Origin of the sequence: Roseovarius ramblicola, from assembly GCF_042430665.1 — a bacterium.
Classification (GTDB): domain Bacteria; phylum Pseudomonadota; class Alphaproteobacteria; order Rhodobacterales; family Rhodobacteraceae; genus Roseovarius; species Roseovarius ramblicola.
Genome location: NZ_JBHMEC010000008.1, coordinates 333,511 through 378,896, shown reverse-complemented (window position 1 = coordinate 378,896; position 45,386 = coordinate 333,511). Strand labels below are relative to the sequence as shown.

49 protein-coding genes and 1 tRNA gene (1 of these 50 running past the window's edge) are annotated in these 45,386 nt (G+C 67.2%); 23 read left to right on the top strand and 27 right to left on the bottom strand.

The features are described from left to right. The 7 genes from ACFFU4_RS05360 to ACFFU4_RS05330 all read right to left on the bottom strand — a co-directional run. Nucleotides 1–594: DUF6538 domain-containing protein (locus ACFFU4_RS05360; RefSeq protein ID WP_377067807.1), on the bottom strand; the 594-nt coding region annotated here is incomplete at its 3' end. A gap of 61 nt (nucleotides 595–655) precedes the next feature. Beyond that, nucleotides 656–730: transfer RNA gene (locus tag ACFFU4_RS05355), tRNA-Phe, on the bottom strand. 82 nt (nucleotides 731–812) lie between these two features. Continuing rightward, entirely contained in the window at nucleotides 813–995 is a 183-nt protein-coding gene (locus ACFFU4_RS05350) for a DNA gyrase inhibitor YacG (RefSeq protein WP_377067805.1), read from the bottom strand. Then, a complete protein-coding gene (locus tag ACFFU4_RS05345; protein ID WP_377067803.1) occupies nucleotides 992–2,020 on the bottom strand; it encodes a ribonuclease E/G in 1,029 nt (342 codons plus the stop codon). The genes ACFFU4_RS05350 and ACFFU4_RS05345 overlap by 4 nt, the downstream gene beginning before the upstream one ends. After that, on the bottom strand, nucleotides 2,017–2,595 hold the full coding sequence (locus tag ACFFU4_RS05340) for a Maf family protein (RefSeq protein ID WP_377067801.1): 579 nt from the start codon (nucleotides 2,593–2,595) through the stop codon (nucleotides 2,017–2,019). The genes ACFFU4_RS05345 and ACFFU4_RS05340 overlap by 4 nt, the downstream gene beginning before the upstream one ends. Nucleotides 2,596–2,605: 10 nt before the next feature. Further along, on the bottom strand, nucleotides 2,606–2,824 hold the full coding sequence (gene infA / locus ACFFU4_RS05335) for a translation initiation factor IF-1 (protein ID WP_005978431.1): 219 nt from the start codon (nucleotides 2,822–2,824) through the stop codon (nucleotides 2,606–2,608). 82 nt (nucleotides 2,825–2,906) lie between these two features. Beyond that, the gene (locus ACFFU4_RS05330; RefSeq protein WP_377067791.1) at nucleotides 2,907–3,791 is read right to left on the bottom strand and encodes a carbon-nitrogen hydrolase family protein; all 885 of its coding nucleotides are present in this window, start codon (nucleotides 3,789–3,791) and stop codon (nucleotides 2,907–2,909) included. Between the two features lie 122 nt (nucleotides 3,792–3,913). Here ACFFU4_RS05330 and ACFFU4_RS05325 point away from each other — a divergent pair, with 122 nt between their 5' ends. Beyond that, on the top strand, nucleotides 3,914–4,948 hold the full coding sequence (locus tag ACFFU4_RS05325; protein WP_377067789.1) for a hypothetical protein: 1,035 nt from the start codon (nucleotides 3,914–3,916) through the stop codon (nucleotides 4,946–4,948). Between the two features lie 315 nt (nucleotides 4,949–5,263). Here the strand turns inward: ACFFU4_RS05325 and ACFFU4_RS05320 are convergent, their stop codons facing one another. The 5 genes from ACFFU4_RS05320 to tsaD all read right to left on the bottom strand — a co-directional run bounded on the left by ACFFU4_RS05320 (nucleotide 5,264) and on the right by tsaD (nucleotide 9,732). Continuing rightward, complete coding sequence (locus ACFFU4_RS05320) at nucleotides 5,264–6,892, bottom strand: AMP-binding protein (protein WP_377067787.1); 1,629 nt, start codon at nucleotides 6,890–6,892, stop codon at nucleotides 5,264–5,266. A 104-nt stretch (nucleotides 6,893–6,996) separates the two neighbouring features. Then, a complete protein-coding gene (locus ACFFU4_RS05315; protein WP_377067785.1) occupies nucleotides 6,997–7,416 on the bottom strand; it encodes an EVE domain-containing protein in 420 nt (139 codons plus the stop codon). Further along, complete coding sequence (locus tag ACFFU4_RS05310; RefSeq protein ID WP_074785087.1) at nucleotides 7,416–7,685, bottom strand: YciI family protein; 270 nt, start codon at nucleotides 7,683–7,685, stop codon at nucleotides 7,416–7,418. Before ACFFU4_RS05310 ends, ACFFU4_RS05315 begins: the two co-directional genes overlap by 1 nt. Further along, on the bottom strand, nucleotides 7,685–8,641 hold the full coding sequence (locus tag ACFFU4_RS05305) for an NAD(P)H-dependent glycerol-3-phosphate dehydrogenase (protein WP_377067783.1): 957 nt from the start codon (nucleotides 8,639–8,641) through the stop codon (nucleotides 7,685–7,687). The genes ACFFU4_RS05310 and ACFFU4_RS05305 overlap by 1 nt, the downstream gene beginning before the upstream one ends. After that, a complete protein-coding gene (gene tsaD, locus ACFFU4_RS05300) occupies nucleotides 8,638–9,732 on the bottom strand; it encodes a tRNA (adenosine(37)-N6)-threonylcarbamoyltransferase complex transferase subunit TsaD (protein WP_377067781.1) in 1,095 nt (364 codons plus the stop codon). Before tsaD ends, ACFFU4_RS05305 begins: the two co-directional genes overlap by 4 nt. Nucleotides 9,733–9,809: 77 nt before the next feature. Here tsaD and ACFFU4_RS05295 point away from each other — a divergent pair, with 77 nt between their 5' ends. From ACFFU4_RS05295 to ACFFU4_RS05235, 13 genes are all read left to right on the top strand, one after another. Beyond that, nucleotides 9,810–10,541 carry a uroporphyrinogen-III synthase gene (locus ACFFU4_RS05295; RefSeq protein ID WP_377067779.1) on the top strand — a complete coding sequence of 244 codons (732 nt, stop codon included), beginning with the start codon at nucleotides 9,810–9,812 and terminating at the stop codon, nucleotides 10,539–10,541. A 48-nt stretch (nucleotides 10,542–10,589) separates the two neighbouring features. After that, on the top strand, nucleotides 10,590–12,092 hold the full coding sequence (locus tag ACFFU4_RS05290; RefSeq protein ID WP_377067777.1) for a hypothetical protein: 1,503 nt from the start codon (nucleotides 10,590–10,592) through the stop codon (nucleotides 12,090–12,092). Nucleotides 12,093–12,111: 19 nt separating this feature from the next. Beyond that, nucleotides 12,112–13,623: a heme biosynthesis protein HemY gene (locus tag ACFFU4_RS05285; protein ID WP_377067775.1), complete on the top strand. Its 1,512-nt coding sequence runs from the start codon at nucleotides 12,112–12,114 to the stop codon at nucleotides 13,621–13,623. 27 nt (nucleotides 13,624–13,650) lie between these two features. Beyond that, nucleotides 13,651–15,384, top strand: coding sequence for a sensor histidine kinase (locus ACFFU4_RS05280; RefSeq protein WP_377067773.1), 1,734 nt, complete (start codon nucleotides 13,651–13,653; stop codon nucleotides 15,382–15,384). Further along, nucleotides 15,381–16,721: a sigma-54-dependent transcriptional regulator gene (locus tag ACFFU4_RS05275; protein ID WP_377067771.1), complete on the top strand. Its 1,341-nt coding sequence runs from the start codon at nucleotides 15,381–15,383 to the stop codon at nucleotides 16,719–16,721. Before ACFFU4_RS05280 ends, ACFFU4_RS05275 begins: the two co-directional genes overlap by 4 nt. 121 nt (nucleotides 16,722–16,842) lie before the next feature. After that, entirely contained in the window at nucleotides 16,843–17,862 is a 1,020-nt protein-coding gene (locus ACFFU4_RS05270) for a C4-dicarboxylate TRAP transporter substrate-binding protein (RefSeq protein WP_377067769.1), read from the top strand. 73 nt (nucleotides 17,863–17,935) lie between these two features. Further along, nucleotides 17,936–18,568 (top strand): TRAP transporter small permease subunit, encoded by a 633-nt coding sequence (locus tag ACFFU4_RS05265; protein ID WP_377067767.1) that lies wholly within the window; start codon nucleotides 17,936–17,938, stop codon nucleotides 18,566–18,568. A gap of 12 nt (nucleotides 18,569–18,580) precedes the next feature. Further along, complete coding sequence (locus tag ACFFU4_RS05260) at nucleotides 18,581–19,981, top strand: TRAP transporter large permease (protein WP_377067765.1); 1,401 nt, start codon at nucleotides 18,581–18,583, stop codon at nucleotides 19,979–19,981. Between the two features lie 87 nt (nucleotides 19,982–20,068). Then, nucleotides 20,069–20,911 (top strand): flagellar motor protein MotB, encoded by an 843-nt coding sequence (locus ACFFU4_RS05255; RefSeq protein ID WP_377067763.1) that lies wholly within the window; start codon nucleotides 20,069–20,071, stop codon nucleotides 20,909–20,911. 92 nt (nucleotides 20,912–21,003) lie between these two features. Further along, entirely contained in the window at nucleotides 21,004–22,305 is a 1,302-nt protein-coding gene (locus ACFFU4_RS05250; RefSeq protein WP_377067761.1) for a flagellar hook protein FlgE, read from the top strand. 30 nt (nucleotides 22,306–22,335) lie between these two features. Then, nucleotides 22,336–23,757: a flagellar hook-associated protein FlgK gene (gene flgK / locus ACFFU4_RS05245; RefSeq protein ID WP_377067759.1), complete on the top strand. Its 1,422-nt coding sequence runs from the start codon at nucleotides 22,336–22,338 to the stop codon at nucleotides 23,755–23,757. A gap of 1 nt (nucleotide 23,758) precedes the next feature. Next, nucleotides 23,759–24,769: a flagellin gene (locus ACFFU4_RS05240; RefSeq protein ID WP_377067757.1), complete on the top strand. Its 1,011-nt coding sequence runs from the start codon at nucleotides 23,759–23,761 to the stop codon at nucleotides 24,767–24,769. Continuing rightward, nucleotides 24,766–25,881 (top strand): flagellar basal body P-ring protein FlgI, encoded by a 1,116-nt coding sequence (locus ACFFU4_RS05235; RefSeq protein ID WP_377067755.1) that lies wholly within the window; start codon nucleotides 24,766–24,768, stop codon nucleotides 25,879–25,881. Before ACFFU4_RS05240 ends, ACFFU4_RS05235 begins: the two co-directional genes overlap by 4 nt. A gap of 84 nt (nucleotides 25,882–25,965) precedes the next feature. On the opposite strand, the gene pncB is transcribed toward ACFFU4_RS05235, so the two are convergent. Together pncB and ACFFU4_RS05225 are read right to left on the bottom strand one after the other, a co-directional pair. Beyond that, a complete protein-coding gene (gene pncB / locus ACFFU4_RS05230) occupies nucleotides 25,966–27,258 on the bottom strand; it encodes a nicotinate phosphoribosyltransferase (protein ID WP_377067753.1) in 1,293 nt (430 codons plus the stop codon). A 36-nt stretch (nucleotides 27,259–27,294) separates the two neighbouring features. Beyond that, a complete protein-coding gene (locus ACFFU4_RS05225) occupies nucleotides 27,295–28,185 on the bottom strand; it encodes a LysR family transcriptional regulator (protein WP_377067751.1) in 891 nt (296 codons plus the stop codon). A 98-nt stretch (nucleotides 28,186–28,283) separates the two neighbouring features. Here ACFFU4_RS05225 and cuyA point away from each other — a divergent pair, with 98 nt between their 5' ends. The 3 genes from cuyA (at nucleotide 28,284) to ACFFU4_RS05210 (ending at nucleotide 32,271) form a co-directional block, all read left to right on the top strand. Continuing rightward, entirely contained in the window at nucleotides 28,284–29,300 is a 1,017-nt protein-coding gene (cuyA, locus tag ACFFU4_RS05220) for a D-cysteate sulfo-lyase (RefSeq protein WP_377067749.1), read from the top strand. A gap of 110 nt (nucleotides 29,301–29,410) precedes the next feature. Then, a complete protein-coding gene (gene pheT / locus ACFFU4_RS05215) occupies nucleotides 29,411–31,810 on the top strand; it encodes a phenylalanine--tRNA ligase subunit beta (protein WP_377067747.1) in 2,400 nt (799 codons plus the stop codon). A 14-nt stretch (nucleotides 31,811–31,824) separates the two neighbouring features. Then, nucleotides 31,825–32,271 carry a YtoQ family protein gene (locus ACFFU4_RS05210; RefSeq protein ID WP_377067745.1) on the top strand — a complete coding sequence of 149 codons (447 nt, stop codon included), beginning with the start codon at nucleotides 31,825–31,827 and terminating at the stop codon, nucleotides 32,269–32,271. On the opposite strand, the gene ACFFU4_RS05205 is transcribed toward ACFFU4_RS05210, so the two are convergent. Continuing rightward, a complete protein-coding gene (locus ACFFU4_RS05205; RefSeq protein ID WP_377067744.1) occupies nucleotides 32,268–32,681 on the bottom strand; it encodes a universal stress protein in 414 nt (137 codons plus the stop codon). The genes ACFFU4_RS05210 and ACFFU4_RS05205 overlap by 4 nt on opposite strands. A 156-nt stretch (nucleotides 32,682–32,837) precedes the next feature. On the opposite strand from ACFFU4_RS05205, the gene ACFFU4_RS05200 reads away from it, so the two are divergent. Continuing rightward, nucleotides 32,838–34,061 (top strand): MFS transporter, encoded by a 1,224-nt coding sequence (locus ACFFU4_RS05200; RefSeq protein ID WP_377067742.1) that lies wholly within the window; start codon nucleotides 32,838–32,840, stop codon nucleotides 34,059–34,061. Here the strand turns inward: ACFFU4_RS05200 and ACFFU4_RS05195 are convergent. From ACFFU4_RS05195 to ACFFU4_RS05185, 3 genes are read right to left on the bottom strand one after another with little or no spacing between them, the layout of a single operon-like run. Beyond that, nucleotides 34,044–34,640: a Smr/MutS family protein gene (locus ACFFU4_RS05195; RefSeq protein WP_377067740.1), complete on the bottom strand. Its 597-nt coding sequence runs from the start codon at nucleotides 34,638–34,640 to the stop codon at nucleotides 34,044–34,046. The two genes, ACFFU4_RS05200 and ACFFU4_RS05195, sit on opposite strands and share 18 nt — an antisense overlap. Further along, nucleotides 34,637–35,677 carry a murein transglycosylase A gene (mltA, locus tag ACFFU4_RS05190; RefSeq protein ID WP_377067738.1) on the bottom strand — a complete coding sequence of 347 codons (1,041 nt, stop codon included), beginning with the start codon at nucleotides 35,675–35,677 and terminating at the stop codon, nucleotides 34,637–34,639. The genes ACFFU4_RS05195 and mltA overlap by 4 nt, the downstream gene beginning before the upstream one ends. Further along, nucleotides 35,674–36,333 carry a Tim44/TimA family putative adaptor protein gene (locus ACFFU4_RS05185; protein WP_377067736.1) on the bottom strand — a complete coding sequence of 220 codons (660 nt, stop codon included), beginning with the start codon at nucleotides 36,331–36,333 and terminating at the stop codon, nucleotides 35,674–35,676. The genes mltA and ACFFU4_RS05185 overlap by 4 nt, the downstream gene beginning before the upstream one ends. 108 nt (nucleotides 36,334–36,441) lie before the next feature. Here ACFFU4_RS05185 and ACFFU4_RS05180 point away from each other — a divergent pair, with 108 nt between their 5' ends. Next, nucleotides 36,442–36,903: an FxsA family protein gene (locus ACFFU4_RS05180; protein WP_377067734.1), complete on the top strand. Its 462-nt coding sequence runs from the start codon at nucleotides 36,442–36,444 to the stop codon at nucleotides 36,901–36,903. 57 nt (nucleotides 36,904–36,960) lie between these two features. Next, a complete protein-coding gene (gene secB / locus ACFFU4_RS05175) occupies nucleotides 36,961–37,470 on the top strand; it encodes a protein-export chaperone SecB (protein WP_377067732.1) in 510 nt (169 codons plus the stop codon). 42 nt (nucleotides 37,471–37,512) lie between these two features. Here secB and ACFFU4_RS05170 read toward each other — a convergent pair whose 3' ends face one another. The 4 genes from ACFFU4_RS05170 to ACFFU4_RS05155 are packed head-to-tail and all read right to left on the bottom strand — an operon-like array spanning nucleotide 37,513 to nucleotide 39,797. After that, entirely contained in the window at nucleotides 37,513–37,953 is a 441-nt protein-coding gene (locus tag ACFFU4_RS05170; RefSeq protein ID WP_377067730.1) for a MarR family winged helix-turn-helix transcriptional regulator, read from the bottom strand. After that, the gene (locus ACFFU4_RS05165; RefSeq protein ID WP_377067728.1) at nucleotides 37,954–38,784 is read right to left on the bottom strand and encodes a carbon-nitrogen hydrolase family protein; all 831 of its coding nucleotides are present in this window, start codon (nucleotides 38,782–38,784) and stop codon (nucleotides 37,954–37,956) included. A 3-nt stretch (nucleotides 38,785–38,787) separates the two neighbouring features. Next, entirely contained in the window at nucleotides 38,788–39,045 is a 258-nt protein-coding gene (gene grxC, locus ACFFU4_RS05160; RefSeq protein WP_377067726.1) for a glutaredoxin 3, read from the bottom strand. Nucleotides 39,046–39,074: 29 nt separating this feature from the next. Then, complete coding sequence (locus ACFFU4_RS05155) at nucleotides 39,075–39,797, bottom strand: double zinc ribbon domain-containing protein (RefSeq protein ID WP_377067831.1); 723 nt, start codon at nucleotides 39,795–39,797, stop codon at nucleotides 39,075–39,077. A 23-nt stretch (nucleotides 39,798–39,820) separates the two neighbouring features. Between ACFFU4_RS05155 and ACFFU4_RS05150 the strand changes: the two genes are divergently transcribed. Further along, nucleotides 39,821–40,639: a methyltransferase domain-containing protein gene (locus ACFFU4_RS05150; protein WP_377067724.1), complete on the top strand. Its 819-nt coding sequence runs from the start codon at nucleotides 39,821–39,823 to the stop codon at nucleotides 40,637–40,639. A 56-nt stretch (nucleotides 40,640–40,695) separates the two neighbouring features. Next, entirely contained in the window at nucleotides 40,696–41,760 is a 1,065-nt protein-coding gene (hemH, locus tag ACFFU4_RS05145) for a ferrochelatase (RefSeq protein WP_377067722.1), read from the top strand. Between the two features lie 82 nt (nucleotides 41,761–41,842). Here the strand turns inward: hemH and ACFFU4_RS05140 are convergent, their stop codons facing one another. Further along, the gene (locus ACFFU4_RS05140; protein WP_377067720.1) at nucleotides 41,843–42,031 is read right to left on the bottom strand and encodes a hypothetical protein; all 189 of its coding nucleotides are present in this window, start codon (nucleotides 42,029–42,031) and stop codon (nucleotides 41,843–41,845) included. A gap of 140 nt (nucleotides 42,032–42,171) precedes the next feature. Next, on the bottom strand, nucleotides 42,172–42,750 hold the full coding sequence (locus ACFFU4_RS05135) for a L,D-transpeptidase (protein ID WP_377067718.1): 579 nt from the start codon (nucleotides 42,748–42,750) through the stop codon (nucleotides 42,172–42,174). Nucleotides 42,751–42,940: 190 nt separating this feature from the next. On the opposite strand from ACFFU4_RS05135, the gene dalA reads away from it, so the two are divergent. Beyond that, entirely contained in the window at nucleotides 42,941–43,450 is a 510-nt protein-coding gene (dalA, locus tag ACFFU4_RS05130) for a divisome-associated lipoprotein DalA (RefSeq protein ID WP_377067829.1), read from the top strand. Here dalA and ACFFU4_RS05125 read toward each other — a convergent pair whose 3' ends face one another. The 3 genes from ACFFU4_RS05125 to ACFFU4_RS05115 form a co-directional block, all read right to left on the bottom strand. After that, complete coding sequence (locus tag ACFFU4_RS05125; protein ID WP_377067716.1) at nucleotides 43,451–43,951, bottom strand: L,D-transpeptidase family protein; 501 nt, start codon at nucleotides 43,949–43,951, stop codon at nucleotides 43,451–43,453. It lies immediately after the preceding gene. Between the two features lie 100 nt (nucleotides 43,952–44,051). Then, on the bottom strand, nucleotides 44,052–45,269 hold the full coding sequence (locus tag ACFFU4_RS05120) for a class I SAM-dependent RNA methyltransferase (RefSeq protein ID WP_377067714.1): 1,218 nt from the start codon (nucleotides 45,267–45,269) through the stop codon (nucleotides 44,052–44,054). Then, nucleotides 45,266–45,386, bottom strand: partial view of a CCA tRNA nucleotidyltransferase gene (locus tag ACFFU4_RS05115; RefSeq protein WP_377067712.1) — the final stretch only. Its footprint extends 1,025 nt past the window's final position; only the last 121 of its 1,146 coding nucleotides appear in the window; its start codon lies beyond the right edge, outside the window; its stop codon occupies nucleotides 45,266–45,268. The genes ACFFU4_RS05120 and ACFFU4_RS05115 overlap by 4 nt, the downstream gene beginning before the upstream one ends.

The window sequence follows — 45,386 nt, the reverse complement described above, 5'->3', positions numbered from 1 at the left end:
TGCGCCAATCGGCGTATCAACCCAAAGGGCTCCGGTTCCGGCTGGATGAAAGTTCAGTGGCAGGTCAGCACGAACGGTGCCGAAGACCCTTGTGATGCTGCTGCCAGAGAGGCCACGAGCGATCAAGGCATCTCGAAACGCATTCGCATCAGCCTTGGTGTAAGCATCAAGGCTCTTGTCACCACAGACGTCGATGACGTAGCCACAGGACCTCTCCGCAGCTCTGCGGAATGTAACCGGGCGTCCCTTGCCCTTCTGGTGCAGATAAATCCGTACGGCTTCTGACAACAGAACAGATGCGGAAGATACATCAGGCGCAAGAGCGACAGGTTGAGCCGAGGCAGACCCCTCGCCGCGCAGCATGTGTTTTCCAGGCAGTTTCGCGTTCTGGCATCGCAGATGGTACCAATATTCATCGAGCTGATCGGCGGCCTTCCTAGCTCTGGCTTCAGCGATCCTGGCTGACCTCGTGCGCAACGAAAACGCGATCCGGGATGATCTGTAATGACACTTCAGCTCGTTCGGAATGCGGCGGCTGAAGTAGAAAATCCCGTCTTTGACGAAGGTGAATGGGCGCGAAATGGTCTCCGACATGGTCTACGGCTCCTAGCTCAAGTTAAAAGCTGGAGTGTTACCAATGTGTTAGCTGAAGAATTGGTGCCCGGGGGCGGAATCGAACCACCGACACGAGGATTTTCAATCCACTGCTCTACCCCTGAGCTACCCGGGCACGGGTGAGGGTCAGGGACTGGCCCCCGGGTGGGCGTGTCTTAGGCGAGCGGGGGCGGGGTGTCCAGAGGGTTTGCGCGGGCTCAGCGCGGTTTTTGTGCCTCTTTTTCCGCCGCTTCCGCCGCCTCGGCCATCTCTTCGGGATCCGAGGACGGCACGCGGTAGCCTTCGGCGAACCACTTGCCCAGGTCGACATCCGCGCAGCGGCGCGAGCAGAACGGACGGTAGCGCGCCACCGTGCCCTTGCCGCAGATCGGGCAGGTCATCGCATCACCTCCGTCAGAGGCAGGCGCCCGCGCTGGCGCTGCAGCTCGTAATGCCCCAGCGGCGTCCACCCGGCCAGCACCGTCTCGACATCGTCGCGGCGGAACGCGGCGCGCAACGTATCCTCGAACACGCGGCGGTCCCTTTTCGGCATCGGCGCGAGGTCGAGCGTGATCTGCCCGCCGAGACCGCGCAGCCGAAGCTGCCGCGGCAAGGCGCGCGCCAGCGCGATATTGGCCTTGAGCCCGGCGGCGGGGCTGGTGTCGGGGCCGGTGTTGACGTCCACCGCCACCAGCGCGCGCGTCGGCTCGATACAGGCGTTCGCGCCGCCGGGCAGGGACACGCCCGGCGCGCGCAGATCGTCAATCCGCTCAAGCACGCCGCTTTCCGCGAAACAGCCCGGCGCGCGCTCCAGCGCGTCGGGCAGCGGCCAGTCGCGCCAAGCCCGCGCGTGGGGACCATCGCCGTCGAGCAGCTTCTCCGGCCCGCGCCCGGCGTCGTCGCCGGTCACGGCCTCGGCCACCTCGCGCATCTGCGCGATATCGGCGGAAATCTCGTCATCGCCCGCCCCCGCGCAGGCCGACCGCAGGATCAGCCCCATGCCGCTCGCGCCCATCGCTTCCGCCGCGATCTCGTGGAGACGAACGCGCCTCTCCTCGTCGCGAATCGCGCGCGAGACGTTGTGCCCCGGCGCCTCGGGGGTGACGATCGCGTAGCGGCTCTTGAACAGCACGCGCGCGGTCACGGGAATCGCCTTGCCCGGCTCGGCATGGCCCGTCACCTGCACCAGCAGGGCCTGCCCCGGCGCGATACCCTTGACCTGCCGCACGAAGGCATTGCCGTCGGGCGTGCGCAGGAACATGCCGCCCTGCCCCTTGACGGGCCGGTCGGCGATGGCGCGATAGATCGTACCCGGGCGGGGCGTGTCGCCGTCGATCAGCAGGTCGTCGAGCTGCCCGCCGACCATCAGCGCCGCCGCCTCGCGGCCGTCCAGATGATCGAGGGCGATGGTGATGCGCTCTGTCATGGCCACGCCTTCCACAGCGGATAGCCAGCCGCCTGCAACAGCCCCGCCGTCTCGCTCAGCGGCAGGCCGACGATGCCGGTGAATGAGCCCGATATCCACGGGATGAGCGCCCCGGCCATGCCCTGGATGCCATAGCCGCCCGCCTTGCCCTGCCATTCGCCGGAGGCAAGATAGGCGTTGATCTCCTCGTCCGAGAGCCGCTTGATCCTGACCGCGCTCACCACGTCGCGCACCCAAAGCCGTGTGCCGCGCCGCACCGCCACCGCGGTGATGACCCGGTGCCGCCGCCCCGACAGCGCATGGAGGAATTGCGCCGCCTCGCCCGCGTCCGCGGGCTTGCCGAGGATGCGGCGGCCCATGGCGACGGTGGTATCGGCGGCAATAACGATGTCGTCCGCGCCCGCCTCGGTGGCCTGCGCCTTCTCCCGCGCCATGCGCGTGCAATAGGGGCGGGGCAACTCGGCCTTGCCGGGGGTCTCGTCGATCTCGGGCGGGCGGATCGCGTCCGGGATCACGCCAAGCTGCGCCAGCAGGTCGCGGCGGCGCGGGCTGCCCGAGCCGAGGATCAGCGTCACGGCGTCGCGCTCACTTGAAGCGGTAATTGATCCGGCCCTTGGTCAGGTCATAGGGGGTCATTTCCACCTGCACCTTGTCGCCCGCAAGAACCCGGATCCGGTTCTTGCGCATCTTGCCTGCCGTGTGCGCGATGATCTCATGGCCGTTCTCAAGCTCGACCCTGAATGTCGCGTTCGGCAGGAGTTCCTTGACGACACCGGGAAATTCGAGCGTGTCTTCCTTGGCCATGGTCTCTCCTTGCACTTGCGATCCGCCCGTCTGCGGAACGCGCCTTTAAATGCGCCCGTTTCCCACGATTTTCAAGGTCTAATCAGCGCAGGCGCACGGGTGTGACCGTGGCGTCACGACCCGCCTGCTCGTCCCAGTGGCGGCGGTTGAGCACGACGCCATCGGCGCGCACATGGGCCACCGTGCCGATGTCCACCTCGGCCACGGTCCAGCCGGGGCGGTTGAGCGTACCCTCGGCGATCACGCCGGTGGGCGGAAAGCCGGTATCGGGCGGGCCGAAGACGCCGCCCATGCCGGTGTTTTCGTCCACCGCCGGGGACCAGCCCGCATCCCCCACGGTCGAGGCCATGACGGTGACGCATTGCGCCTCGAGCGCGCGGGCCATCGCGCCGATGCGCACGCGGGAATAGCCGGTCAGCGCCTCGGTGCACGAGGGCGCGAGGATCAGGTCCGCCTCGCGCAGCGCACGGCCCAGCAGGGGAAATTCGCAGTCATAGCAGATCAGCACGCCGATCCGGCCCAGCGCGGTGTCGAAGAGCCGCAGCGGACCGCCGGGCACCACGCCCCATTCCTCGCGCTCGAATCGGGTCATGATCTGCTTGTCCTGATGGCCACGCGCGCCGGTGGGGGTGTAGAGCGTGGCGCGGTTCACGGGCCGGTCGCCCAGCGCGGGGTCGAACACCGGGGCCGACGCCCCGAGAATGTGCAGCCCGTGCCGCGCGGCGAGATCGGCGTGCAGGTCGCCCGCATCCGCCATCACCGCGTCCACCGCGTGCAGCGACCGCTCCAGGTCCCCCGCCGCATCGGCCCCGGCGAGCATCGCCAGCTCCATCGCGCCGTATTCGGGAAAGACGGCAAGGTCCGCCCCCTCGGCTGCCGCCCGTGCCACCCAGTCCGACAGCTTGGCGGCATACCCGGTCCAGCTCCCGAGCGGATCGAGGGGATAGGCGGCGGTGGCGATCTTCATGGCGGGCCTCTCGTGGTACCGGGGTGCCCCTCCATATCGTCCCCGCGCGCAACCGTCGAGCAATTGCCGCCATGCGCCACCGCGTGCTACCGTTGGCCGAACGAGGCAGGGCAGCCCGGCACATGAGAAAAACGGCACTCCGGAAATACCAGCGGCTCGAAGCGGCGGCGCTGTGGCGGCCCGAGCCGGGGGCGCAGCGGCTCGATGTCATCGTGTCGCTGGGCGAGGCGACTCTCACCATCACCGACATGCGCGAGCGCGTGCAGGCGCACTGGTCGCTCGCTGCCATCGCGCGCGCAAATCCCGGTGCCGAGCCGGCGCTCTATCACCCCGATGCCGACCCCGGCGAGACGCTGGAAATCGCCGAGGGCGAGACCGAGATGATCGCCGCCATCGAGACCCTGCGCAGCGCCATCGCGCGCCAGCGGCCGCGGCCGGGGCGTCTGCGCCTCGCCGGCATGGCGGCGAGCCTTCTGACGGTGGTGCTGGTCGTCGCGCTCTGGCTGCCGGGTGCTGCGCGCGACCACGCGCTGCGCGTGGTCCCCGGGGCCAAGCGTGCCGAGATCGGGCAGGCGCTGCTCGATCATGTCTACCGGGTGACGGGGCCGCCGTGCCGCACCCCCGGCGGCGCGGATGCGCTCGCCGCGCTTGAGCGGCGGCTGCCGCCCGAGACGGGGCGCGCGCGGCTTACGGTCGTGCGCAGCGGGGTGAAGGGCGCGCTGCGCCTCACCGGCGGCACCGTCCTCCTCAACGCCGATCTCGTCGAGGATCACGACACGCCCGACGCGGTGGCGGGCCACATCATCGCCGCGCATCTGCGCGCCGGGGCCCGCGATCCGCTCGACCGGCTGCTGGCCGATGCCGGGCTGTGGGAGGTGCTGCGCCTGCTGGCCACCGGCAGCCTCGGCGACGACGCCCTGCGCGCCCACGCCGAGGCGCTGCTGCGCGAGCCGCCCGCGCCGCCGCCCGACGCCGCGCTGATCGAGGGCTTCGCCCGCTGGCAGGTGCGCGCCTCGCCCTACGCCTATGCCCGCGACATCACCGGCGAGACGGTCCTGGGCCTGATCGAGGCCGACCCCTTCGCCCGCGACGCCGATCTGCCCCCGATCCTGAGCGACAGCGACTGGCTGCGCCTTCAGGGCATCTGCGGCGGGTAACGCGGCGGCGCGTTGTGCGTTGGTTCTGGCCTTGAGGGGACGTTGGGGTGAGCCGCGCCATCGACAGGCCGCGGGGTGGCGATGTAACGGTTTTTCAGGGCACTTTATGTCTGCTGTCCCGAAAAACCTGTAATCGGTGCGCGAGCTTGGACAAATCGCCAGTCCGTCACGCCGAAGGCGTGCCGCGTATACCGGCGCACCTCCGGTGCGACGGGGCGGCCTGGCAATGGCGCGGCGGGCTTCGCCCTTGATTCCGCGCCGGGACCAGAGAGGCGAACGATAGGTACAGGCCATCAACGCGCAAAGCCCCGCCGCTCACATCTCCTTGGCGATCTGGCGCAGTTCGAATTTCTGTATCTTGCCTGTCGAGGTTTTGGGCAGTTCCATGAACACCACCGCCTTGGGCGTCTTGAACCCGGCCAGCCGCTCGCGGGAAAACGCGATGAGGCCGGCCTCGTCCACCTGCGCCCCGTCCTTGAGCTCGACAAAGGCGCAGGGCACCTCGCCCCATTTCTCGTCCGGTTTCGCCACCACGGCGCAGAGCAGCACCGCCGGATGCCGCATCAGCACGCCTTCGACCTCGACCGACGATATATTCTCGCCGCCCGAGATGATGATGTCCTTGGCGCGGTCGGCGATCTTGAGATAGCCGTCGGGGTGCTGGAACGCGATGTCGCCGGAGTGGAAATACCCGCCCGCAAACGCCTTTTCGGTGGCCTCGGGGTTCTTGAGATAGCCCTTCATCACGCTGTTGCCGCGGATCATGATCTCGCCGAGGCTCTCGCCGTCCATGGGCGTCTGCGTCATGGTCTCGGGGTCCATCGCCGTGATGTCCTCCATCATCGGCATGAGGATGCCGGTGCGCGCCTTGATGGCATAGCGCTCCTCGTCGTTCAGATCGTCCCAGCCGTGCTGCCACAGGCATTCGGTGACATGGCCATAGGTCTCGGTCAGGCCATAGACTTGGGTGACGGTGAACCCCAGCGGCTCGATCGCCGCCAGCGTGGCGGCGGGCGGCGGGGCGCCGGCGGTGAACACGTCCACGACGTGATCAAAGCTGCGCCGCTCCTCGTCCCTGGCATTGACGATCATGTTGAGCACGATGGGCGCGCCGCCGAAATGCGTCACCCCCTCGTCGGCGATGGCATCGTAGATCGCGCGGGCGGTGATGTCGCGGCAGCACACCACCGTGCCGCCCACCAGCGGCATCATCCACACATGGTTCCAGTTGTTGCAGTGAAACAGCGGCACGATGGTCAGGTACTTGGGATAGCGCGGCATCTGCCAGCTCACCACCGTGCCCATCGTCATCAGATAGGCCCCGCGATGGTGATAGACCACGCCCTTGGGCCGCCCGGTGGTGCCCGAGGTATAGTTGAGCGCGAGGCTCTCCCACTCGTCTTCGGGCATGATCCAGTCGAATTCCGGGTCTCCGGTGGCGAGAAACTCCTCGTAGGTCATGTAATCGGAATGCGCGTGCACCCCGGCCCCGTCATCGGGCACCTCGATGATCGCGGGCGCGGGGCGCTCCATGATCTCGAGCGCGGCCCCGAGCACGGGCAGGAACTGCGTATCGCACAGCACCACCCGCGCCTCGCCGTGGTCGAGGATATAGGCGATGGTGTCGGCCTCCAGCCGGGTGTTGATCGCGTTGAGCACCGCGCCCGCCGCCGGCACGCCGAAATGCGCCTCGCAATGGGCGGGGATGTTGGGCAGGATGGCGGCCACCACGTCGCCCGGCTCGACCCCGATATTCACCAGCGCCGAGGCAAGCCGCGAGACGCGCGCGTGGTACTCGGCATAGGTCTTGCGATGGCCGTGATAGACCACCGCCTCGCGGTCGGGAAACACATGCGCGGCGCGCTTCAAATGCGACAGCGGCGTGAGCGGCACGAAATTCGCCGCCGTCCGCCCCAGCCCGGTTTCGTCTTTCATCCACCCCATCGCACGCCTCCCCTGCTTGCGCCACACGCCTTCGGGTGATTAGCAGGAAGCGTGCCCGTCAGGTCAAGTGCCGGTTGGCCCGGCAGCACGGATTGTCCCCCGTATCAGGCCGAAATCCCGGCCATTTCGCAGACGATGCGCCATTCCTCCGCCGTCACCGGCTGCACCGACAGGCGCGCGTTGCGGACCAGAACCATCTCGGACAGGCGCGGATCGGCCTTGATCATGTCGAGCGTGACCGGGGTTTGCGCGGGCTCCAGTGCCTTGATGTCCACGCACTCCCATCGCGGATCGTCGGTGGTGCTGTCGGGATGCGCCTCGGCGATCACCTCGACCGTGCCGACAACCGCCTTTTCCCTTTGCGAATGGTAAAAGAACCCGCGATCCCCCACCGCCATCTCGCGCATGAAATTGCGCGCCTGATAGTTGCGCACGCCGTCCCACTCCTCGCCCGCCGCGCCCTTGGCCACCTGATCGGGCCAGCCCCAGACCGACGGTTCGGACTTGAACAGCCAAAAACCCATCAGATCACTTTCTTCCACGGGATAAGCTCGACCCCGGAAAACAGTTCGGCCTTGGCGTAGGGGTCGTTATTGGCCCACTCCTGCGCCGCCTCCATGTCCTCGACATCGAGGATCACCAGCGAGCCGACCATCTCCCCCTCGTCATTCAAAAGCGGCCCCGCCTGCGACACCACGCCGGTCTCCTTGAGATAGGCGATATGGGCGTCGCGATTGTCGAGACGGGTTTGCAGGGCACCGGGGTGGTCTCGGGCGATCAGGGCAATCAGCATCATTCTTCCTTCAATGGGCGTGAGAGCAGCATATCCATCGCCTCTGTCGCGCGCAATTCTCCGCTGACGAGCGCGGTAACGGCATGGGTGATCGGCATGTCGAGCCCGAGCGCACGGGCACGGGCGAGCACGGCGCGGGCGGTGGCGGCGCCTTCGACGGTGACGGACCTGTCGAAATCCTCGCCGCGCCCGAGGCTCTTGCCATAGCCGTAGTTGCGCGACTGCGCGCTGGTGCAGGTCAGCGCCAGATCGCCGAACCCCGACAGCCCCGCCAGCGTCTCGGGCCGCGCGCCCAAGGCATGGGCCAGCCGGTTCATCTCGGCGAAACCGCGGGTCATCAGCGCGGCGCGCGCGCTCTCGCCCAGCCCCGCCCCCATCACCGCACCGCAGCCGATGGCGATCACGTTCTTGAGCGCGCCGCCCAGTTCCGCGCCGGTGGTATCGGTGGTGCGATAGAGGCGCAGGGTGGGCGTGGTCAGCGTGGATTGCAATCTCTGACCTATCGCCGCATCGGCGCAGGCGAGCGTCAGCGCTGTGGGCAGGCCGAGCGCGATATCGCGGGCAAAACTCGGGCCGGTGAGGATCGCCGGGGTTGCCTCCGCGCAGGTCTGCGCGATCAGGCCGGTGGGGCCGAGGCCGGTGGCAAGATCCATTCCCTTGCAGCAGGCGACGAGGGGTCGCGACCCGAGCGCGTCATGATGATCGGAGAGAAACCCGCCCAGCGTCTGCATCGGCATGGCCAGCAGGCAGGGGGCGTCGCCACCGGGCACCTCGCCCGAGACCACGGTGATCGCCTCGGGCAGGGCAATCCCCGGCAGGCGGCGATCGTTGAAGCGGCTCGCCTGCATCTCGGCGGCGTGATCGGCATCCCGCGCCCAGAGGGTGACGGGACCGTTTTGCGCCAGTGTCACGGCAAGTGCCGTGCCAAACGCGCCCGCGCCGCAGATCAGAGTCATGCCTTCGCCCCCTTCTTGCCACTGCCCAGCATCGCTGGGCTGGCACTGTCCAGCGGCCAGCGCGGTCGCGCCGCAAGCGTCATGTCGTCACGATGACCCTGCGCATAGAGTTCCGCCCCCGCATAGGCGATCATCGCCGCGTTGTCGGTGCATAACTCAAGCGGCGGCGCAAGAAACCGCGCGCCAGCCTCTGCCGCCACGTCCGTCAGCGCCGCGCGAATGGGGCCATTGGCCGCCACGCCGCCCGCGACGGCGATCAGCGGCGCGGCAGGGGCCTCGGCCATGTATAAGCTGAGCGCGCGGCGGGTCTTTTCGGCCAGCACGTCGCAGACCGCCGCCTGAAACCCGGCACAAAGATCGGCCCGGTCCTGTCGCGTCAGCCCGAATTTCTCGGCCACGATCTGATCGCGGGCGCGCAGGAGGGCGGTTTTCAAACCGGAAAACGACATGTCGCAGCCGGGCCGGTCCAGAAGCGGACGGGGAAAGCGCAGGCGGCTCGTGTCACCCGTCGCCGCCTCGCGCTCCACGCTCGGCCCGCCCGGCTGCGGCAGGCCAAGCAGACGCGCGGTCTTGTCGAACGCCTCGCCCGGCGCGTCGTCGATGGTGCCGCCGAGGCGGGCGAAATCCTCCGGCCCGCGCACGATCAGGAATTGGCAATGCCCGCCCGAGACGAGCAGCACGAGGTAGGGAAAGGCCACAGCGTCGGTGAGCCGGGGGGTCAGCGCATGCCCGGCAAGGTGATTGACCCCGATGAGCGGCAGGCCCGCCCCGGCGGCGATCCCCTTGGCGCACATCACCCCGGACAACACCCCGCCGATGAGCCCCGGCCCGGCGGTGACCGCAACCGCGTCCACCCCGGCGAGCGTCAGCCTCGCGCGGGCCAGAGCCTCGCGCACCGCGATATCGAGCTTCTCGGCATGGGCGCGCGCCGCGATCTCGGGCACCACGCCGCCGAAATCGGCGTGCAGCATGGTCTGCCCGTGCACCACCGAGGCCAGCACCGCCGCCGCACCGCCGTCGAGGCGCACCAGCGCCGCGGCGGTATCGTCGCAACTGCTCTCGATCCCGAGTATGGTCAGCGGCGTGTTCATGCCTGCCCCTGTTGCATTGCCCCGCGTGTCTGCGGCAGGTAACAGCTTATCATGAGGCTAACAACGTCGGACCGCCCATGCCCCTGCGCCTGCTCATCACCCGCCCCGAGCCCGCCGCGACCCGCATGGCCAAGGACTTGCGCGGGATGTTTCCGGGTGCGGAGGTGGTCGTCTCGCCCCTCATGCGCATCGCCTGTGGCGGCACCCTGCCCGCTCTTGCGGCGCACGAGGTTTTGATCTTCACATCCCGGCACGGGATCGAGGGGTTTTGCCGCCTGTCGCCCCGCCGCGACCTGCCCGCCTGCACCGTGGGCTGCGCCACGGCGGCAGAGGCGCAGCGGCGCGGCTTCGACGTGCGGGTTGTGGCCGGGGATGCCGAGGCATTGCTCGGCCGGATCGCCACCAAGGGGGTGGCGGGGCCGTTCCTGCACGCGCGCGGCGCGCATGTCGCCGCCGATCTCGCGGGGGCGCTGCGGCGGGCGGGCCACGCGGCGCGCGAGGCGGTGGTCTACGATCAGCAGGCCCTGCCCCTGACCGACGCCGCCCGCGCCATGCTCGATGGCGACGCGCCGGTGATCCTGCCCCTGATGTCGCCGCGCAGCGCCACGCTGTTCTTCGAAGCGGCGGGCACGCCGCGCGCGCCACTGCTCGTCGCGGCGATCAGCCGCAACGTGGCCGCGCGCATCCCCGAAGATGTGGCCCGCCGCGTCGCCGTCGCCGCGTCGCCGGATATCCGCGCATTGCACAACGTGCTGCGCGATCTTGCGAAAGACTCCAAGCGGGTTGAGAGCCACAAGGGGGCGCAGTAAGGTCGGGGTGACAGTCGAGCGTGACAAGATTCGAGAAGGTGGCGTGCCGTGGCAAGAAAGAAGAAATCCCAGACGGATAAACCCGACGCACCCGACGGCGCGACAGAGGACGTGACCCCCCCCGCCACCGCGGCGCAGGACACGCCCGGGACCGCCGGGGCGCAGACCCCCGAGGCCGGACCCGACACGTCGGAGGCAGACACCGGAGACGCGGCGGCCCCTGACACCAACGAGCAGGACAGCTCTGCCAGGGACACGCCACAGGACGCGGAAGGCGAGGTGCCGGAGGCCGACGCCACGCCCGACCCGGAGACCACGCCCGAGGCACAGGCCGGGGAAGAGACCGGGGAAGAGGCCAAGAAAGAGGAAGGGGAAGAGGAAGGGGGACCTTCGGACGACACGTCAGAGACCGCGCAGGACGAGCCGGACACCTCCCCCGGGGATGAGACGGCAGAGGCCGTATCCGACGAAATGGACACACCCCCGGAGGATGAGGCCACAGCCCCCGCCGAGGACGGCACCGCCCCCTCCCCCACAGATCGCGCCGGGGACTCTGCCCCCGTGGTGCGCACCGAGCAGGTCACGATCCGGCAGGGCGGATTCTGGTCGATGCTGATCGGCGGCATCGCGGCAGCCGGGATCGGCGTGGCGGCGGCCCCCTACATCTATCCTCACCTGCCGGTCGGACCCGCGCCCGCGCCCACCCCCGCCCCTGCCCCCGCCGATGACGGCAATGACGCGCTCGCGGCACGGCTCGAAGAACAGGCACAGCGGATTTCCGATCTCGGGGCGCGGATCGACGACATGCCCGCACCGGTCGATCCCTCCGACGAGATATCCGGGCTGAGCGAGACGGTGACATCGCTGGCCGAGCGGGTCGCGAACCTCGAGGTTCAGCTCTCGAATCTTGAGGATCGCCCGGTCCCCGAGATGCCCGAGATCCCCGACACCGCCGCCACCGACGCGGCGCTCGACGAGCTTCGCGACAGCCTCGCTGCGCAGAGCGCCGAGATCGAGGATCTGCGCGCGACGCTTGAGGCCGAGGAACAGGCGGCCCGCGAAAGCGCCCGCGCCACCCTGCAACGCGCCGCACTCACGCGGGTGATGACCGCGCTCGACACCGGCGAGCCGTTCGACGCCGCGCTGACCGACCTGCGCGAGACCGGGGTCACGGTGCCCGACGCGCTGGCAGAGACGGCCGAGACCGGCGTGCCGACACAGGCGCAGCTCGCCGAGGGCTTCCCCGTCGCCGCGCGGGCGGCGCTGTCCGTGGCGCGCGCCGGGGATGGCGAGGGCGGCCTGTCCGTTCGCGGCTTCCTTCAGGCGCAGCTTGGCGTGCGGTCGCTCGAACCGCGCGAGGGCGACGACCCCGACGCCGTCCTGTCACGCGCCGAGGCGGCGCTGGCGGAGGGACGGCTCGGCGACGCGCTGACCGAGATCGAAGCCTTGCCGGAGGACGCGCGTGCGAAACTGTCCGGCTGGGCCGCCGAGGCCGCGGCCCGGCGCGACGCACTGGCCGCCGCCGAGGCGCTGTCGGCGGAACTGAATTGAGTTTGAAAGGGCGGGTCTGATGCTTTGGTCCATCGTTAAGGTTGCAGTATTCATCGCCCTTGTCGGGGCCATCACCTTCGGGGCGTCCTACCTGCTCGAACTCGAGGGGGGCGTGCGCGTCGTCATGGCGGGGATCGAGGTCAACCTCACCCCCATCAAGGCGGTGATTGCGTTGGGCATCCTGGTGCTGGCGATCTGGCTGCTGATGAAGCTGGCAGGGATGCTGGTGGCGGTGATGCGCTTCATCAACGGTGACGAAACGGCGCTGTCGCGCTATTTCGACCGCAACCGGCAGCAAAAGGGCTATCGCGCGCTTGGCGAGGGCGTGCTGGCGCTGGCCTCGGGCGAGGGCGACAAGGCCGTCTTGCAGGCGGCAAAGGCCGAGAAATACCTGCGCAAGCCCGCGCTGACCGACCTGATCACCGCGCAGGGTGCCGAAATGGCAGGCGACAAGGCCAAGGCTGAAGCGGCGTTCAAGCGGCTTCTCACCAACGAAAAAACCCGTTTCGTGGGCGTGCATGGAATCCTCCGGCAGAAGCTGGAAGCGGGCGAGACCGACGCCGCGCTCAAGCTGGCCAAGACCGCCTTTGCGCTCAAGCCCCGGCAGGTCGGGATACAGGACACGCTGTTGCAGCTTCAGGCCGACAAGGGCGACTGGTCGGGCGCGCGCGCGACGCTGGGGGCGAAGCTGAAATACGGCGCGCTGCCGCGCGATGTGCACAAGCGTCGCGATGCCGTTCTGGCGCTATCGGAAGCGCGCGACGTGCTCGACGAGGGCAAGACCATCGAGGCGCGCGAGGCGGCGATCGAGGCCAACCGGCTGTCGCCCGACCTGGTGCCGGCGGCGGTGCTGGCGGCGCGCAGCTATATCGAGGCGGGCAAGAAGCGCGCCGCCGCACGCGTCATCAACAAGGCGTGGCTGATGCGCCCGCATCCCGATCTTGCCGCCGCGTTTGCCGGGATCGAGCCCGACGAGACGCCGCGGGCGCGGCTCAAGCGCTTTGCCAAGCTGCTCAAGGTCCATCCCGACGACCGCGAGACGCGGCTTCTGGAAGCCGAGCTTCACCTCGCCGCCGAGGATTTCCCGGCGGCGCGACGCGCGCTCGGCGACCTGGCCGAGGTGGAGCCGGATTCCCGCGCGCTCACGATCATGGCGGCGATCGAGCGTGGCGAGGGGGCCTCGGATGCCGTGGTCAAGGGCTGGCTGGCGCGGGCGCTGGGCGCGCCGCGCGGCCCGCAATGGTGCTGTGACAATTGTCAGCACATCCATGCCGAGTGGCAACCGGTCTGCGAGAATTGCCATTCCTTCGACACGCTGAGCTGGCGCGCACCGCCCGATACGGCCGTGAGCACGCCCACCGGGCTGGAGATGCTGCCGCTGCTGATCGGTCCGGTCGAAGAGCCCGCGGAAGAGGGCACCGCCGCACAGGGCACCGCCAAGGAGGACGACGAGCAGGTTCCCGATGCCGAGATCGTCGAGGATGCCCGCGGGACGGATGAAGCGGAGCCGACCGGGGAGCGTCGCGCGTGACCGGGCACCGGCGGTGACGGCCCCGCGATGCGCCTGACTCTCCGGGGTCTGGCCGTTCTGACGGCCCTGGGCGTCATCCTTGGCGTGTTTCTGATCTCGCTCGGCTTCTTTCGCTCGGAGGAACGGGCCAAGGCGGAGGGCCGCCTGTCGCTCTATCGCAGCATGGTGATCTCGGAGATCGAGCGGTTTTCGCACCTGACCTATGTGTTGGCGCGCGACCGGCATGTGATGGACACCGCCGCCGGGCGCGCGCCCGGCGTGCTTGACCAAAGGCTTGCAGCCTTTGCCGCGGAATCGGGGCTGGACGCGATCTATCTCATGCGCGCGGACGGTGTGACCATCGCAGCCTCGAATGCCGGCACACTGGAAAGCTTCGTGGGGCAGGATTATGGATTCCGGCCCTATTTCCAGACCGCGCTCGCCGGCGGACAGGGACGGTTCTACGGGATCGGGGCGACAACCGGCCTGCCGGGGTATTTCATTGCCGATCCGGTGCGCGGACCGGGCGGAGAGATTCTCGGCGTGATCGCGATCAAGCTCGACCTCACCGATCTGGAGGAGACGTGGCGCGCGGCGGGAGAGCAGGTGTTGCTTGCCAACCGCGACGGTGTGGTCCTGTTGTCCTCGGATCCCGGCTGGCGGTATCGCGCGCTCGGAGCCCTGGATACGGCGCAGCGCGCGCGGATCGCGCAGGATCGGCAATTTCCGGGGCAGGCGCTCGCACCGCTCGACTGGCGGCCCGCAGACGACGGGCGCGCCGTGATCGGAGGCGCGGAGCGGCTGCACCTCTCCGGCACGTTGACCCCGCATGGCTGGGTGCTGCACTACTTTGCCGATGATAGCGCGGCGGTGACGCGAAGCTGGCTTCTGGCCGGGATCATGACGACGCTGGCCGGGGGCGGGCTGCTTGCGTCGCAGGTGCGACGGACACGGCGGATCGGGGCGGCGCTGCGCCGGTCCGAGGCGGAGGAGGCACAGCTTCGCGAGGCCAACGAACGGCTGGCGGTCGAGATCGAGGAACGCCGGGCCGCCGAGCGGCGGCTGGCGCGGACGCAGGACGAGCTTGAGCGCGCAAGCCGTCTGGCAGCGCTGGGACAGTTGGCCGCCTCTGTCACGCATGAGCTTGGGCAGCCGATTGCGGCGATGCGCAATCATCTGACGGCGGCGGAGATCGGCGGGCAGAGCGAGGGGCGGCTCGCGCCGCGGATCGCCGCAATCGTCGATCGGATGGAGGGGATCACCCGGCAGCTCAAGTTCTTTGCCCGCAATGACCGGGAGGAGTTCGGGCCGGTCGACCTGCTCGCCGCGGTGCAGGCGGCGCTGGCGCTGGTGGAGCCGAATATCGCAAAGGTGGGGGTCAAGACATCGCTCGATGCGCCGGATCGGCCGGTTCTGGTGCGCGGCAATCAGTTGCGGCTGGAACAGGTGCTGACCAACGTGCTGCGCAATGCCGTCGACGCGGTGGAGGATTGTGCCGAGCGGCGGATCGATATCACGCTGGGGCAGGGCGATGGCGCGGGCTGGGTCGAGGTGCATGACACCGGGCACGGTCTGGGGCAGGCGCGCCTTGACGAGTTGCAGGAGCCGTTCGTCACCACGCGCGAAAGCGGGCGGGGCATGGGGCTGGGCCTTGCGATTTCGGCGAATATCGTCAAGGCGCATCAGGGTCGGCTCAGCGCGGGTAACCTTGACCGGGGCGGCGCCATGTTCCGAATCGAGATCCCGCAACAGGGGATGGACGAGGATTTGAGCGCGGCATGAGCACTCCCAAGACCCCCCGCATCCTCGTTGTCGAGGATGACCGCGCAATGCGCCTGTCGCTGGTCGATCTGCTCGATGCGTCGGGCTGGCAGGTGGAGGCGCTGCCCCGCGCCGAGCGGCTGGTCGAGCGGCTGGCGGAGTTTCAGCCGGACGTGATCCTGTCGGATGTGCGGATGCCGGGCATGTCGGGGCTCGAGCTTCTGGACAGTCTGGACCGCGATCTCGCGCCGCCGCTGGTGCTGATTTCGGCGCATGGCGATATCGCGATGGCCGTCGATGCGATGCAGCGCGGCGCCTACAGTTTCGTCGAAAAGCCTTATGAGCCGCGCCGCCTGCTCAACATCCTGCGCCATGCCGCCGATCAGCACGCGATGCGGCGCACGACCGAGAGACTGAAGTCGCGGCTGATGCAACTCTCGGGACTCGACCGGGTGCTGTTGGGGCAGACGCCCGAGACCGCCACCCTGCGCGAGGAGGTGCTCGACCTGTCGCAGAGCGGTGCCGCGGTGATGTTGCAGGGCGAGACCGGCACCGGCAAGGAACTGGTGGCGCGGGCGCTCCATGATCTGGGAGCGCAGGCCGAGGGGCCATTCCTCGCGCTTAATTGCGCCGCGCTATCGGCGGAGGGGTTCGAGGCCGAGATGTTCGGCACCGGAGGCGGGGCCAAGGGGCGGTTGCCGGGGGCGGATGGCGGAACCCTGTTCCTGGATGAAATCTGCACCTGCCCGATGCCGGTGCAGGCCAAGCTGTTGCGGGTGATCGAGGACAAGCGGGTTCTGCCGCTGGGGGCGGAGACGCCGGTGCCGCTGTCGTTCCGGGTGATCTCGGCCACCAACGAGGACGCCGAAGAGGCGGTGCGCGAGGGGCGGCTGCGCGCCGATCTCCTCTATCGGCTCAATACCACGGTGATTGCCCTGCCCACGCTTCGGCAGCGGCGCGATGACGTGATGCTTCTGGCGGCACGGTTCCTTGATGAGTTCGCGCGCGTCTACGAGACCCGCGCGCCCGACCTCACGCCCGAGGACAGCGCGGCGCTTCTGGCGCATGACTGGCCCGGCAATGTGCGCGAGTTGCGCAATGTCTGCGAGCGCCGGGTTCTCATGGCGCGGCGCGGCGGCGGCTCGGTCGCGCAGGCATTGCGGCGCGATCCGGTGAGCGACGATGTGCCCGACACGCTGCGCGCCGCCGTGGCGGCGTTCGAGCGCGAGTTGATCGCCAAGGCGATCACCGCGCATGAGGGCCGGATGGAGGCGGTGGCCGAGGCGCTCGGCATCGGGCGGCGCACGCTCAACGAGAAGATCGTCAAGCTGGGGCTGGACAAGGAGGCGCTGCTGTAGTCACCTTGCGGATATCCGCAGGGCTGCTGCCGGGGCATGCGCGGTTTTCTTCATAGCCATCGGGTCGGGTATGACCCAAGGTAGCGCCCATCATGACGCATGACATCTGGGAGGAGAAACCATGCAGAAATATCTCAGCTATACCGCCGTGGCCGCGATCAGCCTGGCCTTTGCCGGTGAAGCGATGGCAACCGAGTGGAACGTCTCGCTCTGGGGCAAGCGCCGGGCCTTTACCGAGCATGTCGAGAAGCTGGCCGAGCTTGTGAGCGAGAAGACCAACGGCGATTTCACCCTGAACATCAGCTATGGCGGCCTCAGCAACAACCGCGAGAACCTGGACGGGATTTCCATCGGGGCCTTCGAGATGGCGCAGTTCTGCGCCGGCTATCACCGCGACAAGAACCCCTCGATCACCGTGCTGGAGCTTCCGTTCCTGGGCGTCGAGACGCTGGAGCAGGAGCGCAAGCTGTCGATGGCGCTCTACGATCACCCGGCGGTCGAGGCGGATCTGGCGCGCTGGAACGCGACGCTGCTGATGCCCTCGCCGATGCCGCAATACAACCTCGTGGGCATGGGCGACGCGCCCCGCAGCCTGGACGATTTCGAGGGGCTGAGCGTGCGCGCCACCGGCGGGATCGGCGCCGCGATGGAGGCCGTGGGCGCGGTGCCCACCTCGATGACCGCAACCGAGGTGCGGCAGGCGATGGACAGCGGCGTGGTCAAGGCCGTGGCCTTTGCGCCGCATGCGCACATGGCCTTCGGCACCATCGAGAACGGCGACTGGTGGACGGCGAACCTCAACCCCGGCACGGTGAATTGCCCGGTGGTGGCGAATACCGATGCGCTCGAAGGGCTGTCTGACGCGCATCGCGAGGCGCTGTTGGGCTCGATCGAGGAGGCGCTCGACCACTATGTCGACAACTACACGAACAACACGATGGAAGCCTGGGGCCCGGCGCTCGAAGAGCGCGGCATCGAGGTGATCAGTTTCGATGACGAGTCGCTGCAGAAGTTCGAGGAGGCCGTGGCCGGTCCCGCCGCCGCGGCCTGGATCGAGGACATGGGCAATCGCAACCTGCCCGCGCAGGAGCTCTATGACTTTGCCACCGGCAAGCTCGCCGAGTTGAAGGGCGACTCCTGACGGGGTCTCTCCGGCCCGCCGCGCAACAAACGTGGCGGGCCGGTTCATTCACGCATAGCCGGGGAGACGAGCGATGGCGGGAGCGGCCACTGTCCTGTCGGACAACAGCACGCTGAGCAGGCTTGATCGCGGCCTGTACCGGATCGAGCGGCAGCTTGCGCTGTTGAGCGGCATCGCGGTGTTCTCGCTCATGGTGCTGGCGGTTTTTTCCGTGGGCGGGCGCAATTTCTTCAATCAGCCGCTGCCCGGCTATGTCGACTGGATCGAGCAGATCATGCCGCTCATCGCCTTTATGGGCGTGGCCTATACGCAGCGCGACGGTGGTCATATCCGCATGGATATTTTCGTCGGGATGTTCAGCGGCCGCGCGCTCTGGCTGATCGAATTGATCACGACGCTGGCGGTTCTGGTGCTGATGCTGCTGCTGGTCTGGGGCAGTTGGGCGCATTTCGAGCGCAGCTTCGACTGGAACGCGCCGCTCTGGAGCCGTGACAGCACCATCGACATCGCCCTGCCGATCTGGCCTGCCAAGATCCTCGCACCGATTGCCTTTGGCGTGCTGTCGCTGCGGCTGATGTTGCAGGTCTGGGGGTATGGGCGCGCGCTGATCACCGGGGCCGAGCACCCGGTCGCCGTGCCGCTGATCGAGGATGCGGCGATGCAGGCCGCGCGCGAGGCCGCGCATGTCAGCGGCCGCCATGAATAGGGAACCCCGCTGATGGAGCCGATTGACATCGGGCTTGTCGTAACCGGCGTGATGCTGGTCGTCGTCGTCCTCGGGATGCGGGTGGCCTTTGCCGCGGCACTCGCCGGGGTGATCGGGCTGATCTGGATCTTCTGGTCCAAGAAGGGCTATGCCGGCGACGAATTCTTCTGGGCGTTGACCGTGGCGGTCAAGACCGCCGGACAGGTGCCGCATTCCAAGGTCAGTTCGCAGGCGCTGAGCCTCATCCCGACCTTTATCCTGATCGGCTATCTGGCCTATTACGCGGGGCTGACCAAGGCGCTGTTCGAGGCGGCGAAACGCTGGATCGCGTGGGTGCCGGGGGGCCTTGCGGTGTCGACCGTGTTCGCCACGGCAGGGTTTGCCGCCGTGTCCGGTGCGAGCGTGGCGACGGCGGCGGTGTTTGCGCGCATCGCCATCCCCGAGATGCTCAAGATCGGCTATGACAAGCGCTTTGCGGCGGGTGTGGTCGCGGCGGGCGGCACATTGGCGAGCCTCATCCCGCCCTCCGCATTGCTGGTGATCTACGCGATCATCGTGGAGCAGGACGTGGGCAGGCTGTTGCTCGCGGGGTTCATTCCCGGCGTGTTCTCGGCCTTTGTCTACGGCGCGCTGATCATCGGTCTGGCGCTGACGATCAAGGGATTCGGCCCGCCGGTGGGCGGCTTTACCTGGCGCGAGCGGTTCGTCTCGCTGCCCCCCGCCCTGCCTATCGTCTTCGTCGTCGTGACGATCATTTTCTTCGTCTACAACCCGTTCGGCGGCGATGCCTGGGGCACGCCGACCGAGGGCGGGGCGATCGGGGCGTTCGTGGTGTTCCTCATGGCGGTCTGGCGCGGCATGCGGTGGCCCGAGTTGAAGGACGCGCTGCTGGAGACGGCCAAGCTCAGCGTGATGATCTTCACCATCATCTGGGGGGTTCTGATCTATGTGCGCTTCCTCGGCTTCGCCGACCTGCCTTCGGCCTTTGCCGACTGGATCACCTCGCTGACGCTGTCGCCAATGCTGATCCTGATCTGCATCCTGCTGGCCTATGCGGTGCTGGGCATGTTCATGGATGCGATCGGGATGCTGCTGCTGACGCTGCCGGTGGTCTATCCGGCGGTGATGGCGCTCAATGGCGGGGCGATGGTGTCGGCCGCCGACAGCACCTTTGGGATGTCGGGGCCGATGTGTGCGGTCTGGTTCGGCATTCTCGTGGTCAAGATGGCCGAGTTCTGCCTCATCACGCCGCCCATCGGTCTCAACTGTTTCGTGGTGGCCGGCGTGCGGCCCGACCTCAGCGTGCAGGACGTGTTTCGCGGCGTGATGCCCTTCTTCGTCGCCGATGCGGTCACCATCGCGCTGCTGGTGACGTTCCCGATGATCGTGCTGTGGCTGCCGGGGCTGGCCTGAGACGAACACCTAAAAATTGACGCATTAACAGACCGTTAAACGCTGACATGTTATGCCTTGTGTCGGGTGTGAGACAGGTGGTGAGCTATGGATGCGCGCAGCAATGCGGCGCCGGTCATCATCAAACGGAAGACGGTCGTGAACGGCGGCGGGCATCATGGCGGTGCCTGGAAGGTGGCATATGCCGACTTTGTAACCGCGATGATGGCGTTCTTCCTGCTGATGTGGCTTCTGGGCGCGACAACAGAGAAACAACGCAAGAGTATTGCGGATTACTTCAGTCCGACGGTCCCGATCAACCGGGTCTCGGGCGGAGGAAGCGGCGCGTTCGGGGGCGATTCCGCCTTTTCCGAGGAGAGCCTGTCCCAAATGGGCACCGGCGCGTCCGATCGACACATCAATGCAAGCCATCAGGCGCGCGGCGACCTCGGCGTGACCCGCGAGGACACGAGCAACGGCGAGGACAGCGCGGCGTTCTCCGAAATCGACGCACGGCTCCGCGGGCGCAACGGCGAGAGCCTCGCCTCCGACGACGTACTGCGCCACATCGTGACACGGGTCACCGACGAAGGGCTCATCATCGAGCTGTTCGATGTCGGCGGCGCGGCGCTCTTCGCGCCCGATCAAAGCGAACCGACAGAGACCCTGCGCGCGATCGCGCGGCTCATCGCGACGGTCACCGCCCCGATCGTCAACGACATCGCCATCGCCGGACATACCCGCGCGCGCCCGGTGACCCTTGCCGAGAATCCGGTCTGGGACCTTTCGGCGGCGCGTGCCAACCGGATGCGCATCCTGCTGGAGGAGGCGGGCATCGCCCGCACGCGCATGCGCCGCATCACCGGCCACGCCGACCGCTCCGCGGCAAGCAAAGACCCGATGTCGTCCCGCAACAACCGATTGGAAGTGACATTCCTGAGGTCGCACTGAAACGCGCCGGTTTTCGGCGGTTAGCGCCCTGTTAAGGCAATGCGCCTATGACTGTGTCGAGACGATACTCGATCCAGTTGAAAGGCGTGACCATGACGATTTCCTCTTCCCTCAATGCCAGCGTCGCCGGGCTCAACGCCAACGCGTCGCGCCTTGCGGCGATCTCCGACAATATCGCCAATGCCTCGACCTTCGGCTATCGCCGGGTCGAAACGAGCTTTGAGTCGCTGGTCATAGAGGACCGGAGCGGCAACTACGCCGCCGGCGGCGTGCGCGCGACGACCCAGCGACTCGTCGATCAGGGTGGTTCACTCGTCACCACCGGGAATGCGACGGATCTCGCGGTGCGGGGGCGCGGCTTCATCCCGGTCGCCGCGAGCAGCGAGGTTGCAGCCGCAGACGGCAATCCGCAGATGCTCCTGACCGCGACCGGCTCGTTTCGCAGCGATGCGGACGGTCGGCTCGTCACCGCGTCGGGCCTGACACTGCTTGGATGGCCCGCCGGCCCGGACGGGTCGATCCCCGCCTTCCCGCGCGATACCGGCGACGGGCTCGAACCGGTGCAGATCAGCGTCAACCAGCTCATCGGCGAACCGACCACGGCGATCACACTCGGCGCGAACCTCCCCGCGACCGAGACCGGGGCTGACGCCAGCGGCGCGCCAAGAAACCTGTCCATCGAATATTTCGACAACCTCGGTCGGTCCGAAACCATCGAGGCGTCGTTCGCGCCCCGGGTCCCGGCGAACGGGTCGTCCAACATCTGGACCATGACGCTGCGCGATTCGGCGACAGGAAACGCCGTGATCGGCGAGTATGAGCTCGAATTCGACGATTCGCGCACGGCGGGCGGAACCCTTCTCAATGTCACCACCATCAGTGGCGGGGCATACGACCCGGCCACCGGGCGCCTGATCGCCCCTGTCAACGGCGGCCCGGTCGAGGTCAATATCGGACGGCCCGGCACCGCCGAGGGGCTGACACAACTGTCCGACACATTCGCACCGCTCAATATCTCCAAGGACGGCGCGCCGGTCGGCAACATGGTGTCCGTCGATGTCGACGCCAACGGCTTCGTTCACGCCACCTTCGACACCGGCGTGACCCGGACAATCTTTCAGGTGCCGCTCGTGGACCTGCCCAACCTCAACGGCATGATCGCCCTCGACGGGCAGACCTATCGCCCCTCGATCAACAGCGGGAGTGTCTTCCTGTGGGATGCCGGAGACGGTCCGACGGGCGATCTCGTCCCCTTCGCCCGACAGGAATCGGCCACCGATGTCGCCCGCGAACTGACCGACATGATACAGACGCAGCGCGCTTATTCCTCCAACGCGCGGGTGGTGCAGACGGTCGATGAAATGCTTCAGGAAACGACCAACATCATCCGCTGAGCCCCGCCTCTCCGGTAAAGGTCAAGACCCATGTCTATATCCGCCGCCTTCAACAGCGCCCTCAGCGGGCTGACCGCGAATTCGCGACTGACCGAGGTGATCTCGGGCAATCTGGCGAACGCGCTCACGCCCGGGCACGCCCCGCGTACACTGGAGCTGGAGGCGCGCGGCACGGGCGGCGGGGTGGCGGTGACGGGGGTGACGCGCCATGTCGATCCCGTAGTGCTCGCCGATCGCCGACTCGCCGATAGCGCGCTGGCCGATGCACAGACGCGCGCAGGCTTTGCCGCCTCACTCGAACGCGCGCTCGGCCTGCCGGGCGATGGCGGTGGTCTCGCCGACCGGCTCGCCGCCTTCGAGGCGGCGGTCGCCACGGCCTCGTCGCGACCCGAGGACGACGCGAGGCTGAACGCGGTGCTGCGCGAGGCGACCACCTTCGCCACGGCACTGAACGATGCGGCAGAGCAGATCGAAACGCTGCGCAGCCGCGCCGATACCGACATCGCCGGGGCCGTCGAGCGGCTCAATACCAGCCTCGCACAGGTGGCGGAGATCAATACGCGCATCGTGTCCGCACGCGCGGCGGGCCACGAGACCGCCGCGCTCGAGGACCGGCGGCAACAGGCGATCGACGGCATCGCGGAGCTTGTCCCCGTGCGGCAACTGGAGCGCGGCCGCGGCGCGGTGGCGCTGGTCTCCACCGGCGGTGCGCTGCTGCTCGACGGGCGCCCGGCGCAGATCGGTTTTGAGGCCACACCGCTGGTCGCGGCGAACATGACCGTAGAAAACGGTCTTGTTTCAGGGCTCGAGATCGGCGGTCGCCCGGCGCCGACCGGTGCGGGCGGCCCGCTCGCGGGCGGGCGGCTCGGGGCACTGTTCGACAATCGCGACGGGATCGGACCCGAGGCGCAACGCGGGCTCGACGCGCTCGCCCGCGACCTGGCAGAGCGGGTGGAGAGCCTGACACCACCGCCATCACCCGGGCTCTTCACCGATGCCGGGGCACGTTTCGCCCCTGCGGACGAGACCGGGCTCGCCGGGCGGCTCGCGGTCAACCCGGCGGTCGATCCGGCACAGGGCGGTACGCTCTTCCGGCTGCGCACGGGGCCGGACGCCGCGGCCCCGGGCCCCCCGGCGGTGGCACCGTATCTCGCGGCCATTGGCAATGCGCTCGCGGCGCGGCAGGCCCCGGAGCCGGGCGCGCCGCAGGGCAATCTCTCCGACCATGTCGCACAGATCTCGAGCCGAATCGCACAGGAGCGGCTGGCGGCAGAGCGCGCGGTGAGCTTTGCGTCAGGACAGGCCGGGGAGTTGCGGGAGCTGGAGCTGCGCGGCGGTGTGGACAGCGATGCCGAGCTGCAACGGCTGCTCGTGGTGGAACAGGCCTTCTCGGCCAATGCGCGCATGATCCGGACGCTCGACGAGATGATGCAAACCCTTCTGAGGATATGACATGGCCCTGCAATCCATCGGTGATCTCGCCCGGAGCTTCGTCTTGCGACAGCAGGGCGCGCATCTGACCCGCGAGACGGACCGGCTGACCCGCGAGGTCTCGACAGGCCGCGCCACGGACACGGCAAGGCACCTGTCCGGCAATCTCCTGCCGCTGGCGGATATCGAGCGCGCGCTGACCCTCGCGGATGCGCACCGGGAGGTGGCGCGCATCGCCGCGGTGGATGCCGGGATCATGCAGACGGCGCTCGGCCGTGTGGAAGAAAGCGGCCGCGCGCTCGCCGTGGCAGCGCTCGCGACCGGGTCGGCCGGTGGCGCGATGCAGCCTGGCGTGATTGCGGAGGCGGCGCGCAACGCCCTGTCGTCGATGATCGGCGCGCTTGGCACCGGGTCGGCGGGCCGCGTCCTGTTCGGCGGCGAGGTGACCGACCGCGCACCGCTCGCCGATGCCGACACCCTCCTGCAGGAGTTGCGCACCGTCCTGACGGCGGCCCCGGATGCCTCGGCCCTGCGCGGCGCGCTCGACAGCTTCTTCGATGCGGCTGACGGCGGCTTTGCCACCGGGATCTACCGCGGCGGGCAGGGGTCGGCGGCGGGCCACGCACTCGGGGCGGGGGAAACCGTCGCCTTGAGCATCCGCGCCGACGACGCCGCGCTGCGCGGCCAGATCAAGCAGGCGGCGATGCTGTCCCTGATCGACGACCCGGCGCTCGCGCTTGACCCGGAGGACCGCGCCGCCCTCGCCCGGGAGCTGGGGACGGGGCTTCTCGCCGGGCAGGACGGGGTGGCGCGGCTGCGCGGGCAGCTCGGCTTCGCCGAAGAACGGATCGCCCAGGCCGTGGCCCGGATCGATGCAGAGACCACCGGCCTGCGCGTTGCGCGCAACGACCTCGTGTCGGTGGATATCTTCGAGAGCGCGGCGGCGCTCGAACAGGTGCAAACACAACTGGAAACGCTTTACACGATCACCGCGCGGACCGCGCGCCTCAACCTCGCGAATTTCCTGTCATGACCGTCCCGCTGCGCCTGATCCCCGCTGTCCTGCTGTTCTGCCTCGCGACAGCCCATGCCGCCATCGCCGGACCGGTGCGCATCAAGGACCTCGTGGAATTCGACGGCGTGCGCGGCAATGACCTGCTGGGCTACGGGCTCGTCGTCGGGCTCGACGGGAGCGGCGACGGCCTGCGCAATTCGCCGTTTACCGAAGAGCTCATGTCCAACATCCTCGAACGGCTCGGGGTCAATGTCACGGGCGAGCAGTTCCGCCCCAAGAACGTCGCCGCCGTGCTCGTCACTGCGGCACTGCCGCCCTTTGCCCGTGCCGGAAGCCAGATTGACGTGACGGTCTCTGCCATCGGAGACGCCAAGAGCCTGCTCGGTGGCACGCTGGTGATGACACCGCTCAATGCCGCGGACGGGCAGATCTACGCTGTGGCGCAGGGCACAATCATCGCCGGTGGTGCCGCCGCCGAGGGCGATTCGGGCGGTGTGGTGCAGGGTGTGCCGACATCGGGAACCATCCCGTCCGGGGCGAGGGTCGAGCGCGAGGTGGATTTCGATTTCGCGGGGCTGGAGAGCCTGCGGCTGGCGCTGCGCGAACCGGATTTCACCACCGCGGCCCGCATCGAGCGCGCGATCAACGGCGCCGTGGGCCGGACCGTCGCACTGATGCTCGATTCGGGCACGGTACGGCTCGATATCGAAGCTATGCGCGCGCGCTCGCCGGCGCATGCCCTCGGACGGGTGGAGAACCTGATGGTCGAGCCGGAGCGCAAGGCGCGGGTCGTGGTGGACCAGCGATCCGGCACCATCGTGATGGGGCAGGATGTGCGCATCTCGCGTGTCGCCGTCTCGCAGGGCAACCTGACCCTGCGCATCGAGGAGAGGCCGCTCGCCGTCCAACCCAATCCGTTCGCGCGGGGCGAGACGGTGGTGGTGCCGCGCACCAAGGCCAGTATCGAGGAAGAGAGTGGGATCGGGCTTGCCGAGGTTCCCGGGGGAACCTCGCTCGCCGAGGTGATCGCCGGGCTCAATGCGCTCGGCGTCGCGCCCCGCGACATGATCGACATCCTCAAGAGCATCAAGGCGGCGGGCGCGTTGCACGCCGAGTTCGTCGTGCGGTGAGCGCGCACAGGGATCGGGTTGCGGTGAGCGCGCACAGGATCGGGTTGCGATGGGCCCACGAAAACCATACAGCGCCGCGCGGTCTCAGACCAAGACGTCGATCTCGGTCTGCTCGCCGACGTCGAAGACCCTTTGATAGCGCGCGATTTCTTCCCGGGGGCCCATCGCCTTGCGCGGGTTGTCCGACAGCTTCACCGTTGGCTTGCCCTCGGCGGAGACGGCCTTGCACACCAGCGAGAAGGGGGCCAGTGCATCATCGGGGGTGAGCCCGCGGAAATCGTTGGTGAGAAGCGTGCCCCAGCCGAACGAGGTGCGCACCCGGCCCGCAAATCGCCGGTGCAGCTCTGAAATGCGCGCCACGTCCAACCCGTCGGAAAAGATGATCATCTTGTCACGGGGGTCTTCGCCATGCGCTTTCCACCACTCGATCGCGGCCTCTGCCGCCGCTTCGGGCTGGCCGGAATCGACGCGGATACCCGTCCAGCCTGCCAGCCACTCGGGCGCGTGCCGCAGGAACCCCTCGGTGCCGAAGGTGTCGGGCAGGATGATGCGCAGGTTGCCGTCATGCTCCTCGTGCCAGTCGGCGAGCACCTTGTAGGGCGCGCGGGCAAGCTCCTCGTCGGTCTCGGCCAGCGCGGCATAGACCATCGGCAATTCATGCGCGTTGGTGCCGATCGCCTCGAGATCGCGGTTCTTGGCGATAAGGCAGTTCGACGTGCCGACGAAGCGATCGCCCAGACCCTCGCGCATGGCCTGCACGCACCAGTCCTGCCACAGGAACGAATGCCGCCGCCGCGTGCCGAAATCCGCGATGCGCAGACCGTCGAGCGGGCGCAGGAACTCGACCTTTTCCCACAGCTTGGTCATGGCGCGGGCGTAGAGCACCTGAAGCTCGAATTTCTTCATCTTGCCCAGCACGGCGCGCGCCCGAAGCTCCATCAACACCGCGAGCGCCGGGATTTCCCACAGCATCACCTCGGGCCACTTGCCTTCAAAGGTGAGCTCGTATTGCCCTTCGCGCCGCTCAAGATGATAGGGTGGCAGGCGCAGCCCCTCAAACCAGTCCATGAACTCGGGCGTGAACATCTGCCGCTTGCCGTAGAAGGTGTTGCCGCGCATCCAGGTGCTCTCACCGCGGGACAACGACAGGGTTCGGATATGGTCGAGCTGCTCGCGGAGCTCGCCCTCATCCACGAGATCGGCAAGCCGGATCGAGGAGGTGCGGTTGATGAGCGAGAAGGTCACGTTGGTGTCGGGCCGGTTGCGGCGCACCGTCTGGCACATCAGAAGCTTGTAGAAATCGGTGTCGATGAGCGAGCGGACGATCGGGTCCAGCTTCCAGCGGTGGTTGTAGACGCGGGTGGCGATATCGACCATCGAGCGGCCTCCGGACAGGGCAACGCGATGCTTAAATCAAAGCGGCGTCGGGGGCGCAAGGCTGAGCGTGTCTGCCAGCCGCTGCCAGTCCTCGTCGCAGCCGCCACCAACCGCGCGGGGCAGGCGGATCATCCATATCTCCATATCCAGCGCCGGGACGTCGCGGGCGAGGCGGACGAGCCGTCCTGAAGACAGGTCTTCGCGCGCCATCGATTCCGGCAGCCACGCCACTCCGATTCCGCGACGCGCGTATTCGTGCGCGGCCAGTGTGAGCGCCGTCTCGGCACAGCGGCGCAAGCGCCGGTCCGGCCCGATCCGGGGCAGGAGCGCCCGATCCATCACCTGCCCGAGAAAGACATCGCCGGGATACCCGATATAGGGCAATTCGCCCCCGGTCGGCAGGCCGGGCGCGGCCACGGGGATCAGGCGCTCGGAGCCAAGCGACAGGCGCTCGAAGGCACCACCCGGCGCGAGCGGCGCGATATGTGGCACGTCGTAGACCACGGCGAGATCAGCCTCGGCGGCAAGGAGCCGCAGCAGGCAATCCTCGCGGTTCTCTGAGCGCACGCGCACGGGACGCGCCTGTCCCCGGGTCAGGGCGGCGACGATGGCGGGTGAATGGGTGGTTGTGATCGCGTGCTGGCAGGCGAGCGTCAGGCCGCGTGCGCCACCGCTCTGCGCCAGCCCGTCGCGCAACTGCCGCAACTGCGCGGCGAGGCTGCGCATGGCGGGCAAGTGTGGCGCGATCTCGGGCAGGAGCGTCAGCGGCTTGTGGCGACGCTCGAAGAGCGGCACGCCCAAGGCCGCCTCGATCGCACGCAGTCGCCGGGTGAGCGCCGGCTGGCTGACATGGCGCAACTCGGCAGCGCGCGCCAGCGATCCAGCGTCGGCCACGGCCAGGATATCGTCAAGCCATTCGAGGCGCATATTGCATATTCTGCATGATCTTTGGCAGGATTGGCATTGGACAGCGTTTTTGTCACGCCATAATATCCGATAAACGCATATTAACCGGAGGCCGTCTCATGCATCTCGCCCGCTTTCCCCGCCATTTCCTCGCGCACCTGCCCACCCCGCTCGAACGACTCGACCGGCTGAGCGCCGAGTTGGGTGGCCCGGAAATCTGGATCAAGCGGGACGATTGCACCGGCCTCAGCACCGGCGGCAACAAGACCCGCAAGCTCGAATTCCTGATGGCCGAGGCCGAGGCGCAGGGTACCGACATGGTGATGACGCAAGGCGCCACGCAGTCGAACCACGCCCGCCAGACCGCCGCCTTCGCCGCCAAGATGGGGATGGCGTGCCATATCCTGCTGGAGGACCGGACCGGCTCGAACAATGCCAACTACAACAACAACGGCAACGTGCTGCTTGATCACCTGCACGGGGCGACGACCGAGAAGCGCCCCGGCGGCGGCGACATGAACGCCGAAATGGAACAGGTCGCCGAGCGGTTTCGCGCCGAGGGTCGCCGCGTCTACACGATCCCCGGCGGAGGCTCGAACCCCACAGGTGCGCTTGGCTATGTCAATTGTGCCTTCGAGATGCTGGCGCAGTTCAACGACCGCGCGCTCAAGGTGGACCATATCGTGCATGCCACCGGCAGCGCGGGCACGCAGGCGGGGCTGATTACCGGGCTCAAGGCGATGAACGCGCAAATCCCGCTGTTGGGGATCGGGGTGCGCGCGCCGAAGCCCAAGCAGGAGGAGAACGTCTACAACCTCGCCTGTGCGACGGCGGACAAGCTGGGCTGTGCGGGCGTGGTGGCGCGTGAGGACGTGGTTGCCAACACCGATTACGTGGGCGAGGGCTATGGCATCCCGACGGAGAGCGGCATCGAGGCAATCCGTATGTTCGCGGAACTGGAGGCGATCCTGCTCGATCCGGTCTATTCGGCCAAGGGCGCGGCGGGCTTTATCGACCTCATTCGCAAGGGTCATTTCAAGAAGGGCGAGCGGGTCGTGTTCCTCCATACCGGCGGGGCGGTCGCGCTCTTTGGCTATGACAACGCCTTCGACTTTTCGGGGCGCTGGACAGGCTGACCCCGCCCACCACCGCCAAACGCGGAAAGCCCCGCCGCGAAGCGGGGTTTTCCATGCCCGCCATATCCGCTAAAGCGCGGAGTGACCCGGCACTGCAGGCGGAAAGACCCATGAAATTCACACTGTCCTGGCTCAAGGATCACCTCGACACCTCGGCCAACGTGGACGAGATCACAGAGACGTTGACCGATCTCGGCCTCGAGGTGGAGAGCGTGAGCGACCCGGCGGCGCGGCTGCGCGATTTCACCATCGGCAAGGTGATCAGCGCCGAGAAGCATCCCGATGCCGACAAGCTGCGGGTCTGCCGGGTGGCGACCGATGCGGGCGAGACGCAGATCATCTGCGGGGCTCCCAACGCGCGCGAAGGGATCACCGTGGTGATCGCCAAGCCGGGTGTCTACGTGCCCGGCATCGACACCACCATCGGGGTGGGCAAGATCCGCGGGATCGAGAGCCACGGCATGATGTGCTCGGAGCGCGAGATGGAGCTGTCGGAGGAGCACGACGGCATTATCGAACTGCCTTCGGGCGAGGTGGGCGAGCGGTTCACCGACTGGCTGGCCGAGAACGACCCGGCCAAGGTGGATCCGGTGATCGAGATCGCAATCACGCCGAACCGGCCCGACGCGCTCGGCGTGCGGGGGATAGCGCGCGATCTGGCGGCTCGCGGGCTCGGTACGCTGAAGCCTGCCGCGACGGCGGATATCGAAGGGCAGTTCACCTGCCCCGTCGGCATCGTCATCGACGAGGATACCGCCGAGGGCGGCTGTCACGTCTTTGCCGGGCGGCTCATCCGCGGGGTGCAGAACCGCCCCTCCCCTGCCTGGCTTCAGGACCGGCTGCGTGCCATCGGGCTGCGGCCCATATCGGCGCTTGTCGATATCACAAATTTCTTCACCTATGACCGCAACCGCCCGCTGCATGTCTTTGACGCGGACAAGGTGGCCGGCGATCTGCGGGTGCATCGCACCAGGGGAGGCGAGACGCTGACCGGCCTCGATGAGAAGGACTACACCTTCGGCCCTGGTCAGGTGGTGATCTCGGACGACACGGGCATCGAGAGCATCGGCGGAATCATGGGCGGGCTGGCGACCGGCTGCACCGAAGAGACGGTCAACGTCTTTCTCGAGGCGGCGGTGTGGGATCACGTCCAGATCGCGACCACGGGCCGTGCACTCAAGATCAATTCCGATGCGCGCTATCGCAACGAGCGCGGCATCGACCCGGCGTTCAATCACGAGGCGCTGGATCTCGCGACACAGATGATCCTCGACCTGTGCGGAGGTGCGCCGTCGAACCGCGTGGTGGCGGGCAAGGTGCCGGACACGGCGCGTGCCTACCGGCTCGATCCTGCGCGGGTGCGCTCGCTCGTCGGCATGGACATCCCCGAGAGTGATCAGCGGCAGACGCTGACGGCGCTCGGCTTCCGGCTCGAGGGCAGCATGGCGCATGTGCCAAGCTGGCGGCCCGACATCATGGGCGAGGCGGACCTCGTCGAGGAGGTGGCGCGGATCGCATCCTTGACCAGGCTCGAGGGCCGCCCGATGGCCCGGGTACAGCCCGGTGTGCCCAAGCCGATCCTCAGCCCGATGCAGAAACGCGCGCAGATCGCGCGGCGCGGTGCGGCGGCGCTCGGCTACAACGAATGCGTCACCTACAGCTTCATCGACCGCGAGGCGGCGGCGCTCTTCGGCGGCGGCGGGGACGCCACAAGGCTCGCCAACCCGATCAGTTCAGAGATGAGCCATCTGCGCCCTGCCCTGCTGCCCGGCCTGTTGCAGGCGGCGGCCCGCAATCAGGCGCGCGGGATCATGGACATCGCGCTCTTTGAGGTGGGCCACGCCTTTCACGGCGGCGAGCCGGAGGAGCAGAGCCTGCTGGTGAGCGGCATCCTCGTGGGTCAGACCAGCCCCAAGGACGTGCATGGCAGCGCGCGCGCCGCCGATCTATACGACGCCAAGGCCGATGCCGAGGCGATCCTGACGGGGATGGGCGCGCCTGCCAAGGTGCAGATCCTGCGTGGCGCGGGCGATTGGTGGCATCCCGGGCGGCACGGTATGATCTGCCTCGGGCCCAGGAAGGTGCTGGGCGTGTTCGGCGAGCTGCACCCACGCGTTCTGCGCGCGCTGGACGTGAAGGGGCCGGTGATGGCCTATACACTTTACCCCGCCGAAATCCCGCTGCCGCGCAGGGCCTCGGCCTCGCGCGGGGCGCTGGGGATCAGCGACCTGCAGGCGGTGGAGCGCGATTTCGCCTTTGTCGTGGATAGCGGGGTCGAGGCGCTGACGCTGGTCAATGCCGCCGCCGGGGCCGACAAGCAGCTCATCGAGGACGTGCGCATCTTTGACGAGTTCATCGGTGGCAATCTGGGCGAGGGCAAGAAATCGCTGGCGATGACCGTGCGCCTGCAGCCCCGCGACAAGACGCTGAAGGAAGCCGATATCGAGGCGGTCAGCGCAAAAATCATCGACAAGGTGCAGAAGGCCACGGGCGGCACGCTGCGCGGATGAAGGAGGATAACGCGATGCTCAAGATATACCTGTCAGGCGAAATCCATACAGATTGGCGCGAGCGGATCATCGCGGGGGCCGATGGTCTCGATATCTCGTTTTCGGCCCCGGTGACGGATCACGCGGCGAGTGACGATTGCGGGGTGGCGATCCTCGGGGACGAGGCGGACAAGTACTGGCACGATCACAAGGGCGCGATGGTCAACGCCATCCGCACGCGCAAGGGGATTGCGGAGGCGGATATCGTGGTCGTCCGCTTTGGCGACAAGTACAAGCAGTGGAACGCCGCCTTCGACGCGGGCTATGCCGCCGCGCTTGGCAAGTCGCTGATCGTGCTGCAACCGGCCGAGCACGACCACGCGCTCAAGGAGGTGAACGCCGCCGCGCTGGCCGTGGCACGGGAGCCGGAGCAGGTGGTCGATATCCTGCGATACGTGCTCGACGGCGCGCTGCCGGGCTAGTTCCGCACCACGTAAACCGAGCATTCGGCATGGGTCACGACGTGACTGGCGGTGGTTCCGAGCAGGTAATCCTGCACCTTCGGGTTGGCCGATTCCATCACGATCAGATCGACATTGCGCTCGTCGGCAAGCTTGACGATCTGGCGGTGCGTGGCCCCCTTACGCACGATCAGTTCCACATCGATCCCGTCGGCGGGATGGGCGGCAACGAATTTCTTGAGCTCCTCACCCCAATAGGCTTCGGAATTGTAGATATTCATGTTGCGCTCGATCTCGGGCGCGACCGTCGCCACGATGAGCCGCGCGCCGCGTCGCCGCGCCATTTCGACTGCCTCGGTATAAGCCGAGTATTCCATTTGCACATGGCGCAGGTTGATGGGGCAAAGGATGAGCCGGGTCTGGCGGGGCATGGGGCCTCCGGAGATTGCAAGGTCGGGGCAAGATAGCAGATTCGCACGTGCACCGCGCCCCCCTTGCGACTGATCACAAGCATGGGCGACGCCGGGACTGCAGCCACGCGGTCAGTTTCCGCTTTTCTTCGCGAAGGTTTCGCGCGACGAAACCACATGTCGATTCTCGCTTTTCTCCGGGACAACGCACCATGGCTCGCGGCGGGGGTGTTGCTCACCTTCCTGTCGAGTTTCGGACAGACCTATTTCATTTCGGTCTTTGCCGGGGAAATCCGCGCCGTTTTCGATCTCAGCCACGGGCAATGGGGCGGTATATACAGCCTCGGCACCACGGCCTCGGCGCTGGTGATGGTCTGGGCAGGGGGGCTGACGGACCTGTTTCGCGTGCGCGTGCTTGCGCCGGTGGTGCTTGTCGCGATGATGCTGGCCTGTCTTTCCATGGCGCTCAACCCGGTGTGGTGGCTGTTGCCGGTGATCGTTTTTGCGCTGCGATTTACCGGGCAGGGGATGATGAGCCATCTCGCAGTGGTGGCGATGGCGCGCTGGTTTGTCGCCAGCCGGGGCAAGGCGCTATCGGTGGCGACGCTGGGCAACGCGCTTGGCGAGGCGATCCTGCCACTGACATTCGCTTCGCTGCTTGTCGCGCATGACTGGCGCAGCCTGTGGCTCGTGGCGTCTGCGATCGCGATCCTCGGCATCCCGTTCCTGCTGCTGCTGCTGCGGCGCGAACGCACACCGCAAAGCTGGGCGCAGACCAGCCAGTCGCTCGGAATGGAGGGGCGGCACTGGACGCGGGGACAGGCGCTGGGGCATTTCCTGTTCTGGTTCATGGTCCCGGCGTTACTCGGGCCGTCGGCCTTCAACACCGCGTTCTTCTTCCAACAGGTCTATATCGCGGAGGTCAAACAGATCGCGCATGTCGAGCTTGTGGCGATGTTCCCGATCTATACCGCCGTCTCCGTCGGGGCGATGGCGCTCTCGGGGCTGGTCCTCGACCGGCTTGGCACGGCGCGGGTGCTGCCGTTCATCCAGATCCCGATGATCGCGGCGTTCCTGCTGTTCTCGGTCGCCGAGGGGCCGCTCTTGCTGCTTGCGGGTTTCGTCATGCTCGGGCTGACCACTGGGGCCAACAGCATCGTTCCCAACGCATTCTGGGCCGAATTCTACGGCAGCGCCAACATGGGCCGGATCAAGGCGATGGCGGCCGCGATCATGGTTTTCGGCACCGCCCTCGGCCCCGGCATCACCGGGCTGGCCATTGATCTCGGCTTCGGGATCGAGGCGCAATTCGTGGTCATCGCGGGCTATTTCGCCTTTACCACCGTCATGATGATGATCGGTGTGGCCCGCGCGCGCCCCGCCCTACCTGCGGCGCCTTAGATAGACGTAATAGGCGCCGCCGCCGCCGTGGCGGATATGGGCCTCGGTCACCTGAAGCACCAGTGGTCCTAGCGGAGGCAGACGCAACCATTGCGGCACGTTGTGGCGCAGCACACCGTGCCGCACCGGAATCGGGCCCCCGTCATCGCGATCCTTGCCCTTGCCGGTGACCACCAGCACAAGCCGCTTGTTCGCGCCGTGCGCGCGCAGGATGAACCCCGTAAGCGCACCATGTGCATCGTCCAGGGTCATGCCGTGCAGATCCAGCCTGGCTTCGGGGGCGAGCTTGCCCCGCTTGAGCCGGTGGAAGGACTTGCGGTCCATTGCAACCGGAGCCGCGGCAATCCGCTCGGCGATGCCCGGCAGCACATCGTGACGCGGGCCATCTCCCCGTGCTGCGTCTCCGAGACGGAAGGCAGGGACGGGGCTGGCCTCTTCGGAAGCGGGGCCGGGCGGCGTCGACGTCTTGTCGGGCATCATCGTCGCCTGCCTGCGCTTCGGGCCGAGCGGCTCCGTGCGGCGCGCGACCTCTTGCCAGAGGGTCATCTCGTCGGGACGCAATTGCCGCTTTCGGGTCATTCGAACGGGTCCGTGAGCATGGCATAGGCGCGCTGAATCGGCATCAGAACCAGCATCCGCCCCCTATCGCGCAGCCGCCCGGCGCGGCGGCCCGCCGCGTCTCCGGCACCAAAGAATATGTCCGCGCGCTGAGGCCCCCTGATGGCCGAGCCGGTGTCCTGCGCCACCATCAGGCGGTGCATCGGGTCGTGGCCCTCCGTCTCGATCCAGACCGGCGCACCGAGCGGCACATGGGCGGGATCGACCGCGACGGTGCGCCCCGGCGTCACCGAACGGTTCATCGCACCCAGCGGGCCGCGCTCGGGCGGCACCTCGTCGATGCGGCGAAAGAACACGTAGGAGGGGTTGTGAAGCAGGAGCTCGCGCCCGGCGACGGGATTGCGCCGCACCCAGTTCTTGATGACCTGCGCCGAAACCTGATGCGCCTTGTAGATGCCGCGCCGCACAAGCTCGACCCCGATGGAGCGGTAGGAATGGCCGTTGGAGCCCGCGTACCCCACGCGGATCACCCGCCCATCGGGCAGCCGGATGCGCCCCGAGCCCTGAATTTGGAGAAAGAACAGTTCCACCGGATCGTCCACCCAGGCGATCTCGAGTCCACGCCCCTGCATGACGTCACCGGTCACAATCTCCCGGCGCGAAAGCCAGACACTCGAATTCCGCGCCTCGGGCGGAAGGCGATAGACCGGGTGCCTATAGCGCGCGTCGGGGCGCAGCGCACCGAACAGCTCGGGCTCGAAGTAACCTGTGAACAGCGCCGGAGTCCCGTCGGTGATGAGGACCGGGCGAAAGAACAACTCGAAGAAGGTGCGTGGCGCGGGATCCGTCTGCGCCAATGCGCAGAGCGACTGCCAATCGGCACCCGCCATATCGGGACATGTCTCGAGAAACACCGACAGCGCAGCAGCGTGGTCGTCATGGGGCCAGCGCGGCAGGTCGGCGAAATCGGCCACCTCGTTACGGATATCCGCGGCGCTGACCGGGGCGACCGGCGACAGCGCCAGCATGAGAAGGATCGCGCGAAGCGCGCCCGTCATTCGCCCGTAGCAACGAGCCGCCAGTTGGGATCGCCCGAGCCCATGATACGCTCGTAGGTCCAGCTATCCTTCTGCCGCTTGCTGCGCCCCGGCTCGCCCTCGACGATTTCGCCGTTGGCGTCGCGCACGACGGTGATGAGCTCGCCGACATAATGCACGTCGATCTCGGCGCGGCGCGCATCGGAATCGAAGCGGGCATCGCCGATCGAGATATGACGCACCCCCACGAATTCAGCCTCGACCGTCAACCCCTGCTGCTGCCGCGCATCCACGACCTCCGCGAAGGCCTCGTAGACATCCGGCGACAGGAACGGAGTAACCTCGTCGAGCGTGCCGCGCTCGAAGGCCATGAGGATCATCTCGTAGGCGCCGCGTGCCCCCTGGATGAAATCGGTCACGCCGAAATCGGGCTCGATGCGCTTCATCTCGGCGAGCGCCGCGGCGGCGTCGGAATCCTCGGGAACATTGTCGATGATGTCGTGATCGGGGCCGCCCTCGATCACCTCGAAGCCGTGTCGCTCGCCCGCCCTCTCGACCGGTTTGGTGCGCGGCTGGCCCTCGAAGCCGTCCCGCGTGCCAAGAACGCTCTTCAGCCGCAAAATGAGAAAAATGGCGATGCCGGCGAGCACCAGCAATTGCAGGATCGGCGAATTCATGAGCACCTCTTGTCGTGCGGGGCATGGCAGGCTGTCTCTTGCATCCCTATGTAGGTGACGTGATGGGCCAAGTCCACCACAAGGGTCCCGAAAGGAAAGGGTTTGCCAATGTGGCTTCTGATCGCCTTTATCGTGGTGCCACTGATCGAGATCGCGCTGTTCATCGAGGTGGGCGGCCTGATCGGGCTGTGGCCGACGCTGGCTGTCGTGGTTCTGACCGCCGTGATCGGCACCACGCTTTTGCGTCGGCAGGGGCTTGCCGAGATGAACCGGCTGCGCGCCGCACTCGACGGGCAGGGCGATCCCTCTGCCCCGCTCGTTCACGGCGCAATGATCCTGTTTGCCGGGGCGCTGCTTTTGACGCCGGGGTTCTTTACCGACACGGTCGGCTTTGCGCTGCTGTTGCCGCCGGTGCGCGAGGTCATCTTTGCCCGGATACGCGAGCGGATCATCGTCCACGGGGCACGCGGCAGAGACGGTGGTGGCCCGGCCCGACCCGACATCATCGAGGGCGATTACGAGACCGTCGACCCGGTCGAGCGCGGGACCTCCGGCTGGACAAGGCATTGAGGCCCGCAGCGCCGCCTGCTAAGCACTGGCGAAGCGTATTTTCACCAGGAGACTCCGATGGCCGATCAGGATAACGGCGCCGCCCCGCAAGCCGATGAAGGCGCGACGTCGCCGCAGATGCGGATGCAAATTCTTACCCAGTTCGTACGCGATCTCTCGTTCGAGAACGTGCTCGCCCAACGGGGCACCGGCGGCGAGGTCCAGCCTGACGTGCAGGTGTCTGTCAGTCTCGACGCCAAGAAGCGGTCCGTGGAGCACCAGTACGAAGTGGCGTGCAAGGTCAACATCACCTCGCAGGACAAGGAAAGCCAGGATGTGCTGTTCCTGATGGAAATGGAGTATGTCGGCGTGTTCCACGTCGAGGGCGTGCCCGACGACCAGTTGCATCCCTACCTGCTGATTGAATGCCCGCGCCAGATATTCCCGTTCATGCGCCGGATCGTCAGCGACGTGACCCGCGATGGCGGCTTCCCGCCGCTCAACCTCGAAAGCATCGATTTCGTGGAGCTCTACCGGCAGGAAGTCAAGCGCAGGCAGGCCGCCCAGCCCCGGACCGCCGACGCCTGAGGCACCCGCCGGGGGCCGCCTGGTGCGTGCGGCCCCCGGCGCTCAACCCTCGAGCTTGGCGCGCAGCTCGCGCAGCACCGGCAGGCTTGAACGCACCCGCGCCTCTCCAAGATCGGCGATCAGTTCCGACACCATTGGCGTGATCGCCAGCAAGGCGGCATCGCGCGCCATTGTTCCCGATCGGCTGATCGACACCATCTTGCGCCGCGCGTCCTCCCAATCGGGACGGATATGGACGTAGCCCGCCCATTCGAGCTTGGACAGTGTGTTTGTCATGGCGCCGCGGGTGACATGAAAACTCTTGGCAAGCTGCGCCGGGCTGCGCTCTTCGCCGGTCCGGGCCAGGTGGTTGAGTACCGCGAAATGCGAGATTTCCATACCCTTGGGCAGCACGCGGCTCAGGCGCGAGCGAATCAACTGATCGTTCGTGAGGATCTCGCTGAAAAGCGCGACCGCGAGGGAATTGCTCTGAGTCTCTTCCATTCAGGGGCCATCGAAATCCCGGTCATGGCGCAGCGACGGCACACGCCTGCGCGCTTGTGCCACCTCCAACAGGTCAAGATCAACCGTGATGATCCCGGCCCCGGTGCCACCATCGGCGATCACCTCGCCCCAGGGACCGACGACAAGGCTGTGCCCGTGCGTGCGCCGCGCCTGCCCCCGGCTGGCTGAATGGGTGCCGGTCTGCGCGGGCGCGAGGACGAAACACCCGGTCTCGATGGCGCGGGCGCGCAGCAAACTTTGCCAATGGGCAGCCCCGGTAACATGTGAAAACGCCGCCGGGACAGTCAGAATCTCCGCCCCCGACTGCGCCAGACGGCGATAGAGACCGGGAAACCGGACATCGTAACAAACCGTCATCCCCAGCCGGCCCCAGGGCGTATCAGCCAGAACCGCGCTTGTGCCCGGGCGAAAGCCCTCGGATTCTCGATACGTCTCCTCGGGGCTAACCTCCACATCGAACATGTGAATCTTGTCATATCGCGCGCGGATCACGCCATCGGCGCCGATCAGGAAGGACCGGTTGGCGAACCGTCCGTCAGGATCGTCGGTCTTCAGGGCAAGCGAACCGATGAGCAGCCATACCCCGAGCCTGTCTGCCTCGGCGCAGAGCGCGGCGAGCGTCGGGTCATCCGCCTCGTGACGCACCACCGCCCGCTGATGGCTGCGGCTGGTCGAAACGCAATTCGTCACCTCCGGGGTTAGGATGAATTCAGCCCCGTCCGCTGCCGCCTCTTGCATCCGCGCGCGCACCACGGCGAGGTTGTCGCCGGGATCATCGCCTGAGGTAAGCTGAAGGAGAGCGGCGCGCATGGCTCAGCCCTGCAGCAGGGTATCGAGCTTGCCCGCCCGGTCGAGCGCATAGAGCTCGTCGCAGCCGCCGACATGGGTCTCGCCTATGAAGATCTGCGGCACCGTGTGGCGACCGCCAGCACGGCCCATCATCTCGGCCTTGCGCCTGGGTTGCGCAAGCACGTTGATCTCGGAAAAGGCGGCACCCTTCTTTTTCAGAAGCCGCTTGGCCGCATGGCAAAAGCCGCAAAGCGGCGAGGAGTAGATTTCGATCTGTGGCATGTGTCGTCCTGTCCTGTTCTGGCAGGAACTTAGGCATCCCGGGCCGCGCGCGCCAGTGCGAGGACACACACTTCCTCCGCACCCGCCGCGAAACAGATCTGTGCAGCCACGGAAAACGTCGCTCCCGAAGTCATCACGTCATCCACGAGGAGCAGGCGCGCGCCCGGCAGCGACCCGAGATGCCGCGGGTTGACACGGATCGCACCGTCGAGCGCCGCGTGGCGCGCGGCCCGGTCGAGCCCCTTCAGGCGGCGCGTCCGTCGCTTGCGCACCAGAAGATCGGAGATGTGCGCAAGACCGGTCTCGCACGCGAGGGCCCGCGACAGCAGGGCCGACTGGTTGAATCGCCGCGCGAGCAGCCGCGTCCAGTGCAGCGGCACGGGCGCGACCACCATGCCGGACGACAGCATCGGCTGCGCGCTCCGCGCGAGCCATTTGCCGGCGGGGAGCGCCACATCGTGCCGGTCGCCATGCTTGAGCGCCAGCACCAGACGCCGCCCGTTCGCGTCATAGCGCAGCGCCGCCCGCCCGTGCGACCACGGCCGCGCAGTGGCGAGGCAGTCATCGCAATGAACCGCCCCGGCGTCCGCGTCGCCGGGCAGCGGGCTGCCGCACAGGTCGCAAACCAGCCCGGTGATGAAGGGCGTATCGCGCCAGCAGGCACCGCACAGCCCAAACGCGTCATCCACCGTCGCACCGCACAGGGTGCAGCGCGGTGGATAGACGAGGCGAACCGCCATTTGTAATGCCACGTGCGCCATTCTAGGTTTCTCCCATGACACAGCCGAGGCTCACCGACCGATCCGCCCTGTTCCGCCAGCGTGCCCGCGCACTGCGCGCGCCGAAACTGTTCCTGCACGCGCTCGCCGCCGAGGAGATCGAGGATCGGCTGCAGATGGTTAACAAGTCCTTTACGTCTCCCGCCATCGTCACCGGGTTTCGCGATTTCTGGCAGGGGAAGTACCCCGGCGCGACGGTGGTCACCGACGACGAGACGCTGGCGCTGCGACCCGGGGCGCATGACCTCGTGATCCACGCGCTCTGCCTGCACTGGGCCGACGACCCGGTGGGACAGCTCGTCCAGTCGCGCCGTGCGCTTTGCCCCGACGGCCTGATGCTCGCGGTGCTGTTCGGGGGCGGAAGCCTTCAGGAATTACGCGCCACGCTGGCGCAGGCAGAAGCGGACGTGACCGGGGGATTGTCTCCGCGTGTGCTGCCGATGGGCGACATCCGCGATCTCGGCGCATTGTTGCAGCGCGCCGGCTTCGCTCTGCCGGTGGCGGATCGGCTGCCGCTCGACCTGCGCTATGATGACACCCTCGCGCTGATGCGCGAGCTACGCGCCATGGGTGAGACCAACGCGATGGACGCGCGCCAGCGCCGGGTGCTGCGACGGGATGTTCTGGCGCGGGCCTGCGACATTTATGCGCGGGATTTTGCGCATCCCGAAGGCGGTATACGGGTCAGCGCCGAGATGATCTTTCTCACAGGCTGGGCGCCGGACCCTGGCCAGCCCAAGCCCAAACGCCCCGGTTCGGCCACCGTGCGGCTGGCGGATGCCCTGGGAACACGGGAAAATCCGCTGGAAGATTGACCCCGCTTGCGTAACCGTTATGTCAGCGGTGATCCGCCAGAAGGGACACCTGTGCCATGCTCGATGCCAACCGCGACGCGACGCGCCCCAGCCACGCCCCCGCCGACCACCCCAAGGTGCCGCGCGCCAAAACCGGCATCCTGCTGGCCAATCTCGGTACGCCGGATCACTACAGCTATTGGCCGATGCGGCGCTATCTCAACGAGTTTCTCTCGGATCGTCGGGTGATCGACTACGCGCCGTGGAAATGGCAGCCGCTTCTTCAACTCGTCATCCTCAGCAAGCGGCCGTTCACCTCGGGCGCCGCCTACAAGTCGATCTGGAACGAAGAAAAGGGTGAAAGCCCGCTGATGACCATAACCCGCAATCAGACCGCAAAGCTCGCTGACGCGCTGCACGCGCGTTATGGCGACGATGTGATGGTCGATTTCTGCATGCGCTACGGCAACCCGTCAACGACGTCGAAGGTGCGCGCGCTAACGCAGGCGGGCTGTACCCGCATCCTGTTCTTTCCACTCTATCCGCATTACGCCGGGGCGACCTCGGCCACGGCCAACGACCAGTTCTTTCGCGCGCTGATGCAGGAGACGTGGCAGCCTGTGGCGCGCGTCGTCGAACCCTATTTCGAGCATCCGCTCTATATCGAAGCGCTCGCGCAATCGGTGGAACGCGCCTATGGAGAGGCGCAGACGCGCCCCGAGATGCTCGTCGTGTCCTATCACGGGATGCCCAAGCGGTACCTGATGCAGGGCGACCCGTATCACTGCCAGTGCCAGAAGACGACGCGGCTCCTGCGCGAGCGTCTCGGCTGGGAAGAGACAGAGATTACCACCACCTTCCAGTCCGTGTTCGGCCCCGAGGAGTGGCTCAAGCCCTATACTGTGAACGAGGTGGCCCGCCTTGCGCGCGAGGACGGCAAGAAACATATCGCCGTGATGGCCCCCGCCTTTTCCGCCGATTGCATCGAGACGCTCGAAGAGATCAACGAGGAAATCCGCGAAAGTTTCGAGGAGGCCGGCGGCAAGGATTTCACCTATATTCCATGCCTCAACGATGACGACGCGCATATCGCCGCGCTGTCGTCCATCGTGGAGACCAATCTTGGGGGATGGCTCGACTGACTGTCAACGACGTCGTAGCCGCACGAAAAAAGGCAGCGCCCCGGCGCTGCCTCTTTCCTTGTGCGCATGCACAGAGACTTTGTCAGTCGGCGACGACAACCGCGGCGACAACCGCCAGCAGGAGCAGCGGCACCCATACGGCGGCGGCCGATGAGCTGGCGTTGGTTTCTTCGACGATAACCGGTGCCTCGACCACAGGCTCTTCCAGGTTTCCGGCAAAGCCGGTGGATGCTGCGGCGGAAAAGGCGGCGGCGAGAACGAGTTTTTTCATCATGATCCTCCAGATTCGAGCCCGGCCACGAAAAGACGACCAAGCACCCAAGACTTACCTCACAAGCCTCTATAATCAGCAAATTGTGAAGATTGCAAACTCATCTTGACGCAAGCTGCGCGTTTGCCGCCCTTTTCCCGTCAAATCAACAACACCTGCGTGCCGACCTTGGCGAGCGCGAACAGCTCCTGGATATGCTCGTTATACAGCCCGATGCAGCCACTGGACGACCGCCGTCCGATCTTGCGCGTGTCGTGGGTGCCGTGGATGCGATAATAGGTCCAACTCAGGTAGAGCGCGTGGGTGCCGAGCGGATTGTCCGGCCCCGGCGGCACGTAGGGAGGCCATTCGGGATTGCGCTCGAGCATGGAGGGCGTGGGACGCCAGTCCGGCCCCTCGACCTTGCGCACCACACGCGTGCGGCCCCGGCGCGTCAACTCGTCCGTCAGCGGTACGGAAGAGGGGTAGAGCTTGTAGGTCTGGCCGTCCTCGCCCCAGAAATGTACCGCGCGCGAATCGGTATCGCAAAGGATAACGCCGTTCCTGAGGTTGGAAAAATAAGGTCGCCAGTCGAGCATCCGGAACGCCGAGATGTTGCGCCGCACCGATGGCGTGACCGCGCTCTCCATCTCGACGCTGCCGACACCATCGACGCTCTGCGCCAGGGCCGGCGCGCCGACCATGGCCGCGCTTCCGGCGAGAAACGCACGCCGTTTCATATTCCCGGGGATGTATGATGACATCGTATGAACTCCGCCTGTCTGCCAACTGACATGAATGTATGTCTTTCAGGACGCAATCGCAATTCAAACGGGCGCGACAATGCGATTTCGGGCTCCTGCCCGTTTGAAAAAGCGCCGGGGCCGGGCTAAAGCAGGCAATCTAAACAGAGTTGGATGGCACAGCATCATGATACGCATTCACGTTCTACTCCTGGGCGCCGTTCTGGCGCTTGCGGCCTGCGCCGCGTCGTCGCCGCAGATGGGACCCGACGGCAAGCCACTGCCGCGGGTGTACCGGATATCGCCGGGTGAAACCCGCGAGGTTCGCTTTCGGATGCTTGATGCCGTCAATTCGCTTCGCGAAGGGGCCGGGGTCAAACCGCTCATCCTGGACAACAAGCTGACAGCCGCCGCCGCGACGCATTCCCGCGACATGTCGGTTCAGGAGCGCCCGTGGCATTTCGGCTCCGACGGTTCGTCACCGCTCGATAGGATACAGCGCGTTGAATACGAAGGGGAATTCATAGGCGAAACGATTTCGGAAACCTATGAGACCGAGCTCGAAACCCTCGCCGCCTGGATGGAGGACGACGTCACCCGCCGTGTCATCCTGTCATCCGAGGCGCGCCGGATGGGCTTTGCCTGGCATCAGGACCCGGGCGGCAAGATTTGGTGGACGATGACGCTGGGGAGTTGATCACGCGGTCAGCGTTATCGGCGTGCCGTTACGCACCATCGCATAGACATCCTCCATCTCGCGGTTGGTCACCGAAATGCAGCCCGCGGTCCAGTCAGAGCGAAGAAAACCAAGGGTTTTGGCGTCGCCGTGGATGAAGATGTCGCCGCCGGGCGACAGTCCGTGGGCGCGGGCATAGGCGATATCCTGCTCATCGGGATAAGAGATTCCGAGCGACAGGTGGTAGGCGCTGTCGGGATTGCGGCGGTCGATGATGTACTCGCCCACCGGCGTTCGGCCATCGCCCTCGAACCGCTTGTGACCGGCGGGGGCGAAGCCCAGGTCGACCTTGTAGCGCTTTAGCATACGCCCTTGGTGCAAAAGGAACATTTCGCGCGCGCCCTTGTCGACGATGACGCGCGTAACCTCGGGGCCATGATAGCTGCGGAACTTTGACCGCCCGGCGCATCCGGCAAGCGCGGCGGCCCCTGCGAGAAGGGTGGTCCGTCTGGTGATCTTCATTGGTGTGCCCATGCTGCCGACCTCTGGGTTTTCTCCACAAGGTACCGGATTCGGCGAAAATTGCCTAGCTGTATCGCGTCGGTATCGTGTCGGTATTCCGTCAGTGCAGGTGAAAGCCCGCCGCAAGCTCGACATGCGCCGACCAGCGGAACTGATCGACCACCCGCACCGGCCCCATGCGATAACCCGCGGCCAGCAACGCCGCGGCATCGCGGGCGAATGTCACAGGGTTGCACGAGACATGGGCAATACGCGGCACGCGCGAACGCGCCAGCTCGGCGATCTGCGCCTCGGCCCCGGCGCGGGGCGGGTCGATCACCACGGCGTCGAACCGAGCCAAATCCTGCGCATCGAGCGGGCGGCGAAAGAGATCGCGCGCCGCGTGGGTGACGGGCCGCAGCCCCTGCGCGTGCCGCGCGGCGTGATCGAGCGCGGCGATCATCCCCGGTGCGCCCTCGACCGCGTGCACCGCCGCGCGCCGCGCCAGCGGAAACGTGAAGGTGCCGCACCCGGCAAAGAGATCGGCCACACGCCGCGCGCCGTCGAGACATGCCAGCACCTCGGCCACGAGGGCCGCCTCGCCCTCGGCGGTGGCCTGAAGGAAGGCGCCGGGCGGCGGCACCACGGGCACCCCGCCAAAATCCTGCACCGGCGCGCGGCGGGTGAGCACCGTCTCGTCCTCCCATGTCAGGCGTGCGAGATCGTGCCGCTCGGCCAGCGCCGCGAGCGCCAGACGCAGCGGCCCGTCGAGCGGCTTGCCGCCCGCAACCGCGAGATCGGGACCGGCGCGCGACAGCGTCGCCGTGACCGCGATTTCGGCCTTGCGGCTCGTCCCGATGATCGCGAGATCGCGGGCCGCGCCCAGCGCGGGCATGAGATCGGGATGCAGCAGGTGACAGTCGGGCACCTCGACCACCAGATCGCTGGCCCGCGCGTGAAAGCCCGCCAGCGCGCCGGATTTCGTGCGCCGCGCCGCCAGCACCGCGCGGCGGCGGGAGGCGGGCGGCGAGGTGAGCACCGGCAGGATCTCCGCCTCGATGCCACGCCCGCGCAGCGCGGCGCGCACCTGCTCTGCCTTCCAGTCCGCCACGAAGCCGTCAGAGGCGTGCTGAAGCTGGCAGCCGCCGCATTGCGCGAAATGGCGGCAGGGCGCGCGGACACGGTCGGGAGAGGGCGTGAGGATGCGGATATCGGCGAGGCGCTGGCCATCCTGCGTGCCGCTCACCTCCTCGCCCGGCAGGGTGCGCGGCGCGAAGAGCGGCCCCTCGGCCACGCCGTCGCCGCGCGCGCCGAGCCGCAGGATACGGTGCGTGCTCACAGCAGGTCCTCGCGACCGAGGGTAAAGCCCGAGGCGATCCAGCGGGCCTCGATCTCGGACAGGCGGCGGCCGAGGTCCGCCCCGGAATGCCCGGGCATCAGGTCGGTGGCGCGAACG

Coding starts and splice junctions, on each gene's coding strand:
- ACFFU4_RS05350 (WP_377067805.1), bottom strand. CDS start 995: ATGACCTGCCCGATCTGCGGCAAGGGCACGGTGGCGCGCTACCGTCCG.
- ACFFU4_RS05345 (WP_377067803.1), bottom strand. CDS start 2,020: ATGACAGAGCGCATCACCATCGCCCTCGATCATCTGGACGGCCGCGAG.
- infA (WP_005978431.1), bottom strand. CDS start 2,824: ATGGCCAAGGAAGACACGCTCGAATTTCCCGGTGTCGTCAAGGAACTC.
- ACFFU4_RS05330 (WP_377067791.1), bottom strand. CDS start 3,791: ATGAAGATCGCCACCGCCGCCTATCCCCTCGATCCGCTCGGGAGCTGG.
- ACFFU4_RS05325 (WP_377067789.1), top strand. CDS start 3,914: ATGAGAAAAACGGCACTCCGGAAATACCAGCGGCTCGAAGCGGCGGCG.
- ACFFU4_RS05320 (WP_377067787.1), bottom strand. CDS start 6,892: ATGGGGTGGATGAAAGACGAAACCGGGCTGGGGCGGACGGCGGCGAAT.
- ACFFU4_RS05315 (WP_377067785.1), bottom strand. CDS start 7,416: ATGGGTTTTTGGCTGTTCAAGTCCGAACCGTCGGTCTGGGGCTGGCCC.
- ACFFU4_RS05310 (WP_074785087.1), bottom strand. CDS start 7,685: ATGCTGATTGCCCTGATCGCCCGAGACCACCCCGGTGCCCTGCAAACC.
- ACFFU4_RS05305 (WP_377067783.1), bottom strand. CDS start 8,641: ATGACTCTGATCTGCGGCGCGGGCGCGTTTGGCACGGCACTTGCCGTG.
- tsaD (WP_377067781.1), bottom strand. CDS start 9,732: ATGAACACGCCGCTGACCATACTCGGGATCGAGAGCAGTTGCGACGAT.
- ACFFU4_RS05295 (WP_377067779.1), top strand. CDS start 9,810: ATGCCCCTGCGCCTGCTCATCACCCGCCCCGAGCCCGCCGCGACCCGC.
- ACFFU4_RS05285 (WP_377067775.1), top strand. CDS start 12,112: ATGCTTTGGTCCATCGTTAAGGTTGCAGTATTCATCGCCCTTGTCGGG.
- ACFFU4_RS05280 (WP_377067773.1), top strand. CDS start 13,651: ATGCGCCTGACTCTCCGGGGTCTGGCCGTTCTGACGGCCCTGGGCGTC.
- ACFFU4_RS05275 (WP_377067771.1), top strand. CDS start 15,381: ATGAGCACTCCCAAGACCCCCCGCATCCTCGTTGTCGAGGATGACCGC.
- ACFFU4_RS05270 (WP_377067769.1), top strand. CDS start 16,843: ATGCAGAAATATCTCAGCTATACCGCCGTGGCCGCGATCAGCCTGGCC.
- ACFFU4_RS05265 (WP_377067767.1), top strand. CDS start 17,936: ATGGCGGGAGCGGCCACTGTCCTGTCGGACAACAGCACGCTGAGCAGG.
- ACFFU4_RS05260 (WP_377067765.1), top strand. CDS start 18,581: ATGGAGCCGATTGACATCGGGCTTGTCGTAACCGGCGTGATGCTGGTC.
- ACFFU4_RS05255 (WP_377067763.1), top strand. CDS start 20,069: ATGGATGCGCGCAGCAATGCGGCGCCGGTCATCATCAAACGGAAGACG.
- ACFFU4_RS05250 (WP_377067761.1), top strand. CDS start 21,004: ATGACGATTTCCTCTTCCCTCAATGCCAGCGTCGCCGGGCTCAACGCC.
- flgK (WP_377067759.1), top strand. CDS start 22,336: ATGTCTATATCCGCCGCCTTCAACAGCGCCCTCAGCGGGCTGACCGCG.
- ACFFU4_RS05240 (WP_377067757.1), top strand. CDS start 23,759: ATGGCCCTGCAATCCATCGGTGATCTCGCCCGGAGCTTCGTCTTGCGA.
- ACFFU4_RS05235 (WP_377067755.1), top strand. CDS start 24,766: ATGACCGTCCCGCTGCGCCTGATCCCCGCTGTCCTGCTGTTCTGCCTC.
- pncB (WP_377067753.1), bottom strand. CDS start 27,258: ATGGTCGATATCGCCACCCGCGTCTACAACCACCGCTGGAAGCTGGAC.
- ACFFU4_RS05225 (WP_377067751.1), bottom strand. CDS start 28,185: ATGCGCCTCGAATGGCTTGACGATATCCTGGCCGTGGCCGACGCTGGA.
- cuyA (WP_377067749.1), top strand. CDS start 28,284: ATGCATCTCGCCCGCTTTCCCCGCCATTTCCTCGCGCACCTGCCCACC.
- pheT (WP_377067747.1), top strand. CDS start 29,411: ATGAAATTCACACTGTCCTGGCTCAAGGATCACCTCGACACCTCGGCC.
- ACFFU4_RS05210 (WP_377067745.1), top strand. CDS start 31,825: ATGCTCAAGATATACCTGTCAGGCGAAATCCATACAGATTGGCGCGAG.
- ACFFU4_RS05205 (WP_377067744.1), bottom strand. CDS start 32,681: ATGCCCCGCCAGACCCGGCTCATCCTTTGCCCCATCAACCTGCGCCAT.
- ACFFU4_RS05200 (WP_377067742.1), top strand. CDS start 32,838: ATGTCGATTCTCGCTTTTCTCCGGGACAACGCACCATGGCTCGCGGCG.
- ACFFU4_RS05195 (WP_377067740.1), bottom strand. CDS start 34,640: ATGACCCGAAAGCGGCAATTGCGTCCCGACGAGATGACCCTCTGGCAA.
- mltA (WP_377067738.1), bottom strand. CDS start 35,677: ATGACGGGCGCGCTTCGCGCGATCCTTCTCATGCTGGCGCTGTCGCCG.
- ACFFU4_RS05185 (WP_377067736.1), bottom strand. CDS start 36,333: ATGAATTCGCCGATCCTGCAATTGCTGGTGCTCGCCGGCATCGCCATT.
- ACFFU4_RS05180 (WP_377067734.1), top strand. CDS start 36,442: ATGTGGCTTCTGATCGCCTTTATCGTGGTGCCACTGATCGAGATCGCG.
- secB (WP_377067732.1), top strand. CDS start 36,961: ATGGCCGATCAGGATAACGGCGCCGCCCCGCAAGCCGATGAAGGCGCG.
- ACFFU4_RS05170 (WP_377067730.1), bottom strand. CDS start 37,953: ATGGAAGAGACTCAGAGCAATTCCCTCGCGGTCGCGCTTTTCAGCGAG.
- ACFFU4_RS05165 (WP_377067728.1), bottom strand. CDS start 38,784: ATGCGCGCCGCTCTCCTTCAGCTTACCTCAGGCGATGATCCCGGCGAC.
- grxC (WP_377067726.1), bottom strand. CDS start 39,045: ATGCCACAGATCGAAATCTACTCCTCGCCGCTTTGCGGCTTTTGCCAT.
- ACFFU4_RS05150 (WP_377067724.1), top strand. CDS start 39,821: ATGACACAGCCGAGGCTCACCGACCGATCCGCCCTGTTCCGCCAGCGT.
- hemH (WP_377067722.1), top strand. CDS start 40,696: ATGCTCGATGCCAACCGCGACGCGACGCGCCCCAGCCACGCCCCCGCC.
- ACFFU4_RS05140 (WP_377067720.1), bottom strand. CDS start 42,031: ATGAAAAAACTCGTTCTCGCCGCCGCCTTTTCCGCCGCAGCATCCACC.
- ACFFU4_RS05135 (WP_377067718.1), bottom strand. CDS start 42,750: ATGAAACGGCGTGCGTTTCTCGCCGGAAGCGCGGCCATGGTCGGCGCG.
- dalA (WP_377067829.1), top strand. CDS start 42,941: ATGATACGCATTCACGTTCTACTCCTGGGCGCCGTTCTGGCGCTTGCG.
- ACFFU4_RS05125 (WP_377067716.1), bottom strand. CDS start 43,951: ATGAAGATCACCAGACGGACCACCCTTCTCGCAGGGGCCGCCGCGCTT.